Genomic DNA, 48,715 nt, shown 5'->3' on the forward strand with positions numbered 1-48,715 from the left:
GGCTGTGTCCTCGCCGGCACGGCGCTGGTCGGCGGCGAGACCGCCGAGCACCCGGGTCTGCTGGGTCCGGACGACTTCGACGTCGCCGGTGCGGGCACCGGTGTGGTGGAGGCGGACCGGCTGCTGGGGGCGGATCGCATCCGTACGGGTGACGTCGTCATCGCGATGGCGTCGTCGGGGCTTCACTCCAACGGGTACTCGCTGGTGCGGCACGTGCTGTTCGACCGGGCGAAGATGACGCTGGAGCAGGAGGTCGAGGAGCTCGGCCGCACGCTCGGCGAGGAGCTGCTGGAGCCCACCAAGATCTACTCGCTGGACTGCCTGGCGCTCACCCGGACCACCGACGTGCACGCGTTCAGCCACATCACCGGCGGCGGGCTGGCGAACAATCTGGCCCGGGTCGTCCCGGACGATCTGCACGCGACGATCGACCGCTCCACCTGGGCGCCGGGTGCCGTGTTCGATCTCGTCGGCACGGCCGGCCGGGTCGAGCGGCTGGAGCTGGAGAAGACGCTGAACATGGGCGTCGGCATGATGGCCGTCGTCCCCGCCGAGTCCGTCGACGTCGCGCTGACGACGCTGGCCGACCGTGGTGTGGACGCCTGGGTCGCGGGCGAGATCATCGAGCGAGGCGACCGCGGCACGGGTGCCGAGCTGACCGGCGACTACGCAAGCTGAACAGCACAGAACCCGGTCCGGGGCAGGCCCCGGACCGGGTCGGTGAGTACAGCGTCAAGCGCCGCGGCGCTGCGACGAAGGACCGGACTCGTCGTCCTCGTCCTCATCGTCGTTGTACATGTCCGCGTACCGTGCGTACGGGTCGTCTTCCTCGTCGTCGTCCTCGAACGGCTCGCCGTTCGGCGGCTGGCTCGAAATCGGACTCGAAGTCGATGCGCCCAGCTCGTTGGCCAGACGCGACAGGTCAGTCCCGCCGCTGTTGTACTTCAGCTGGCGGGCGACCTTTGTCTGCTTGGCCTTGGCCCGGCCGCGCCCCATGGCTCGACCCCCTCGGTGACGGGGCTCGACGGCCCCAGAGTCTTGACACGCGTTCATGAGTCGGAACGGGCTCTCCGTGAAGAGCTCGGTCCGTAGGGCTTCAACGGTACCTGCTTCCGCGGCCATACGGTACGCCGCCCGCATGAGGTGCCGCTTCACACGACCCGCGAGGCGCCCTGTCCTCGCTGGTCAACTGCGATTTTAACCTCTTCCTGGTGCCCGACCCGCCGACCGGGGTGAGTCTTGTCTCGCCGGACAGGCGGGCCGGGCGGGTTCCCGGGTCAGCGGCGGCGGGCGTCGGCCATGCGCTGCTCGGCGATCCGGTCGGCCGCCGCGGCCGGCGGAATGCCGTCTTCCTTCGCACGTGCGAAGATCGCCAGCGTGGTGTCGAAGATCTTCGACGCCTTCGCCCTGCACCGGTCGAAGTCGAAGCCGTGCAGCTCGTCGGCAACCTGGATGACGCCGCCGGCGTTCACCACGTAGTCGGGGGCGTAGAGGATCCCGCGGTCGGCGAGGTCCTTCTCGACGCCAGGGTGCGCGAGCTGGTTGTTGGCCGCGCCGCAGACGATCTTCGCGGTCAGCACCGGGACGCTCGCGTCGTTCAGGGCGCCGCCGAGCGCGCAGGGCGCGTAGACGTCGAGACCCTCGGTGCGGATCAGGGCGTCGGTGTCGGCGACCGCCGTGACGCCCGGGTGCTTGTCGAGGATGCGGCGCACGGACTCCTCCCGCACATCGGTGATCACGACCTCGGCCCCGTCGGAGAGCAGGTGCTCGACCAGGTGGTGGCCGACCTTGCCGACGCCGGCGACACCGACCTTGCGGCCGCGCAGCGTCGGGTCGCCCCACAGGTGCTGGGCCGAGGCGCGCATGCCCTGGAAGACGCCGTAGGCGGTGAGCACGGACGAGTCGCCCGCGCCGCCGTTCTCGAGGGAGCGGCCGGTGACCCAGCGGCTCTCGCGCGCGACGACGTCCATGTCGGCCACGTAGGTGCCGACGTCGCAGGCGGTCACGTAACGGCCGCCGAGCGAGTCCACGAACCGGCCGTAGGCCAGCAGCAGCTCCTCGGACTTGATCAGCTCGGGGTCACCGATGATCACGGCCTTGCCGCCGCCGTGGTCGAGGCCGGCCATGGCGTTCTTGTACGACATGCCCCGGGAGAGGTTCAGCGCGTCCGCGACGGCGTCCTCGTCGGAGGCGTACGGGTAGAAGCGGGTGCCGCCGAGAGCCGGGCCCAGGGCGGTGGAGTGGATGGCGATCACGGCCTTCAGGCCGGAGGCGCGGTCCTGGCACAGCACGACCTGCTCGTGTCCTCCCTGCTCCGATCGGAACAGAGTGTGCAGTACATCGACCGGCGCGCCGGTTACATCGGTCACGGTGGTGACTCCCAAGTAGAAGCGGCGGATGCGGGCCTTCCTGCGGGTGGGGAAGGTCCGGTTGGGCAAGAGAGTAAGTCCTACGCCAGCGTAGATCCGACCCAGTGCCGAGGATCACCCTCCGGCGGAGTACCGCCGTGGAAGGATCTGCGGCATGCCAGCGCTGTCCTCGGTCCTTGTCCCGTACGCGGCCTATCTGCGGGTCTACGAGCCGCTGGCGGCCTTCCCCGAGCCCGAGCGCGGCCACTGGGCGCGTTACGCCCGCAGGGAGGACACCCCGACCGCGCAGGACGAACTGCGCCGGTCCCTGGCGGATTTGCTGCCGACCCCGCCCGTCGCGGTCCCTGTCCACGAGAGCGCGGACGCCTTCGTGACCGATGTCGACGGCGTGGTGTGCGTCTGCCCGTGGCGCACCCGGCTGCGCGGCTGGCTGGCGCTGGAGGAGCTGTCGGCCCAGCTGCCCGCGGCGCTGCTGGACGCGGTGCTGCCGCCGGTCGTCCGGGGACAGGCCGCTGCCGACTTCGAGCAGTGGCGCGAGCGGAACCCGGACGCCCGCCCGTGGATCAGGACGGCCGTGTGGGGCGTGCCCGTGGGGTGGTTCGTGCTCTTCGCCGACGAGGAGCGCGAGTACACGGCGACGCCCCCCTCGCTGCGCTACCGGACGCCGATGGTCCAGGCCCGCCGGCGGCTGGCCCGGGGGCTGCGGACGCTGCGGGAGGCGATCGACGAGGGGCCGCTGACCGAGAGCCTGGTGGACGTGGGGCGGTGGCTGGAGGAGTTCCACCCGCGCTCGCTGGTCGAGCTGGATTACGGCGGCCTCGTGCACGCGCTGCCCGGTGAGCAGCTGGCGGAGGACCGGTCGGCGGCGGACGCGGCGGAGGGGATCGCTGCGCTGCGGGCCGGGGACGGCGAGGGCGCGGCGGAGGCGTACGGGCGTCTGACGGAGCGTTGGAGGGCTGTGAGGGATCGTCAATTCGCGAACTGACGAAGGGGTGCGGAGAGGTCCGCCGCCGAGAGGGGACGTAGGTCCCGATCCGGGCGATTGCCCCAAGCGTGACGGATTACACTAACCGCTCCCTTGCGTCTATCGCCTTCCCTCGTGTCAAAATAGGACAAGGAGTCCGGGGAGGGTTCCTTCCGTCCAAGTGAGGGCGGATTACTCAGCATTGCACGCTATGGGGGGTCTGAGGACTCCTGATCGCTCTGTGACTGATCGTCACTGTGACGTGACTGTCCGTTATGGCATGGTCCATCGGCCTTCCGCCGCTGATGGACACCTGAGAGGGCAATTCCATCGGTTTGGCCGACGTGGCTGGACAGATGGTGTAGTTGTAGTGCCGAGGACAAGCCGTTCGTCCTATAACCGACTCGGCCCGCGTCCGCCATTTCGGGCAACGCGGGTCAAGGTGCAGAATTTAGAGGAAAGAACCGAGATGGTTCGGTTCTCCCGAGGAGGCCGCTCATGACCGCTCGCACCCCTGATGCCGAGCCGCTGCTGACCCCGGCTGAGGTTGCCACGATGTTCCGCGTGGACCCGAAGACGGTCACCCGCTGGGCTAAGGCGGGCAAGCTCACGTCCATCCGCACGCTCGGTGGACATCGCCGTTATCGCGAGGCAGAGGTCCGCGCACTGCTTGCGGGTATTCCGCAGCAGCGCAGCGAGGCCTGAACACCCCGTTTGACCGGGCATTTCCGGGGCCCCCACCCTGGATGAGCCCACCACTGGCTCCACAGACGTGCGTCTGCCCCAACAGGCCTTCGTCTTCGATCGCGCTGGACTCCGCCGGGTCCAGCGCGATCTTTTTGTGCGCTCGCGCCGGCTGTTGCCGGGGTGGCGCATGACATCGGTGTCGATCTCTGGGGCCCGTGGGGACATAGTGCAATGGCACATATTAAATGGGCCCCTTGTATGGAGGGGTTAAGTTCAAGGGTTCAGGAAATCCGTTCGGTGACACCCGTCACACTGCGCCACTCTTGCCAAAACGCGGCCGATCACCGAAAGAGGCTCACTGGGCTGGGCGTTGTCACTCCTCGGTGGGTTCCGGGGAGGCGTCGGGTGCGGCCGGCTCGGGCTCGGGGCGCTCCATGGCGAGGCGCAGGAGCCGATGGCAGACGGGGCAGCTCCTCGTGAGGTGGCGGTAGCCCGTGGCGGCCGCCAGGTGGGCGCGCAGCAGCGCGCGGGTCTCGTGCCGCCTCGCCGCCGATGCCGCCATGTACGCCACCCCCTGGACCCTGGGTACCGGTGGCGGAAGACGCCGTCAAGACGGCCCGTGCGCGCACACACGACGAAGGCCCGCATCGATGTGATGCGGGCCTTCGGTCAATACGCGCGGTCCTGACGGGATTTGAACCCGCGGCCTCCACCTTGACAGGGTGGCGAGCACTCCAAACTGCTCCACAGGACCAGGTCTCGCGGCCGAACACTCCTTGGCCGCGAGAGAGACTGTACAGCAGGTCGGCTGGTCAGGTCGAACTCACTCAGGGCGACCGGACCGTCACGGCGCGGCGGCGTCGATCGCCTTCACGATCCGCTTGTCCGAGACCGGGTACGCCGTGCCCAGCGCGTGCGCGAAATAGCTCACCCGCAGCTCCTCGATCATCCAGCGGATGTCCCGGACCTCCTGGGGCACCGGCCGGCCCTGGGGCAGCTGCTCCAGCAGCCAGGCGTACTCGTCCTGCATCTCGTGGACCTTCTCCATACGCGTGGTGTCGCGCTGGACGGCCGTCGGCATCTGCTGCAGGCGGCGGTCCGCGGCGACCAGGTAGCGCATCAGGTCGGGCAGCCGGCGCAGACCCGTACGCGTCACGAAGCCGGCCGGCACGAGGGCCGCCAGCTGCTCACGGACGTCCTGCACGTTGTTGATCAGGGTCAGGCTGTTCGTGGCCTTCAGGCGGCGCTCACAGGCCTGCCAGGCCGCCAGGATCTGCTGCACCTGGTCGATCGTGCGGACGGTCAGGTCAACGAGGTCGGCCCGGACCCTGTCGAACAGCTTCCGGAACGATTCCTCGTCCCAGGCAGGTCCGCCGTGGTCGGCGATGAGCCGGTCCGCCGCCGCCATGGCGCAGTCCTCGAACAGCGCCTGGACCGATCCGTGCGGATTACGGGACAGCGCCAGCTTCTGCTGGTTCGTCAGCCGGTCGGAGGCGAACTTCGCCGGACTCACCGGGATGTTGAGCATGATCAGCCGACGCGTGCCCCGCCACATCGCCTGCGCCTGCTCGGCCTCGGTGTCGAAGAGCCGTACGGAGACCGTGTTTGCCGCGGGCCCCTCTGCCTCGACGAGCGCCGGGTACGCCTTGACCGGCTGGCCGGCCCGGCGCGTTTCGAACACCTTGGGCAGCGTGCCGATCGTCCAGTCCGTCAGGCCCGTGCGCTCCAGGGACGCGCCCGAGGGGCCGGACGAGGCGGCGGCCTTGGACAGGGCCTGGCGGGCCTTGGGCCGCAGCTGGAGCTTCAGCGCCTCCAGATCCTTGTCCTCGGCCAGCTTCCGGCGCCGCTCGTCGACGATACGGAAGGTGATCTTGAGGTGGTCGGGGACCCGGGAGAGGTCGAAGTCGTCGGCCGAGACCGGGACGCCGACCATCCGCTGGAGCTCGCGGGCCAGGGTGACGGGCAGCGGTTCCTGCTGGGGTTCCCCATGCCGAAGGCCAGGGGACACGGCCCTCTCCAGGAACGCCTTCGCGTAGTTCGGCGCCGGCACGTAGTGGCGGCGGACCGGCTTCGGGAGGGAGCGGATCAGCTCGGTGACGACCTCCTCGCGCAGGCCGGGGATCTGCCAGTCGAAGCCCTCGTCGGTGACCTGGTTCAGCACCTGGAGCGGGATGTGCACGGTGACGCCGTCGGCGTCCGCGCCCGGCTCGAACTGGTACGTCACCCGGAACTTCAGCCGGCCCTGCCGCCACGCGTCCGGGTAGTCGTCCTTGGTGACCGCGCCGGCCTTCTCGTTGATGAGCATCTCGCGCTCGAAGTCGAGCAGGTCGGGCTGCTCACGGCGCTTGTGCTTCCACCAGGAGTCGAAGTGCGCACCGGACACGACGTGTTCGGGCACCCGCTGGTCGTAGAAGTCGAAGAGGGTCTCGTCGTCCACGAGGATGTCGCGTCGGCGGGCCCGGTGCTCCAGCTCCTCGACCTCGGTCAGGAGTTTGCGGTTGTCCGCGAAGAACTTGTGGTGCGTGCGCCAGTCGCCCTCGACGAGAGCGTTGCGGATGAACAGGTCGCGCGAGGTCTCCGGATCGATGCGCCCGTAGTTCACCTTGCGCTGGGCGACGATCGGCACGCCGTAGAGCGTCACCTTCTCGTACGCCATGACGGCCGCGGCGTCCTTCTCCCAGTGCGGCTCGCTGTACGTACGCTTCAGCAAATGCCCGGCGAGCGGCTCGATCCACTCCGGCTCGATCTTCGCGTTGACACGGGCCCACAGGCGCGAGGTCTCCACCAGCTCGGCGGACATGACGAACCGCGGCGGCTTCTTGAAGAGGGCCGAGCCGGGGAAGATCGCGAACTTGGCGTTCCGCGCGCCCAGGTACTCGTTCTTCGCGCCCTCCTTCACGTCCTTCATGCCGACGTGCGACAGCAGGCCGGAGAGCAGGGACACGTGGACGGACTGCTCCGGGGCGGCTGTGCCCGCCGAAGGCTCCTCGAGGTGCATGCCCATCTGCTTGGCGACCGTGCGCAGCTGCGAGTAGATGTCCTGCCATTCGCGGATGCGCAGGAAGTTCAGGTACTCCTGCTTGCACATGCGGCGGAAGCTGGAGGAGCCGCGCTCCTTCTGCTGCTCGCGGATGTAGCGCCACAGGTTGAGGAAGGCGAGGAAATCGCTCGTCTCGTCCTTGAAGCGCGCGTGCTGCTGGTCGGCCTGTGCCTGCTTCTCGGCCGGGCGCTCGCGCGGGTCCTGGATGGACAGTGCGGCCGCGATCACCATGACCTCGCGCACGCAGCCGTTCTTTTCGGCCTCGATGACCATCCGGGCGAGCCGCGGGTCGACCGGGAGCTGGGAGAGCTTGCGGCCGAGCTGCGTGAGCTTCTTGCGGGGGTCCTTCTCGGCCGGGTCGAACGCGCCCAGCTCCTGGAGCAGCTGCACGCCGTCGCGGATGTTGCGGTGGTCCGGCGGATCGATGAACGGGAACTTCTCGATGTCGCCCAGCCCGGCCGCCGTCATCTGGAGGATGACGGACGCGAGGTTGGTGCGCAGGATCTCCGCGTCCGTGAACTCGGGGCGGGAGAGGAAGTCGTCCTCGCTGTAGAGGCGGATGCAGATGCCGTCGGAGGTACGGCCGCAGCGGCCCTTGCGCTGGTTGGCGCTGGCCTGGCTGACCGGCTCGATCGGCAGCCGCTGCACCTTGGTGCGGTGGCTGTAGCGCGAGATACGGGCGGTGCCCGGGTCGATCACGTACTTGATGCCGGGGACGGTCAGCGAGGTCTCGGCGACGTTCGTGGCCAGGACGATCCGGCGGCCGGTGTGCGGCTGGAAGACGCGGTGCTGCTCGGCGTGCGACAGGCGCGCGTAGAGGGGGAGCACCTCGGTGAATCTGTACTGCTTCTTGTTGAGCGCGTCCGCGGTGTCGCGGATCTCGCGCTCGCCGGAGAGGAAGACGAGGATGTCGCCCTTGCCCTCGCCCATCAGCTCCTCGACGGCGTCCGTGATCGCGGTGATCTGGTCGCGGTCGGCGTCCTCGGCGTCCTCTTCGAGGAGGGGGCGGTAGCGGACCTCGACGGGGTAGGTCCGGCCGCTGACCTCGACGATCGGCGCGTCGCCGAAGTGGCGGGAGAAGCGCTCCGGGTCGATCGTCGCGGACGTGATCACGACCTTGAGGTCCGGGCGCCTGGGCAGCAGCTGCGCGAGATAGCCGAGCAGGAAGTCGATGTTCAGCGACCGCTCGTGCGCCTCGTCGATGATGATCGTGTCGTAGGCGCGCAGCTCGCGGTCCGTCTGGATCTCGGCGAGCAGGATGCCGTCCGTCATCAGCTTCACGAACGTCGAGTCCTGGTTCACCTGGTCGGTGAAGCGGACCTTCCAGCCCACCGCCTCGCCGAGCGGGGTCCGCAGCTCCTCCGCGACACGCTCGGCGACCGTACGGGCCGCGATACGGCGGGGCTGCGTATGGCCGATCATGCCCCGTACGCCGCGGCCGAGCTCCAGGCAGATCTTGGGGATCTGGGTCGTCTTGCCGGAGCCGGTCTCGCCCGCGACGATCACGACCTGGTGGTCGCGTATCGCCTCCAGGATCACGTCCTTCTTCTGGCTGACCGGGAGCTGCTCGGGATAGGTGACCTCGGGCACGCGTTCGGCGCGCCGCGCGGTGCGGGCCGCGGACTTCTCGGCCTCGGTGGCGATCTCGTCCAGCACGGCCTGCCGCGCCTCGGGCTTACGGATGCGGCGGGCGCCCTCGAGACGGCGGCCGAGCCGGTGGGCGTCGCGCAGGGACGCCCCGGCCAGCAGGGTCTGGAGGTCGGCGAAGGAAGTAGACATACGGAGTCCAGGATCGCACTCTCCGGAAAGCACTGGCGAACTCATTTCGTCAGCAAGCTGGTGCAGTATGGAGCGAATCGTTCATGCCTGCCGAGCGCCGAAGGGAAAGCGCGCCCATGCTGTTCGGCCGCGTACGCCGCGACCGCCGGCACCGCACCGCGGTGACCGCGAGCCTGCTGCTCGGGCTGCTCGGGACGCTGCTGGGGTGTGTGACGGCCCTGTCGGCCGGTGCCGCGGCCGCAACGCCGCTGTCCGCAGGCGCGGGCGGGGCGGGCGTGCACCGGGCTGAGGCCGTCCCCATGGTGACCGACCGCGCCGCGGTTGCGGTCGGCGCGGGTTTCGCGCGCGGTGGTGCGCCCGACGCGGGGCCGGGATCCGATACGGGCGAGGCGGCGGCCGCCGGGCCCGTGGAGCGGCCCGGGTGCGGGGATCGCACCGGGGCCGGGGACAGCGGGGCGCACCCCGGTGTGCCGCCGCGCGGCGGCTCCGCGTTCGAGCTGCTGCCGGCCCTGCCCCAGGCCCACGGCAGCGGCGGCGTCGCGCTCGTCTGCGACCAGACCGTGCTGGACCTCTCGCCCCTGCGCGGCCCGCCGCCGTACGCGCCGCCCTCCGCGGTCGATCTCTCCGTCCTGCGCGTATAGGCCCGCCGGTCCCCTCACCGGCATCCCTTTCCTTCAGGCCTTTCGTTCAGGAGCTTCGTCATGTCTTCCGCCACGTCCACCTCCTCCCGCACGCCGCTCGCCATCGGCGCGGGCGTGCTCGTCGCCGCGCTGCTGCTCGGCTTCGCCTCGTACACGGCCACCAGGCCGGATTCCGCGCCGTCCGGCCGGGCCTCGTCCGTCGCGGACGTCTCCGCCGAGCCGCAGGCCGGTACGTATCCCGAGCTGGAGAAGCTCGCCCGGCGCGATGCGAAGGACCCGCTCGCGGCGGGCCGCGCGGACGCGCCCGTCGTGATGGTCGAGTACGCCGATTTCCAGTGCGGCTACTGCGGGAAGTTCGCCCGTGACACCGAGCCGCAGCTGGTGAAGAAGTACGTCGACGCCGGTGTCCTGCGGATCGAGTGGCGCAACTTCCCGATCTTCGGAGAGGCGTCCGAGGCCGCCGCGCGAGCCGCGTGGGCGGCGGGGCAGCAGGGCCGCTTCTGGCAGTTCCACGCCGCGGCGTACGCGGAAGGCGCCAAGGAGAAGGGCTTCGGCCAGGACCGGCTCAGGGCGCTGGCCCGCGAGGCGGGCGTGCGCGACCTCGACCGCTTCGCGCGGGACGCGGACAGCGACGCCGCGCGCAAGGCGGTCGCGAAGGACCAGCAGGAGGGCTACGGCCTGGGTGCCACGTCCACGCCGTCCTTCCTGGTCAACGGCCGGCCCATCGCGGGAGCCCAGCCGATGGAGACGTTCACCGAGGCGATCGAGGCGGCGGCGCGGACCGCGAAGCAGGGCTCGTGATGAGTGGCATCGGCTATCTCGCCGCGTTCCTCGGCGGTCTGCTGGCCCTGATCAGCCCGTGCAGCGCGCTGCTGCTGCCGGCGTTCTTCGCGTACTCGATCGACTCGACGGGCCGGCTGCTGGCACGCACCGGGATCTTCTTCGCGGGCCTGGCGACGACCCTGGTCCCGCTCGGCGCGGCCGGGTCCTTCGCGGGCCGGCTCTTCTACGGCCACCGCGACCTGCTGGTCTCGGCCGGCGGCTGGCTGATCGTCGCGCTCGGTGTCGCGCAGATCCTCGGGATGGGCTTCGCCTCGCGCCGCATCGCCGGGATGTCCGGCCGTATCCGTCCGACGACGGCCCTGTCCGTCTTCGCCCTGGGCCTGGTCTACGGGCTGGCGGGCTTCTGCGCGGGCCCGATCCTCGGGAGCGTGCTGACGGTGGCGGCCTTGAGCGGCAGCCCGGTCTACGGCGGCCTGCTGCTCGCGGTCTACGCCCTCGGCATGGCGGTCCCGCTGTTCGTGCTGGCCCTGCTCTGGGACCGCTTCGACCTGGGCGGGCGCCGCTGGCTTCGCGGCCGCGAACTGCGCGTGGGCCGGTTCCGGCTGCACACCACGTCGCTGGCGTCGGGTCTGTTCTTCGTGCTGCTGGGCACGGTGTTCCTGGCCTTCGACGGCACGACGGCCCTGCCGGGCCTGCTGTCGGTCGACGACTCGTTCGCCGTGGAGGAGTGGGCGGCGGGCATCGGCAGCGCGGTCCCGGACTGGGTGCTGCTGGTGCTGGTGGTCGCGGTGGCGGCGCTGGTCCTGGGCGTGCGCGGCCGGCGCCGCGGGGAGCGGGAGAAGGCGTAGCGGGGCCGCCGCCCGGAGGAGACCCGACCGGCACGAGGCGGGCTCCTCCGGGCGGGGCTCCGGTCCCGCGGAGGCGACCTCCGGGCAACGACGAAGGCCCCGATCCGGGGATCGAGGCCTTCAGGTGGTGGCTGGGGCCGGGGTCGAACCGGCGACCTATCGCTTTTCAGGCGATCGCTCGTACCAACTGAGCTACCCAGCCACGAAGCTCTTTCGAGCTCCAGCGGTCCTGACGGGATTTGAACCCGCGGCCTCCACCTTGACAGGGTGGCGAGCACTCCAAACTGCTCCACAGGACCAAGCATTGTGCGAGAACAAGTCTCGCACACGGTGATGCGTGCCCCCAACGGGATTCGAACCCGTGCTACCGCCTTGAAAGGGCGGCGTCCTGGGCCACTAGACGATGAGGGCTAAGGGCCCGCCTGGGCGCTTCGCAGCGCGTCGGGGACGTGAGAAGCATATGGGATGCGGGGACCTATCGCCAAAACGGTTTACGGAGAGGGCGACGGCGAACTGCCGGACGGGCTCGGAGAGGGCTCCGGCGGCCGTGGCTCGGCGACGTGGCGGCTGACCTCAGCCGTGGTCAGCCCGAGGCCGCCGAGCGTGATCTCGTCCCACGCCTGCAGCTGCCTGCTCGTCCGGTCGAGGTAGAGCACCGAGGCGCGCACCTTCTCCGGCTCCTTGTCCTCCACCGCGCGCAGCCCGCCGCCGCCGGTCGAGCCCTCGATCCTGAGACGGGTGCCGTGCGGAAGGATCTCGGTGTGGCGCTTGTGGATGTGCCCCGCCAGGACCAGCGGCACCGTGCCGTCGGTCTCACGGGCCGCGACCGGGTTGTGGGCGACCGCGATGTCGACCGGGGTGCCGGCGCGCTCCTGGTCGCGCAGGGCGGACGCGAGGCGGATGCCGGTCATGCGTTCCGCCGGGTCGCCCTGGGCGACGACCGACCGGTCCGGTGTGTACTGCGGGTCGCCGGTGCCCGCGATGCGCAGTCCCGCGACGCTCACGGCCCGCCCTTCGTCGAGGACGTGGACGTTCTTCATCCGGGACAGGTACTCCTGCGTCGTCCGCGAGTCGTGGTTGCCGCGGACCCACACGTAGGGCGCGCCGAGATCGCGGATGGGGTCGAGGAAGCCGTTCTCGGCCGCGGACCCGTGGTCCATCGTGTCGCCGGAGTCGATGATCACGTCGATGCCGTACTGCTCCACGAGGGAGCGGATGATGTGCCAGGCCGCCGGGTTGAGGTGGATGTCGGAGACGTGGAGCACCCGCATCGTGCCCGGGTCCGGCGCATAGGTCGGGAGCGTGGACGTCGCGTCGTACAGCTTGGTGACGTTGGTGACGAGGCGCGCCAACTCCTTCTGGTACACGTCGAATTCGGTCACGATGGAGCGCGCGTTGCCGACGACGGAGGGCGCGGACGACAGCAGTCCGGAGAACTTCGGCTCCAGGACGGACTTCGGGTTCCAGGTCGCCGCCGCCGAGACGCCGGACGCCGCGAGGAGCGCGAGCGCGAGGCCGCCGGCGGCGAGGGCGCGGCGGGGGCGGCGGTAGACGGCGAGGCCGAGCGCGGTCGCGCCGGAGACGACGGCGACGACGGATCGCACGGCGAGGTCCGTGGTGCCGGCCCGGACGTCGGCGGCGATCTCGCCCTGGAGGCCGGAGAGCCGCTCGGGGTGTTCGACCAGGGCCTGGGAGCGGACCGGGTCGAGGCGGTCCACGTCGACGTCGAGGCGGACGGGAGCGACGTGGGAGTCGAGTTCGAGGGCGCCGAGCGGGGAGACGTTGATCTTCGTGCCGCCGCTCACCGAGGGGCGCAGCGTCATGGTGGTGTCCATCGGGCCGACCGGCGTACGGACGTTGCCGACGATCAGCAGGCCGAGCCACGCGCCGACGAGGACGACGGCCGTCAGCCCGAGCGCGCGGATCCAGGGCCGCGGGGCGGGCGTGAGTGCGGTGGTCTGCAAAGACGTACGGCCGCCGGGGCGCGGCGCGGTACGGAACGGACGGATCGGTCGGGGCGACTGGTGCGGTTCCGGGGCTTCGCGGGCCATTGGTCCCGTATGCCCAGAGCGACCCGTGCCCATGCCAGGGCGGCGCGGCCCGGGTGCCGTGCGTGACAATGGGCGGGTGCTGGAGATGACGCGCGAGGAGTTCGAGGAACTGGTCGCCGAGGCCCTGGACAGGATCCCGCCCGAACTGACGCGGCTGATGGACAACGTCGCCGTGTTCGTCGAGGACGAACCCACCGCGGACGACCCCGAGCTGCTCGGGCTCTACGAGGGGACTCCGCTGACGGACCGGGGGGAGTGGTACGCGGGGGTGCTGCCGGACCGGATCACCATCTACCGGGGGCCGACCCTGCGGATGTGCGAGACCCGGGAGGACGTCGTCGCGGAGACCGAGATCACCGTGGTGCACGAGATCGCCCACCACTTCGGGATCGACGACGAGCGGCTGCACGTTCTGGGGTACGGGTGACGTCCGGCGCCCGGGGCGCGGACGAGGCCATCGATCCGGACGTCGATCTGCATGTCCCGGCGCAGCGCATGGAGCTGGCCGGGGCCCACAAGTGGGCGGTGCTCGGCGCGATATCGGCCGGCGGCGCGGTGGGCGCCGCGGCGCGGTACGGGGCGGTTCTGCTGTGGCCGGCTCCCGAGGGGGCGTTCCCATGGGCCGTCTTCTGGGTGAACGTGCTGGGCTGTGCCCTGATCGGTGTGCTGATGGTCCTGGTGAGCGAGGGGGGCCGGTCCGCGCATCCGCTGGTGCGGCCCTTCCTGGGGGTGGGGGTGCTGGGCGGCTTCACGACCTTCTCGACGTACGCCCTCGACTTCACCGAGCTGCTGGAGCGCGAGGAGGCGGGCACCGCGCTGGCGTACGCGGGCGGCACGGTCGCCGGTGCGCTGGCCGCCGTGTGGGCCGCGGCCTCGGTGACGCGGTGGGTGGTCCGGCGGTGAACTGGCTGTTCGTGGTGGTGGGTGCGGCGGTCGGCGCCCCGCTGCGCTATCTGACGGACCGCGCGGTGCAGGCGCGGCACGACTCGGTGTTCCCGTGGGGGACGTTCACGGTGAACGCGGCCGGGAGCTTCGTCCTCGGCGCCCTGGCCGGGGCGTCGGTCTCGTCGGGAACGTACGCGCTGCTCGGCACGGGTTTGTGCGGCGCGCTCACGACGTACTCCACGTTCTCCTACGAGACGCTGCGTCTGGCCGAGCGCGGCTGGAAGTTCCTGGCCGTCGCGAACGTGGCCGCTTCGCTGCTGGTCGGCCTCGGATCGGTGTTCCTCGGCGTGGAGTTGGCGCGCGGCCTGGTGGGCTGAGGGGGCCGGGAGGGCGTGTCCCTTGCAGGGTGCGGGGAGTTGGGCAGGGCGACCCGCCCACCCCTGTCCCGGAGGTGCCCCCGTGCGCCAGTTGTCAGCCCCCGGCCGGACGGCCGTCTGGATCGCCGCCTCCTTGGCGGCCCTGGCCTCGGCAGGCTGTATGAGCGTGAGTGACGACGAGGGCGGGAAGCCCGCGCCCAGCACCTCGGCGGAGCGGCGCGGCGCGGCGGCGGAGCCGGACGGCGGCCACGGCGTCCCGGGCGGCCCGCAGCGCGGCGCCGGGTACGGCGAGGAGGACCCGGCCGGGAAGGACACCGAGGACGCCGAGAACGCCGGGGACGCGAAGGACGCCGAGGAGTCGCCGAGCCCGAGCGGCGCGGTGAGCACCGGGGAGCCGACGCCGGGCGGGAAGCCGTCGAAGCCCGCGACGAAGCCCACGCCGCCCCAGGGCGGCGGGTCGCCGGCCCCGACCCAGCAGCCCACGACCCAGCCCCCGTCCGAGCAGCCCACGCCCCCGGCGAGCCCGACGCCGCAGCCGAGCGGGACGACGGACCCTCCGCCGGCCTCGTCGGCGCCCGAGGTGCACGCCGGGGCGATGCGGGCGGTCGAGGAACCGGGCCCGGGGCACTCGGGCGGTGACGAGCCCACCGCGTCCCCGCAGGACAGCCCGGCGTAGCGGGCGCGGGCGCCGCGGGACGGGCGCCCGCCGCGGGGGTGCAGGTGTAAGCCGGGTCACTTCGCAGCGGTTTGCCTTTCTCGGGGGTGGGTGCGTATGGTGGTAGATCGTTTGATCCCATTGCCCGGCGCCGAAAAAGAAGCGCGCCGCGTGGCGCGTACCTCCCTAGCCGTGGCTGACCGCATCGAGGCGGTCGAATTGCGAATTCACGGAGTTTGGGCGCGTGCCGAGACTCCGGAAGGTTTCGCATTTCGCATGTCCACTTTCAGTACTGATCACGCCGTCATGCCCGAGAACGACACGCTCGTCGAGACGGTCGCGGAGGTCGTCGGGACGGCCGCCGAAGAGGCGCAGGAGCCCCAGGTCACGTTCGCGGACCTCGGTCTGCCCGAGGGCGTCGTGCGCAAGCTCGCCCAGAACGGCGTGACCACCCCCTTCCCGATCCAGGCCGCGACCATCCCGGACGCCCTGGCCGGCAAGGACATCCTCGGCCGCGGCCGCACCGGCTCCGGCAAGACGCTCTCCTTCGGTCTGCCGACCCTGGCCACGCTGGCCGGCGGCCACACCGAGAAGAAGAAGCCCCGCGCGGTCATCCTCACCCCGACCCGCGAGCTCGCGATGCAGGTCGCGGACGCCCTCCAGCCGTACGGCGACGTGCTCGGCCTCAAGATGAAGGTCGTCTGCGGCGGTACGTCCATGGGCAACCAGATCTACGCCCTCGAGCGCGGCGTCGACATCCTCGTCGCCACCCCGGGCCGCCTGCGCGACATCATCAACCGCGGCGCCTGCTCCCTCGAGAACGTCCAGGTCGCGGTCCTCGACGAGGCCGACCAGATGTCCGACCTGGGCTTCCTGCCCGAGGTCACCGAGCTGCTCGACCAGGTCCCGGCCGGCGGCCAGCGCATGCTCTTCTCCGCGACCATGGAGAACGAGATCAGCACCCTGGTCAAGCGCTACCTGACCGACCCGGTCAGCCACGAGGTCGACAGCGCGCAGGGCAACGTCACGACCATGACGCACCACGTGCTCGTCGTGAAGCCCAAGGACAAGGCGCCGGTCACGGCCGCCATCGCCGCCCGCAAGGGCCGCACGATCATCTTCGTGCGCACCCAGCTCGGTGCCGACCGCATCGCGGAGCAGCTGCGCGACTCGGGTGTGAAGGCCGACGCGCTGCACGGCGGCATGACGCAGGGCGCCCGTACGCGCACGCTGGCCGACTTCAAGGACGGTTACGTCAACGCGCTCGTCGCGACCGACGTCGCCGCCCGCGGCATCCACGTCGACGGCATCGACCTGGTCCTGAACGTGGACCCGGCCGGTGACCACAAGGACTACCTGCACCGCTCCGGCCGTACGGCCCGCGCCGGCAAGTCCGGTGTCGTCGTCTCGCTGTCGCTGCCGCACCAGCGCCGCCAGATCTTCCGGCTGATGGAGGACGCGGGCGTCGACGCCTCGCGTCACATCGTCGGCGGAGCGGGCGCGTTCGACCCGGAGGTCGCCGAGATCACCGGTGCGCGTTCGCTCACCGAGGTCCAGGCCGACTCCGCGAACAACGCCGCCAAGCAGGCCGAGCGCGAGGTCGTCGAGCTGACCCGTCAGCTGGAGCGCGTGCAGCGCCGCGCGGCCGAGCTCCGCGAGGAGGCCGACCGCCTGGTGGCGCGCGCGGCCCGCGAGCGCGGCGAGGACCCGGAGGCCGCGGTCGCCGAGGTGACCGAGGCCGCCGAGGCGGAGGTCGCGGCGGCGCCGGAGGCGCAGCCGGAGCGTGAGGCGCGCGAGGAGCGCCCCGCGTACGACCGCCGTGACGACCGTGGCAGCTTCGAGCGGCGTGACCGTCGTGACGACCGTGGCGGCTTCCGCTCCGGCGGCGACCGTCGTGACAACGACCGTGGTGGCTTCCGCCGTGACGAGCGCCGTGACAACGACCGTGGCGGTTTCCGCCGTGACGAGCGCCGCGACGACCGTGGCGGCTTCCGCTCCGGCGGCGACCGTGACCGCGGCTTCGAGCGTCGCGACAACGACCGTGGTGGCTTCCGTCGCGACGAGCGCCGTGACAACGACCGTGGCGGCTTCCGCCGTGACGACCGTCGTGACAACGACCGTGGCGGCTTCCGCCGTGACGAGCGTCGTGACGACCGTGGCGGCTTCCGCTCCGGCGGCGACCGTCCGTCCGCCCACCGGGGCAGCGACCGCCCGTTCAACCGCGACCGTCGCGACGACCGTCCCTCGGGCGGCTTCCGCTCCGGCGGCGAGCGTCACGACCGCCCGTACGGCCGCCGTGACGACCACCGCGGCGCCGGCTCGAACACCGGCTCCTTCGGTGGCCGCCGTGACGACAAGCCGCGCTGGAAGCGCAACGGCTGACGCTGTGTGACCTGCTGAAACCTGCGTAAACAGGGCCCGTACGACACTTCGGTGGCGTACGGGCCCTGTTTCTTTGAACGGGTTCGAAAATTCCTTCCGTTGCCCGTGGGGCTGCTGTTAAAGTCGGCCGACTTGCATGGGGTGCGGTGCGGCCCGGGGGGGCCTTCACACACTGCTGTTCAGCACGGGCACCGCGATGTCCCCATGCCTCTGTTATGCATCCCGGGGAGGGACCCGAGTGCCTCGAAGCGCTCTCGTACGCCATTCCATCGCCGCCGTGGCCGCAGCGACCCTTTTCGCCGGCGTCGGCCCCTTCGCGCTCACGGCCACCGCGGCCGAGGGCGACGGAGTCGTCTTCCCGGCGGCCGTCGCGTCGCAGCCGCGGACCGTCGTCCCGCTCGTCGCGGGCCCTACCGGCTACCTGCGCTACGAGCAGGGCGTCGGACATTTCTGGAGCACCTACGCCGGTGTCTCCACGCCGCTCTCCGTCGAAGAGGAGGGGCCTGAGGCCGACGGCACGTACGGTGCCGGTTTCGACGGCTTCGCCACGTACTTGGCCGACTGGACGCCTCGGTCGGACTCGGTCCGGCTGGTGAACATGGCCACGGACCGTGTCAGCTACCTCGACATCCCGAGCGGTCACCAGTACGTCGGCGCCTTCGGCTCCACCGTCGTCACCTTCACCCAGGCCACCACGACGGCCCCGCGCGCGTGGCATCTGCTCCGGCTGGTGAACGGCTCCGTGCAGGACACGCCGGTGACCGGCTGGCCGGAGGGCGCACAGCCGCCCGCCAAGGCGGTGGCCGGGGGCGCGGACGGCATCCTCGCCACGTACCAGGTGAGCGGCGTCTCCCGCTCCGCTTGGATCGATCTGGCCTCGGCGCAGGTCCGCACCCTTCCCGCCGACGCGACCGCTCAGCCGGTGTCCACCGTTCAGGGTCCGACCGAGATCGTGGAGTGGGCGAAGGACGGCAAGGCGCGCTTCTACGCCAAGGGGGGCGCCGACGCGTCGGGGCCGCTCACCCTGACCGCCACGGCCGATCTCCCCTACAACGAGGGCGATGTGCTGCTCGGCGTCGTCGGCGACCGGCTGATCGTCGGCCGCGCCTACGGCCAGGCGTCCTCCGCCCCGTACCGGGTGGTCTCCGTGCCGCGCGCGGGCGGGGACGAGACCGTGCTCTTCGCCCACGGGCGGGGGCAGGTGATGGCGGCTCCGGACGGAGGGCTGCTGCTCGTCGCCGGTACGGCCGCCGACGCGCTGGGCGTCCAGCGGCTCCGGGCGGAGGGGGACGGGACGACCGCGACCAAGCTCGTGGACGTCACCCCGCTCACCTCGAAGCCGAGGTCGCTCAGTTTCAGCCATGGACAGCTCCACTCCCTGGAGCGGATGCCGGACGAGACCAACTCCTACCGTTCGCGGACGGTTTCGGTCACGGGTGAGCTGACGGCCGGAGCGACGCAGGAGCGCGGTGACTTCGGTTTCCCGCTCGAAGAGTGCACCGACACGAACGGCTGTCCGGATCCCCTGGCCACCGGCGACGGACGCATGGTCGTCCGGCCGCCCTATCAGTCGGACCTCTCGGCCCTGGTGGTGGAGCCGGGCGCGACCTCGGGGCGCGTCCTCAGCAACGAACTCAAGAACGTCCAAGTCGGGGACGTCTCCGGGCGCTACGCGCTCGGCGGCGGACAGACCGAGACCGGCGAGTGGGTGACGAACACCGCCTTCGATCTCGACACGGGCAAGCGACTCGCCACGTTCGAGGTGCCGTTCGACTCCGACCTGTACGGCGACACTCTCTGGACGCAGGGCACGGTGAACGGAACGGTCGTCGGCTACGACGTCCGTACCGGTGCCGTGAAGCGCACGGTGGATCTGGGAACCGGCTGCCGGGCGGAGTTCCTCAAGGTCACGGCCCACTGGCTGAGCTGGAGCTGCGCCGGCACCCCCGACAGGGGCGGCATCTACGACCTCGACAAGAACACCAACCTGGACTACACCGAGCCGTTCTCGCAGCTCGGTGACGGTTACGTCGTCCGGACCCATGGCCGGGAGGTGCGGGTCACCGACGTCCGCGGCCCCGAGCCGGTCCTCAAGGCGACCTACCTGACCAGCGACTACAACTACGAGTCCGGCCTGTACGCCGTCGACACCGCCGCCGGCCGCGTCGCCTACCGGGAGAACGCCGCCGGTGACATCCGGGTGGCCGATCTCGGGATCCCGGCCTCGCCGCTGGCCCGTATCGACGCCGACGTGGCGACGGGTGCGGACCTGAAGACGGGTGCGTGGAAGCCGCGTTGGTGGCTGTCGAAGCCGGCCGGGTCGTGGCAGCTGACGGTGACGAGCAGGACGACCGGCGGGGTGGTCCGGACCCTCGCCGGGGGCGAGGCGCGCGGCGTGGTGAGTCCGGTGTGGGACGGCAAGGACGCGGCGGGCAGGTTCGTCGGGAACGGCGCGTACACATGGGCGCTGAGCGTGAAGCCGGCCGACGGCCAGGGCGCGGACCTGACGGCGGCGGGCGCGGTGTCCGTGACCGGCGCCGCGGCGGTCCGGCGGGATCTGGTCGGCGACGACGGTTCCGGCGATCTGCTGGTGATGGATTCGGCGGGTCTGGTGTCGCTGTACAAGGGCACGGGCTCGGGTGGTCTGTCGGCGCGGATCGCGGGGTCGGGAGGCGTGTTCTCGACGTCGTCGGTGCTGGTGCCGTTCGGCGATGTGAACGGGGACCGTTGCAACGATGTGCTGGTGCGGGTCGGTGATCAGCTGCGTGCGTACCGGCCGGGCTGCGGCAGGATCGTGTCGGCGTCGTCTCCGTACACGCTGATCGGCTCCGGGTGGGGGCAGTACGACGTGCTGACGTCGCCGGGTGACGTGAACGGTGACGGGTACCAGGACCTGATCGCGCGTCAGGCGTCGACCGGTGACATGTACTTCTACGCGGGGACGGCGGACCACCGGCTGGGGAGCCGGGTGAGGATCGGCACGAACTGGAAGACGTACACGAAGATCGTGGGTGCCGGTGATCTGAACGGCGACGGCCTCGGCGATCTGCTGGGGATCGACTCGGCGGGTGCGCTGTGGCGGTACTACGGCACGGCGTCGGGTGCCGTGACACCGCGGGTGAAGCTGGCGACGGGCTGGGGCGGGTACACCTCGGCGGTCGGGGTAGGCGACATCAGCGGCGACGGGAAGCCGGAGCTCCTGGGTCGTACGGGTGACGGCCGGCTGTACCGGCACAGCGCGACGGGCACCGGGACACTGGCGGCCCGGGTGCTGATCGGCACGGGGGGCTGGCAGGCGTTCAAGGGCCTGTACTGACGTGCTTCCGCCGCGGCCCGGCTCGACCGGGCCGCGGCGGGACCGGGCCGGTGTCGGATACCCGATCGGTTCCGGGGATCTCTTTGGTTATGCTCAGGGGTGTTGAGCCGAGGGCCGTTAGCTCAATTGGCAGAGCAGCGGACTTTTAATCCGTTGGTTGTGGGTTCGAGTCCCACACGGCCTACCGACAGCGCCCCCGTTGACCTGCTGGTTTTCCCCGGCAGGATCGGCGGGGGCGTTTTCCGTTGCTACCGGTCGCCAAAGCCCTCGAGCCGGTGCCGGCATCCGCGGCGGACGCGGTGGGCGCGCCGGCAGAGGCGCTCGGTTGGTGATCTTCCTGGGCCTGCTCGTGAGGGGCGCCGGGGGCGATCACGCTCGCGTGCGGCGCTGCTGGACCGCTCGGCGGCAGGTCCCGTGACGCTGAGCGACGGGTGGATGCCCGTCGCGGCGGCACGGCTGGGCAGCAGGGCCGGGATCTCGCGGACTCGGTGCTCAGCCGGCTGAGCCGTTCTCCGAACGCAGGGCTTCCAGCCGATCGACCCCGTCGACGAGGCGGCCGTGCTGTTCGCACCCTGCGCTGCGCGCGCGGCGGGACCGCCTGACTGCTCAGTCTCCGACGGCACCGGCTCCGAGCGGCTTCGATGCCGTCCCATCTCCCGCACCCACAAGGCAGTTTGTATCGTTTGACATTCATATAACGATATGCCTAGTTTGGGATCAGATCGACCGATTCCGAGGGACGGATGCCCCGCTGCAGGGTTGCCCGATGCCGCGCGTTCGGCGCGTGAGTCGGTGGTGGCGCTTCCAGCCACCCGGCCCCGATGTACCGGGCACTTTTTCGCGACGCATCATGCTGTGCACTTCTGTGCTGTTTCGCGTCTGCGGGCCATCGGCCCCGTCTAGGCCCCGGGAAGGAAGCGACCATGCGGGCAAAGACGACCAGGATTTTCCAGCTATTCGCCGCTCTGTTCGCAGCCGTGGCTCTCGCCCTCGGCGGAGCCGGTGTTGCGAGTGCCACCAGTTCGTCCCACTCGACGTCGTACGAGGAGTGCGACTACCGCTACTGGGACCGTCACGACGACAAGTGCGATGACGACGACGGCCGCGGCGGCAACGGACACCACAACGACAAGGACGACGACAACGGCCACAAGAACCACGGCAAGGGCCACGACAACGGCGACGACAAGGACCGTGACAAAGGCCACGACAACGGCCACGACAACGGCCACGACAACGGCCACGACGACCGCGACGACAACGGCGGGCACAAGGACGACAACGGCGGTGACCGCCACTGATGCCTAGGAGTTGACGGCACATCATGGTGACGTCCGGCCGGGCCGGGTTCAGTGAACCCGCCCGCTGGGCGGACGTCATCACATCGACGTCATCGCGTCGGAGCGGCCCGTCCCTGACCGACCCCGCGACGCGGTGCGTCGTGCCGTGTCGCACATGGATCGCCCGGCCGTAGTCGCGTCACGGCGCCGGGCCGGTGGCCGTCGAGGCTGTCGGTGAGCGAGCCGACCAGGGTCACGGTGCCGGCGCTGAGAGGACGTGGGCTCGGCGCGGAGAAACCTCTCCGACCTGCTGGGAAGCGCCTCGACCGGTTGCCACCGGTCGGGGCGCTCCGTCGTTCGCGGGCGCGTCTCACACGTCGCGGCGGTGGACCACGGCCACGGCGACGGCCGCCGCGACGAGCGGCCAGGCCCCGAACACAACCCACGTCTCGGTGACTGTGACCGGGTACCGGGCGACCGTGTAGTCCCGTGCGGAGTTCTGGACCAGGGCCTGCCACGCGGGGAGCGGCATCGCGTTGTGGATCTCCTTGACCCAGCGGTAGGTCTCTCTCCGGAAGAGCGTCGGCAGCAGGAGCAGGACGCCCACGACCGCGACGACGGCGCCGAGAACGAAACATGACCGCCGCGACGACCGTCGCCTCGGCCGCCGTGACCGCCCGGCGTGCGGGGACGGCGGCCAAGGCGAAGGTGGTGCGGATCAGCCCGCTGGTGTACTCGCCGAAGACCGCGATGGCGCCGACACTGCCGACGACGACCATGAGGAGCCGCCTGGGGCAGGTCGGTGAGTCCGGGCGGCGGGGCTGGCGGCAGTTCGGGCTGCGCGGGAGTCGGCGGGGGCACGTACACGTTCGGCTCGGACACGCTCTGTGCGGTCACTGTGCTTCTCCTGCGCTGTATTCGACGCTGTCGGCGGTGAGACCCATGAACGCCTCTTCCAGGGAGGCAGCACGGGGAGAGATCGTGCAGCAGCACGCGGTGGCGTGAGGCGAGCTCATCGATGCGTTCCTCGGCCAGGCCGGTCGCCGTGCACGCGCCGTCGTCCTTGCGGTGGACGGCCGCGCCCTCCGCGGTGAGGACGGGGGCCAGTCCGGCGACGCCGGGTGTGCGGACGGTCACGCTCAGCCGCCTGCCGCGGGTGGCGAATTCCACCAGGTTTCCCCAGCGAGAATCCCCCGATGCGACGGCGGGCCGCGGTTGCCGGCCCCACCTCCTCCAGGACCTCGTCCACCCGGAGCCGCGGCAGCCCGTTGCTGTGCGCCGGCGCGGACAGATGCGCACGCGCAATACGCCCGCGCGCCGCGCCCGCCGTGCACGTCGTGGGCGTCGAGCAGTGCCCCGACGGCCGCAGACCGCGTGGAGGTGCCCGAAACGGCTGTCCGTCGACGCGGACCGTGCCGCTGGTCGGCGTGCTCAGGCCGGGCATCATCCGCAACGTGGTGGACTTGCCCGCTCCGTTCGGACCGAGGAACCCGGTGACATGGCCCGGGTTGACGGTGAAGGCCAGGCCGGCGGCGGCGGTGGCGGCGCCGTAACGCTTCGTCAGTTCGTTGACTTCGATCACGCATGTCACGGTGCCGTGGCCGGAGCCCGGCGGCATCGGGCCGCGGGCCACACTCGCGGACTCGGCCGGTAGCCCACGGGCTTACGCTTCCGGGTCGATGGCCCGGCACGCGCCGCTCCCTATGATCGCGACATGCCCGCCCCGCCACGCACCAACAGCCCGCCGCGCGTGCCGCCGGCCGCGGCGGAGGCCCTGGGCTCGGCGGCCCGGCCGCCGACCACCGGCATGCGGGTCCTTCTGCCGGCCGTTTCAGCGGTTCTGCCCTTTGCCCTGCTGCGGCGCCGGCCCCTGCCCGCCCTGGCGCTGATGCGCGCCGGCTCGTACGCCGCGACAGTGACGGCGGTCACGAATCCGGCCTCGCCCGGCTCGCCCCTGTGGCCGGGGCCCGCGTGACAGATCGGGTGTCTGCAGGTGCTGTTGACCGGTCTCGCCGTCGGCTGCATCGCCGCGACCCGGACGCGCCGGGCCGCGCTCGCGGCCGCCGCCACGGCCCTCTCCGTGCAGATCGCCGCCGGGGCCTTCTACCGGACCGGGGCACAGGACCTCGCCTCGGCCGTCGTGTTCCTCGTCCTGGTCGCCCCCGCCTGGATGACCCGCTACCTGATCCAGGAGCGCCGCGAGCACGCCGAAACGGTGCGGGCCCAGATCGCGGTCCAGGCGGTCACCGCCGAACGGCTCCGCGACGCCCGCGAGTTGCACGGCATGGTCGCGCACAACATCGGCATCATCGCCATCCAGGCCGGTACGGGCCGCCGGATCATCGACACCCAGCCGGAGGAGGCGCGCAAGGCAATGGCCGTCGTCGAGGCCACCAGCAGGGACACTCCGGCAGGGCTGCGGCGCATGCTGGGCGTTCTCCGCAGGGGCGAACCGGCCGGCGCGCCGCCGGCCCCCGCGCCGGGACTGGCGGACGTCGACGGGCCGGCCGCGACCACGCATCAGCCCGGCCACCGCCAAGGCCCATGTGGGGCGGCTGCTCACCGAAATGGCGGCCCGTGACCTGGTCCAGCCGGTCATCATCGCCTAGGAGTTCGGCCTCGTGTCGCCGTCCCGCTGAGCGAGCGCCTCGCCGTCCCCCGCGTGCGCGGTGAGCGGATCGGCCCGGTCGGCGGTGGCCGACACACCGTCAACGCCCCACGGCCCCACGTCCCGCACCTGGCCACGCCGCGCGACGCGGCATGGGTCCCGTCGGACCGCAGCCTTCCACCGAGCTGCCTCGTCTGTTGAACTCCGAGTCACCTCACGGCAATCGACTGCGCTTTGCCTTGCCTTACGTTCCGACGACGGAAGGACGCCCATGCAGCGCAAGTCCCTTTCCCTCTTGGCGGCGGCTGCGACGGTGCTGGGCGCGGCAGCGGCCGCGCCTCTCGCGGAGGCGGCGCCGCCGCAGCGTTCGGCGGCCCGGACATCCGCCGTCCCCTCCGCGCAGCAACCCCTCATTCCCAGCGCCCCGCCGGTGACGAGCACCGTGGCGCCCGGAGTGACGCTGACCTCGATGGCGTTCGGCAAGCAGGACGCCAACGACCGGTGGACCGTTCACGTCTATCTGCCGGCCACCCCCGACGGCCCGCTCGCGTCAGCCGCTACGGCGCTCGGTCCCCGGACCACCGCCTACCGCGTGGCCGCGGCTCTGCGCGAGAAGGGGTTCAAGCCCCGCGTCGAGGAGGTCACCTCACCGGCGTACGCGGACCGCCTCCCCGGCACGCTCGGCTGGACCGTCCGCATCGGCCGTTACGCGGACGCCGCCGACGCGACCGCGGTGCTGGCCCGGGTCAAGGCGGCCGGATTCGCCGGCGGCACGCGCTACACGGCACAGGACGGCACCGACGCCCGCGCCCCGCAGAAGGTCCACGTGCTCCGGCTGGACTTCCGTACCTTCGACGGCACGGTGGGCACGGACTTCGGGCCCGCGCTCAACGGGACCGAGAAGCTGACCGACCTCATCGCCTCGACGGGCGCGATCGCCGGCGTCAACGGCCAGTGGTTCTACAACAGCGCCCCCGGTGGCCTGTACGTGAAGGACGGCAGGCTGCTCGGCTCCGCGACCCAGGGACGGGCCGGCGTGAAGCTGAGCCAGGGCGGGCGGTCCGTCGATGTGGACACGTTCACGGCGCACGTGACGCTCCGGGCCGGCGGGGAGACCGTCGAGGTCGACGGGGTCAACCGCGCGCCCGGTGACGTCTGGAACTGCGGCGGCGTCGGCGGCGACCTGCCGACCGAGAAGCCGCAGCACGACCTGAAGTGCACGGACAGCAGCGAGTTGGTGCGGTTCACCCCGGAGTGGGGCAGGCCCCCGGCGGGCGCGGGCGCGGAGGCCGTGCTCGACGCGAACGGCCGCGTCACCGCGGTGAACGCCTCGCGCGGCGCCCGCGTGCCCGCCGGAGGGTCGACCGTCCAGGCCATCGGCGAGAGCGCCGACTGGCTGCTGGAGCACGCCGCGGTCGGCGCGACACTGACCTTCACCGAGCGGGTGCAGGACAGCAGGGGCCGCACGGTGGAGCTCACCCCCGACACGACGATCCTCCAGGTCGGCCCGACCCTGGTCAGGGACGGGCAGGTGTCGGTCAACGCCCAGCAGGACGGCATCATCCGCGAGGGCACGGACCAGACCTTCACGTACAACTGGACCCTGCGCAGCAACCCGCGCTCGATGATCGGCGTGGACGACCGGGGACGGCTGCTGCTCGTCGTCGTCGACGGTCGGCAGGCGGGTTACAGCGAGGGGCTGGGGATCGCGGACGCCGCACGGCTGATGCGGCAGCTCGGTGCGCGTGAGGCGATGAACCTCGACGGCGGGGGTTCCAGCGTCATGGCCACGGCGCGGTCGGGGATCGTCAACCGGCCTTCGGACGCGGCGGGTCAGCGTTCGCTCGGCAACGTGCTGCTCGTGCACCCGCGACCGACCTCCTGATCACGGCAGCGCCCGCCGGCCCGTCGGGCGGGCAGGGCCTCGGCGCCTCGACCGGGCTGAACCGGTCGGGGCGCTCTGTCGTCCCGGGACGCGGCCGCCGACGGGAGGGGCGCTGACGGGACGGGCCCTGACCTGACCGAACGGCGCCGATGCGGCCGGATCGGAGGCCGGCCCGGAAAGTGGTGTGGATCTTGCTCCGGATGGCGTAAGGTTGTGTTCACCGACGCGGGGTGGAGCAGCTCGGTAGCTCGCTGGGCTCATAACCCAGAGGTCGCAGGTTCAAATCCTGTCCCCGCTACTGAAGACGGCGGCCCGGCAATCGATCATCTCGATTGTCGGGCCGCCGTCGTTTCCGGCGCTGCTGACCTGGGGATTCGTCCGGCCGGACGTGGCAAGTCGCCGCCCGTGGCACGGGCGCGCAGCATGGGAGGTGCGCGGCACCGGTCCGTGGGCCGTGGGCGGAGCGGCAGGGAGACACCAGTGGGGCGAGAACTGGGCAGGAGCTACGTCGCGCCGTGGTTCGTCCGTCTTCTGCCCGCCGCGATGATCGCCGGCGGGGTGATCTTCGATCTGCTGACGCCGGCCCGCTTCACCGCGGTGCCGCTCTTCGCCGCGGCCCCGCTCATCGCGGCGCCGATCGTCAGCTGGGTCATGACGCTCCTGATCGGTATCACCGCCGTGGTGGCCACGAGCGGTCTGCACGTCTACAACAACACCATCGCCCAGATCACCGCCGTCACCGAGACGAGCACGGTGCTCACCGTGGCGGGCTTCGCGCTGCTGATCAACGGGGTCGTGACGCGCGGCAGTGCGCGGCTCGCCTCGGCGCGGGTGATCGCCGAGGCCGCGCAGCGCGCCGTGCTGCCCACCCCTGCGGACCGGATCGCCGGTCTGCACGTCGCCGCGCGGTACGAGGCGGCGCAGGCGGACGCGTTCATCGGCGGCGACCTCTTCGCCGTGCAGGACACCCCGCACGGGGTGCGGCTGATCGTCGGGGACGTGCGCGGCAAGGGCATGGAGGCGGTGGAGGCCGTCGCCGTGCTGATCGGTGCGTTCCGGGAGGCGGCCGAGCAGGAGAGCTCGCTCGAGGGCGTGGCGCTGCGGCTTGAGCGGGCGTTGAAGCGCGAGGGCATGCGGCGTGAGGGGCTGGACGCCATCGAGGGGTTCACCACCGCCGTGCTCGGCGAGATCCCGCCCTGCGACGGGACGGGGCACGGGACCGTACGGCTGGTGAACCGCGGCCACCCGAACCCGCTGGAGCTGCACGCCGACGGCGGTCTGGACGTGCTGGAGCCGTCCGAGGCCGCGCTGCCGCTGGGGATGGGCGACCTGGGGGTGTGGCCGGACCGCGCGGAGGAGTATCCGCTGCCCGCCGGATCGACGCTGCTGTTCTACACGGACGGCCTGTCCGAGGCGCGCGACACCCGGGGCGTCTTCTACGACCCGGGCGAACGGCTCCGGGGCAGCATCTTCCCCGGTCCCGAGGCCCTGCTCGACGCGCTGGTCGACGATGTGCGCCGGTACACCGGCGGGGCGTCCACGGACGACATGGCGCTGCTCGCGGTCGGCCGGCCGGGGGAAGGGCAGCCGGAACGGCGCCGGACGGTGCCGGTCGTGTCCGCCGCCGACGCGGCCCGGGCGCACGGCCGGCGCGGGGTCGCGGGCGCCGGGGCCCGGGCGCGGGGCGCGCGGCGCTGGGACGGCGGCAGGCGCCCGGACGGCGAGCGGCGGACTCGGGGGCACGGCCGGCCGGGATGAGCGGCGACGGCGACATGCGTACGGTGTGTAGTCGCAAGGTGCCCCTGTGCATAACATTTGACACAACGTCAGAAACCATGGGTGACCTGAGGGGTGATCAAGTCGCCCGATTCCGCCTGCTTCTGTCCCGGTAAGTCCTGGCCGCAGTCGTTAACGATCAGTCGGAACAGCTTGGAATCCGGCCCCGGCTTCTATTAACGTTCGATAACGCAGCGCGGTCGTCCCAGCCGTCGCAAGAGACGGCACCGTGCGCACGCGCCGAATTCCGCAAGGGAACCGGGGAACCACCTCTTGGGGTGAATCGGGCATCTCCTGCCGCTCAGTTCGCGGCCGAAGACGCCCGTAGGAGACCTTCCTGCTCCGAACCCGTCAGCTAACCCGGTAGGCGAGAAGGAAGGAAAGGAGTACGCCTTCGTGGCGTCCAACATGCCTGCCCCCGAGGCCCCGTTCGCGCCCGCCCCCTTCGGCGGCGACGCCGCGGAGCAGACGTGGGAGGAGTGGAATCCCACCGAGGAATCCATCCGCCCGGTGCGCGGCCGGCACCGCGTCGTCAAGCAGCGCGGCGGTCTCGCCCGCAGCTCCACCGTCCTCGGCGTCGGCGTCATCGCCGCGGTCGGCGCCGGTGGCATAGCGACCGCCCAGGACAAGCCGGCGGTCTCCATCTCCCTCCCGGACTCGATCGCGGACAACCTCCCCGACGCCAAGTCGCTTCCGGGTGTGGGCTCCCTCCTCTCCGACGACGACGGCTCCGACGGCTCCGACGCGCTTGCGGCACCGCTGACCGCGATGACCGCCGTCGCCGACGACGGCGCGGGCACCGGCGGGCAGACCCTCGGCGCGGGCGAGGCCCTGCGCGCCCGCATCCTCCAGCAGGTCGAGCAGCAGCGGGCCGAGGCGGACGCCGAGGCGAAGGCCGCTGCCGAGAAGCTGGCCGCCGAGCAGGCCGCCGCCGCGGCAGAGAAGCAGCAGAGCGCGGCCGAGGCCAAGGCGGCCGAGGAGAAGCGCAAGGCCGAGGAGGCTGCGCGGGCCAAGGAGGAGGCGGAGCGCCTCGCCAAGCTCGCCGCGAGCTACGCCCTGCCCACCTCCTCGTACACGATCACCTCCACCTTCGGCGAGTCCGGTTCCATGTGGTCCTCGGGCCGGCACACCGGCCTGGACTTCGCCGCCCCGACGGGCACGCCGGTCAAGGCGGTGCACGGCGGCACGATCAAGTCGGCCGGATGGTCCGGTTCGTACGGCTACCGCATCGTGCTGGAGCTGGAGGACGGCACCGAGGTCTGGTACGCGCACCTGTCGTCGATGACCGCGAGCGCGGGCCAGAAGGTCGGCACCGGCGAGACCATCGGCCGTGTCGGCGCGACCGGCAACGTCACCGGGCCGCACCTGCACATGGAGGTCCACACCCCGGGCGGCTCCGGTCTCGACCCGATGGCCTGGCTGCGGGGCAAGGGCCTCACGATCTGAGCGACGGCGGCAGCCGAAGGCGCGCGGTACGGAGCATCCGTGCCGCGCGTCCCCATGTCTTCGCCGGAGTCTGTGCCCGTATCCGTGCCGGTGTCTGTGTCTGTCCGTGCCGGCCGACGGGGGGCGCGATGGCGGAATAGCCTCCGCCGGATGGGCCGTTGATTCCCGCATGACGTCACTTCGCACCCTTGGCTCGTCCGACCTCGCCGTCTTCCCGCTCGCCCTCGGCGGCAACGTCTTCGGCTGGACCGCCGACAAGGACACCTCGTTCGCCGTGCTCGACGCGTACGCCGCCGCGGGCGGCAACTTCGTCGACACCGCCGACAGCTACTCCTCGTGGGCGCCCGGCAACGAGGGCGGCGAGTCGGAGACCGTGATCGGTGACTGGCTGGCCTCGCGCGGCAACCGCTCCGAGATCGTCGTCGCCACGAAGGTGGGTGCCCACCCGCAGTACAAGGGCCTGTCCGCGACCACGATCAAGGCGGCGGCCGAGGAGTCCCTGCGCCGGCTCCGCACGGATCACATCGACCTCTACTACACGCACTTCGACGACCCGTCCGTCCCCGTCGAGGAGATCGTCACCGCCCTCGACCAGCTGGTGAAGGAGGGCAAGGTCCGCGCGATCGCCGCCTCCAACCTGAGCGCCGAGCGCCTGCAGCAGTCCTTGGACTTCTCCGACCGTGAGGGACTCGCCCGGTACGTGGCCCTGCAGCCGCACTACAACCTCGTCTCCCGGGACACGTACGAGGGCGAACTGCAGGAGGTGGCCGCGCGGGCAGGTCTGGCCGCCGTCCCCTACTACGCGCTCGCGTCCGGCTTCCTCACCGGCAAGTACCGTCCCGGCGCGACCGTCGACAGCGCGCGGGCCCGTGGTGCGGGCGCGCATCTGGAGACGGAGCGCGGCCGGAAGGTGCTCGCGGCACTCGACAGGATCGCCGGGGCGCGCGGTGCCGAGGTTGCGACCGTCGCGCTCGCGTGGCTCGCCGCGCAGCCGACCGTCGTCGCGCCGATCGCCTCCGCCCGCACGGTCGGGCAACTGCCGGCACTGGTCGCGGTGGCCGACCTGGACCTGACGCAGGAGGAACTGGCCGAACTGACGGCGGCGTCGGCGTAGGCCGCAGGCGCGTCGGCACGCGGGGCGCGCCTCGCTGGCGGTGGCGCGTCGGCACAGGGTGCGGGTGCCTCGGCGGCGCGGCGCGTGGCTCAGCGGCGGTAGGGGTTGTAGCCGCCGTAGTCGCGGTGCGGTGGCGGCGCGGCGACCCGGCCCGTCGCCTGCGCCGCGTACACCAGCGCGGGCGCGGCCACGTCCCTGCGCCGCCACAGGTCGTGCAGCAGCTCCCGCTCGCGCTCCGCGAAGTCCGGGCCCACCGCGCCGCGCCGGGCCCGGTGCCGTAGAGAGGCGAGCGACGTCGCGAACGCCTCGTACTCGGAGACAGCGTGGCCCGCCCCCGGTCCGTACGTCCGCCGCGCGTAGTCGCGCGCCATCGTGCGGGCGCGCATCGACGACAGCGCCTGCGGCTCCGCCGCCGCGAGCCAGCCCGCCGCCGCGTACGCCGGCAACTCGGCGGATATCGTGCGCAGCTCGCGCTGCCGCGTCCATATGGTCAGCCAGGTCAGCAGCCCGAAGGCGGGCACCATGAACGCCGCGTACACCCCGTAGAAGCCCCACGGGCCGAACAGCGTCGTCGAGCCGTTCCACAGGGCGTGCATGCCCATCGCCAGGGCCAGGCCCAGCAGCGGCAGCGCGACGCGGCGTATTCGGTGGTGGCGTGCGGCGAGCGCGGCGACACCGAAACCGATGCCGGTGAGCACCGTGAACAGCGGGTGCGCGAACGGCGACATCACGATCCGCACGAAGAACGTCGCCGCGGTGACCGATCCCAGGCCCGAGGTGCCGAACGCCTGGTCCTCGCCGAAGGCATTGCCCAGATACAGGATGTTCTCGGTGAAGGCGAAGCCCGTTGCCGTGAAGCCCGCGACCACGACCCCGTCGACGAGGCCCGTGAAGTCCCGTCTGCGGAAGAGGAAGAGGAGCAGGACCGCCGCCGCCTTGGCGCTCTCCTCGACGACCGGCGCTATGACGGTCGCGCCCAGGGTGTCGGCGGACGCGGGATCGGCGGTGGCGGTGGCGATCCAGCGGGTCGCGAAGGAGTTCGCGATGATCGCGATCAGGGCGGCGGCGCACGCGCCCCAGGCGAACGCGAACAGCAGATTCCGCCACGGGCCCGGCTCGACCCGGTCCAGCCAGCGGAACGCCGCCAGCAGCAACGGCACCGGCAGGGTCGCGAGGCCGAGACCGACCACGAAGCCCCGGGTGCCGGTCTGTTCCCGTACGAGCGCGAGGATCACCAGCCCGCACAGCGCGAGCAGCGTGATGAGCACGCCGGCCCGGACCGCACGGCTGCGCCACAGGCGGGCGGCCCGCAGCCGGCGCCGCCGCGCGGTGTGCTGCGGTGCGCCGCCGATCGGCCCGCCGCCCTGCTCCCGGCGGCATGCGGGCACCGCCGGCTGGGTCGGGCGGCTCGCCATGGTGTGCTGCGCGGACGACTGGGACACCTGCCGACCCTAGCGAGGGGCACTGACAACTGGCGACGGTGCGCGGTACGTCCCGGCCATGACATGGGGCCGGGGCCCGCGCGTCACGCCTGTGGCCGCACCCGGCGGAACAGCAGGTCGTGGACCCGGTGGCCCTTGTCCAGGCCCTGGCCCTCGAAGCGGGTCAGCGGACGGAAGGCGGGGCGCGGCGCGTAGCCGCCGTCCGGCACGGTGTTCTCGAAGTCCGGGTGCGCTGTGAGGACGTCGAGCATCTGCTCGGCGTACGGCTCCCAGTCGGTCGCGCAGTGCAGGACGGCGCCGGGCTTGAGGCGCTGGGCGGCCAGCGTCAGGAACTCCGGCTGGATCAGCCGGCGCTTGTGATGGCGCTTCTTGGGCCAGGGGTCCGGGAAGTAGACGCGCATGCCGTCGAGCGACCAAGGCGGCAGCATCTCGCGCAGCAGGATGATCGCGTCGCCGTTGGCGACCCGCACGTTGGTCAGGCCGTTCCGTTCGGCGAGAGCGAGCAGGTTGCCCTGGCCGGGGGTGTGCACGTCGACGGCGAGGATGCCGGTCTCCGGGTCGTCGGCGGCCATCTGCGCGGTGGCCTCGCCCATCCCGAACCCGATCTCCAGGACGACCGGCAGCCCGCCGAACATCTCGTCCAGGTCGAGCACCCGGTGTCCGTCGATGTCGAGCCCCCACACCGGCCACAGCCGCTGCAGCGCGTCGCCCTGCCCGGCGGTCACCCGGCTGCGGCGCGGCTGGAAGCTGCGGATACGGCGCTCGTGGTGCGACCCGGCCGGATCGGCGGCGGGGCCGCCGGGGAAGCGCGGCTCGCCCTTGGCGCGGATCACCGGCCGCGGGGCATCGGGGGTGGTGTTTCGAGACTCAGACACAATGCCTCGATTCTACGAGGCCGGGCGCGGAGCTCCCCGGGGGCGGGCGCGGACCCCTGCGGCGGGGGCGACGCGGGCCGGGCGACGCCGGCGCGGGGCTCCCGCGGGCGGGACCGCGGGGCTCCGGCAGGCGGATGCGACGCGGGCCGGGCGCGTGGTCCACGGGGGCGGGGCATCGTCGCGTCAGTGCTCGGGGGCCCGGCCCGGCTCCGCGGCCGCCTGGTGGACCCGGTCCCCCTGCAGCGCCGCCAGCGCCCGGCGGGCCACCTCGCGGCCGATCGGCAGGGACGCCGTCGCCGCCGGCGACGGTGCGTTCAGCACGTGGACCGTCCTCGGCGCCTCGCGGATCAGGAAGTCGTCGGCCAGCGTCCCGTCCCGCAGCACCGCCTGGGCCCGTACCCCGGCCGGGGCGGGGCGCAGGTCGTCCTCGGTCACCGCCGGGAGCAGCCGGCGCACCGCCTGGGTGAAGGCGTGCTTGGACAGGGAGCGGTGCAGCTCGCCCGCGCCGTACCGCCAGTGCCGGCGGGCGATCTGCCAGGACCCCGGCCAGCGCAGGGTCTCGGCGAGCTCCCGGGGCCGCACGGCCGACCAGGTGTAGCCCTCGCGGGCCAGTGCGGGGACCGCATTGGGACCGACGTGGACGCCGCCCTCGATGCCGCGGGTCAGGTGCACCCCGAGGAACGGGAACGCCGGGTCCGGCACCGGATAGACCAGGCCGCGCACGAGACCGGGACGGGTCAGCTCGTAGTACTCCCCGCGGAAGGGGACGATCCGCATTCCCGGGTCGTCGCCCGCGAGCCGCGCCACCCGGTCGCAGTGCAGCCCCGCGCAGTTCACCAGGGCACGCGCGCGCACCACCGTCCCCGACGCCGTGCGCACCGCGACGCCCCACGGCCGGCGGTCGACGGCGGTGACCTCCTCGCCGTACCGCACGTCCGCGTCGGAGGCGCGCGCGAGCTGTGCCGCCACCGCGCCGTAGTCGCACACACCAGTCGTGCCGACGTGGATCGCGGCGAGACCGCGCACCTCGGGCTCGTACTCGGCGATCTGCGCCGGGCCGAGCTCGCGCACGGGGATGCCGTTCTCCCGGCCGCGCTGGACGAGGGCGTGCAGCCGCGGCAGCTCGTCGCGGTCGGTGGCGACGATCAGCTTCCCCGTGACCTGGTGGTCGATGCCGTACTCCGCGCAGAACTTGACCATCTCGGCCGCGCCGCGCACAGCGAAACGTGCCTTCAGGGAGCCGGGCCGGTAGTAGATGCCGCTGTGGATCACTCCGCTGTTGCGTCCGGTCTGGTGGCGGGCCGGGCCCCGCTCCTTCTCCAGGACCGTCACCCGGGTCCCGGGCGCCGAACGCGTGAGGGCATACGCCGCCGACAGACCGACGATCCCGCCGCCCACCACCAGCACGTCGCAGTCGAAGCTCCGCCCGGACGCCGTCACCGCGTCACCTCCCACCCCGATAGTGCACTGGCCCGCCGACCATCCGCTTAAACCAGCGTGCACGAGGGGGCGCGCGTCACCTGCTCACATCCCGCCCCGGCCGGAGGCGTACGAGCCTGATCCGGTGCCGGCCGCCGGAAGCCGGTGGGCCCCTACGCCGGTGCCGCCAGCAGCGGGCGGGCCCTCTCCCGCAGCTCCATCACCCTGGGCTCGTCGCCGTACGGCTCCAGGCGGTGCAGCAGGTCCCGGACGTATTCGGTGGTGCGCGCCGAGGAGATCCGGCCCGCGACCTCCACCGCGCGGGTGCCCGCCGCGCAGGCCGCGTCCAGGTTCCCCGACTCCAGCTCGGCCACCGCCGAGACGACCAGGCGTAAGCCGTGCGACCGCACGAACTCCTCCGTCGGCCGCGACAGCGCCTGCTCGGTGAAGCGGCGCACCTGCCGGGGAGCCTTCAGGTCCCGGTAGCACTCGGCGGCGTCGGCGGCGAAGCGGTCGTAGGAGTAGAAGCCGAGCCACGACGGGTCCGCGTCGCCCTCGCGGGAACGCTCCAGCCAGCCCTCGGCGGCCTTCAGCGCCTGACCGGCCGCGAGGGCGTCGTTCGCCTTGGCGTGCGCGCGTGCCTCCACCAGCCGGAAGAAGCTCATCGTCCGGGCGGTGGCGAGGCCGCGGTTGCGCTCCAGCGCGGCCTGCGCGAGGTCGACGCCCTCGTCGGCGAAGCCCCGGTAGGTCGCCTGCAGCGACATCGATGCGAGCACGTAGCCGCCCAGCGGCACGTCGGCCGCGGCGCGGGCGAGCCGGAGCGCCTGGATGTAGTAGCGCTGCGCCGCCTCCTGCTGGCCGGTGTCGAAGGCCATCCACCCGGCGAGCCGGGTCAGTTCGGCGGTGGCGCCGAACAGGGCGCGGCCCACCTCGTCCGAGTACGACCCGAGGAGCAGCGGGGCCGCGTCCACCCGCAGGCACTCCGGGACCATCGACGAACGCCAGTCCCCGCCGCCGTACTTGGAGTCCCAGCGGCGCGCGTCCTCCGCCGCCTCGCGCAGCTTGGCCACATCGCTGTGGCCGACGCGCACAGCGGCGTCCGTGCCGTCCGGCGCCTCGGCGGCGACCGGTGCGGAACCGGCGGCGGGGGCGGCCTGCCCGGCACCCGCGGGGGAGCCGACGAGCCGCTCGACCGACGGGTCCGCGGGGGTTATGAGCCAGCGCGAGGCGGGCGTCGCGTACGCGCTCACCGCGAACGAGCCGGCCAGCGACTGCCAGATCCCCCCGCCGCCGGCGCGCCGGCCCGCGAGGTCCAGGCGGTACAGCTCGGTGGCCGATTTCACCGCCTCGCCCACGTCCCGCGGAAAGGCCAGACCGACCTCGGGCGCCGGGTCGGCGTCCGCGAGACCGATCTCGTGCAGTGGCACCGGACGGCCCAGTTTGGCCCCGATGGCGGCGGCGATGAGATGAGGCGCGGCGCCCTGCGGCACCATGCCCTTGGAGACCCACCGCGCCACCGACGTCTTGTCGTAGCGGAGGGTCAGGCCGCGCTGTGCCCCCAGGTCGTTGACCCGCCGGGCGAGGCCGGCGTTGCTGATTCCCGCGAGGGCGAGAACGGTGCCGAGTTTTTCGTTCGGCCCGCGTTGCTCCCTGGACATGCGCCACCCCTCGACACACAGACAGCTGCCGTGACGCCTTCGGCGCACGGCATTCGTGCTGTGTCCTCCCGGTTCGCACACCCCCGCCTCCGGACGGTCCCGGCTGCAAAAGCAGGTGGCCGAGCCCTTCGGAATATGCGCTCCTGCCGAGGACAGCAGTAAACCCAGCGTAGTTCGCCACATCCCTACCGTTAAGAGGCGGTGTTCCGTATGGCGGGATTGTTGTGCGGACGGGAGTGCGCGCCCCGGTCGCCGTGCTCCCGCCGTGTGGCCGTGCGCCTGTCCGTGCGCTCTGGCCGGGGACGTACGGGAGCGCTTCCATGGGTAGCGCGTGGGTCGGCCCACTGCGGACTGGAAACCAGTGGGCTGGGGGACACTGCCGCCTCAATCCCCGCGGGCGGCGGGCCGGTCCGGGAGGCGAACTGCGCCTCCCGGGCTGGATGTTGGGGCCGCGGCCGACCGCCCAGAATGGCCGAATGCCGTCTGTGCCCAAGGGCTTCCGAAGCCCCCGAACAGCCCTCCCACCACGCGCGGCGGAGCACTGGCGGGCCTCCGGACGGCAGATAAATCGCCCATGCCAGAGGCGTGTTCACTTTTTGCGCGCGCTACCGGAGCCCCCTCCCTTGCGCCTCCTTCGTGGCAGCATGTTCCCGAACGGCTTCGGGAAACGTGGAGGCGGGGATGCGGTGGCTGGTGGGGTGGAGCAGTATCGCCGCGCACTTCGGCACGGCCGGGGCCGTGGGAGGGCTCGACGACCTCGACGGCGACCTTGACGGCGACGGCCGCACCGTCCACCCCGTCGGAGCCCAACTGCTGTGGGGAGACCCCGATCCGCTGTGGGCGGTCGGTGACTGGCGGCCCGACGAGGTACGGGTCGTCACGGCCGAACCGGCCGCGCGCGCCGTCCCCGGCGGCGCGAACCCGCCCGCGATCACCCGGCTCGCCGTCCTCGGCTGCTGCGCCGCCAGCGACGAACAGCTGCGCATCGGGCTGCTCGCGGCGCGCGGCGGCGCACTGCGGCATCTGACCGCATGGGCCGGCAGCTACACCGTCGTGGTCCAGGCCGGGCGCCGCATCACCGTCGTCGGCGATCTCGCGGGCGCCCGGCCCGTCTTCTACACCCCCTGGGCCGGCGGCACCGCGTACGCCACCGCCGCCCTCCCGCTCGCCGACCTCATCGAGGCCCAGCTCGACATCGGGCATCTGGCCGCCCTGCTCGCCTGCCCGGAGACTCCGGAGGCGCTGCGCGACTCGACCCCGTACGCCGGGGTCAAGCGCATCCCTCCGGGTCACGCGCTGATCCTGCGGGAGGGGTCGCGGGAGATCACCGGGTACGAGCCGGTGGCGTCCCTTGCCGTCGCGGGGCCGCAGGTCGACCCGGCGCAGGCCGTAGACGGCGTGCGGGACGCACTGGTCGAGGCGGTACGGGCGAGGCTCACCGCCCCGCGGCACGCACCCGAGACCCTGCCACCCGACCCGGGCCCCGTGCCGGGCATGGGCCCGGCCGAACGCCGCGCCGCGCGGGGGGCGCCCGCCCCCGGCATCGGCGCCGACCTGTCCGGAGGCAGCGCCTCCAGCACGCTGGCGCTGCTGGCCGCCGGGCTGCCCGGTGTGCCCGGCACCGTGCTCGGCCACGGGACGGGCGCGGGCGAGCGGCTGCTCGCCGTCACCTTCAACGACCTCGTCACCAGCGGACGCGAGGCCCGCGAACCGGAACTGGAACGGGCGCGGACCATCGCCGCCAACCCCCGGCTGCACCACGTCGTCGTCGCGGCCGGGGAGGAATCCCTCCCCTACGCAGGGCTCGACTCGGGGCCGCTCACGGACGAGCCCGCGCCGTCCCTGGTCACCGCCGAACGGCACCGCAGCCGGCTGGCGGCCGGCAGCGCCGACCACTTCACCGGGGCGGGGGCACGGCAGGTGCTGGACGCGCATCCGGCACGGCTCGCGGATCTGCTGATGGACCGGCGCCGGCGCCATCTGCTGCGGCCGGTCACCGCGCTGGCCCGGGCCGACGGGGCGTCGCCGCAGTCGCTGTTCGTGCCGCTCACCGTGTACCGGGCGGCGCGGCGCCTGGCCCGCACGCCCTACCGCGCCGGTATCGAGGCCGCCGCCGACCGGCTGCTCTCCGCGAACCGCACGGGCGCGGTAGGTCTCAACGGCGCGGTGGGAGCCTCGCTCGCCGCGCTGAACTGGGCCCGGCCGGGTCCCGCGGCGCGCTGGCTGACCGGCGAGGCGCTCGCTGAAGTATCGGTTCGCCTGATGGAGGCGGCGACACGGCCCACGTCCGTGCAGCGGCCGGGCGAGGCACGCGCCCGGGCGGCGCTCACCCGCCACGCGGCGGACCAGCGCATCCTGGAACAGGCCGCCGAGATCCGCAGCCAGCGGCTGCACGCCCCTTTCCTGGACAACCAGGTCGTACGCGCCAGCCGCGCCCTCCCCGAATCACTGCGGGTCCAACCGGGAGCCCGCGCCTCCGTGCTGCGTGCGGTCCTCGCGGGGGCGGGCATCCACGACCTGCCGCCGGGCTGGGGCGCCACGACGCACGCCTCCCACACCGCGACGGCGGCGGCGCGCACCGGCCTGCGGGCCGCGCTCCCGCACCTGATGGCCCTGTTCGACGCCCCGCTGCTCGCGGACGCGGGCCTGGTGGAGGCCCGCGTCGTCCGCAAGGCGCTGCGGGCCGCATCGGAGGGCGAACCCGTCCCGCTGGACGGCCTGGCCGACCTGGTCGCCACGGAACTGTGGCTGCGCCGGCTCCTGTCCCGCCGCGGCACCTGCTGGACGGGCACGGCGGCACCACGCCGCCGCGCGGTGGCGGGCGGCGTCCCCAAACGCCGGACGCTCCAGGCGTAGAGCAGCCGTCAGCGGAACCTGACGGGCCCGGCCGGGCCCGGGGCAGGGGACATGGGCCCTGGGCCGTGTCCGGCATCAGCCGTGGCGGCGCTCTTGCTGTTCCCTACCGGTCCGGTGAGCGAGGCGGCGTGTTGGGCTTGTTCCCTGCTGGTCCGGTGAGCGAGGCCGCGTGTTGGGTCTGTTCCCTGCCGGTCCGGCGAACCAGGCCGCTCCCGGGCGACGGGCGGCGGGCGCCGGCGCCGCGCGCCCGGGCGGGCGAGGCGCCCGCCTCCGCCACCGGGGCCGCGGGACACCGCCTAGCGGCAGCTGATGCGGGACTCCGCCCAGTCCGCCAGCGCCGCCGTGCTCGACGGGTCCTCCGGCTCCACGACCAGGCGCAGCGTCTCGTGGCCTGCGAGCGGCACGTGGACCGGCTCGGCCGCGTCGCCGTACCGGAGCGCGGCCGAGCGCCAGAGCCGGACGCCGTCCCCGTACACCGAGAAGCGCACCGGGCGCAGCCCCGGCGACAGGTCGTCGACGCCGACGAACGCGTCATAGGCGGTGCACTCGCGGTTGAGGTCGATGGTGACGGACGACCTGCCGTGCACCGTCACGCCGTGCCCGTACTGCTTGCCGCCGATCGACATGCCCCAGCGCTGCCACATCCAGCTGCTCTCGTCGTGCCGCACCTCGGGCCCGGTGTGGTCGCCGAGGACGCCGTACTCCAGGCGGTTCACCTGGTAGACCTCGGGCGGCGGGGGCGGAGGCGGCGTCGGCTTGGGTGTCGGGGTGGGCGTGGGTGTCGGGGTGGGCGTGGGGGTCGGCTTCGGCTCGGGCGGTGCCGGCTTCGGCGTGGGAGTAGGGCTGGGAGTCGGCTCCGGGCTCGGCTCGACCGGCGGGGCAACGGGTGCGGGCGGCGCGGGCGGCTCGGGCTCCGGCGGGGGCGCGGGCGGCACGGGTGCGACGGGCTGGGCGGCCGGGGGCTTGGCCACGGGCTCCGGTGCGGGCGCGGGGTCGCCCGAGAGCGCCCACACCAGCCCGGCGGTCGCGGCGACGGCCACGGCCGCGGCGATCCCGGCCTTCGCGGGCGCGCCGAGTCCCTCCGCGGCCGCCCCGCCGGCGGCTCCGCCCGAGGCGCCTGAGCCGGCGGCCGCGGCGGCGCCGGCCCCCGCCGCGCCCACGGCCCCGCCGGCGACGAGCCCGGCCGCCTTGAGGGAGTACCCGGCGGCGAACCAGCCGATGACCGCGACCGGCAGCAGCGCCGGGATGCCCGCGTTGACATGGGCGAGCTCCCCGGCGGCCAGGCGGCACTTGGCGCACTCGTCCAGGTGCTTGCGCAGGCCCCGCTCCGCCCGCATCCGCAGTCCGCCGCGGGCGTACGCGCCCAGCCGGTCGGCGTACCGGGCGCAGTCGCCGCCCGCGGTGAGCGCCGTGCTCACATGGGCCTGGAGATACGCCTGCTTGAGGCCCTCCCTGGCCCGACTGGCCAGCACCGCCGTCGCGTTGGCGGTCAGTCCGAAGAGCGGCGCGACGTCGCTCGGCGACTCCTCCTCCACCGTCGTGTGCCACAGCACCGCCTGCCAGCGCTCCGGCAGTGACCGGAAGGCCTGCAGCGCGAGCGACTGCTCGGCCTCGTGCATCGCCCGCACGTCCGCCCCGAGGTCGAGCGTGTCGTCGGTCGCCGTGTCCGTGCTGCGCGCCGCCTCCGCGGCGAACACCGCGAAGTCGTCGACCAGTTGCTCCCGTTTCGCCGTCTTTGTCCAGGCGGCGGCGACCCGGCGGACCGTGGTGAGCAGATACGCCCGCACCGCCTGCTCCGGCCCCGCCCCGCCGCGCACCGCCTGCAGGGTCCGCGCGAACACCTCCGCCGTCAGGTCGTCCGCGGTGTGCGCGTCGCGGCAGCATGTGCGCGCGTACCGCCGGACGGACTCGGAGTGGCGGCGGAACAGCTCCTCGTAGGCGCCGTCGTCACCGTCCCGCATGTGCTGGATCAACTCGGCGTCCGACGGGGGACGCTCGCGAGGCGGCGGCAGCACCGAACCGAGACTGCCGTCGCGCTGCTGCGGAACGGAGTACCCCTCGGCGCCCGTGCCCGCCCGATCCGGCCCGCGCGCGGCGCCCGTGTCCGCGCCGTCCGTGCCGCCGCCGTGTGGAGACGGACCGCCGGAGGAGCCGCCGCGTCCGCCCTGGCCGGGCACCTGCCGCGGAGGTCCGGCGGTCCCCGAACCGCCCGCACCGCCGAGTGACTCGTCCTGATGGTCACCGCTCATCGCGGAAGCCCCCGTAAGCACTTCGGACCCGGATTACCGGGCAAGCGTGCCACAGGGCGGCTGTACGACGGACCCCCATGCGCCGCAACCACTCGTCCGGGGCGACTTCCCCCGCACCCCGCACCTCCGGTCATCCGAAAGAGGCAGGATCAACCGGGCGTGCGGACAAGGACCGTTGACACCACCGTGCCGCCGTGGACGTGAAACGGACCGAAGCGCCCCGTGCGGAAACTCACGCCGACCGCGGCCGCAAGCCCTCCAGCAGGATGTCCAGCAGCCGGGCCGACGCGGCCTCCTGCTGCGCGGCATCGGGCAGCGACGGCGCGGCCGTCGCTATCACCAGCAGCACATCGGCCACCGTCACGTCTCCGCGCAGCTCGCCCGCGGCCCGCGCCCGCTCGACGAGCCGGCCCACGACCTCCAGCAGGTCCGCCGCACCCGCGTCGTCCTGCTCCTCGGTCGGCACCGCGCGCGGCCCGACCACACGCAGCCCGTTCGCCGCACCCGCCCGCTGATGGGGCACCCGCAGGTCCCCCGACAGGTCGTCGGCGCGCTCGCCCGCCGGCTCGTCGCCGTCCACCCGGACCCGCAGCACCTGCGGCGGAAGCAGCCGCCCCGCACCGGACGCCACCGACGTGCGCAGGAACCGGGAGAGCGCCGACCACGGCTCCTCCTCCTGCCCCAGAGCCGTACGCGCCTGCTCGGTCAGCCGGGCGATCTCCTCCGCGGCTATACGCCGCACCAGCACGTCCTTGCTCGGGAATCGGCGGTAGACCGTGCCCACCCCGACCCGGGCACGACGGGCCACGTCCTCCATCGGCGCCCCGTACCCCAGCTCGCCGAACACCTCGCGGGCAGCGCGCAGGACGTGTTCGAGATTGCGCTGCGCGTCCACGCGCAGCGGCGCCGAACGGCCCGTCCCGACCGGACCCGACGGCCCGTGTCCATTGCCGTCCGCGGCCGAAGCCGGCGCGACAGCGGTCTGCCAATGCGAATCCTGAATGTGCATAAGCGTTCCCCCGGTCATGTCGTCTCCCCCCGGAGACATCCCCGCCCTGGTCTGCCGGATGTGCCATGACCTGGCACCCGACCGACTACGAACATAGTTGAGCCGGAGTCAATTCAGAAGGGGCTACTTCGCACGGAGCGCCCCCCGATCGGAGCAAGGACCGGAAGGATCCCTATTCCACCCCCTGACCCCTCCCATCCCGCCGGGCCTGACCTGCGCAGCTTCCGTTATGCCCACAGCTGTGCCGCGACCGGGCCACCGACGGGTTCCGGTCACACAATTCGCCGGGCCTGTGGACAAACGACTGACGCCGTTGCGTCATGGGATGGTGAAGGCTGCAAACACCCGGGGCACGACCTCCGGCACCTCGCCGCGCACCCGCGTTCTCGTCGTCGGCGGCGGCTACGTCGGGATGTACACCGCGCTGCGCCTCCAGCGGAAGCTGAAGCCCGAGCTCGACCGCGGCGACGTCGAGATCGTGGTGGTCGCTCCCGACCCCTATATGACGTATCAGCCGTTCCTGCCGGAGGCCGCGGCCGGTTCCATCTCCCCGCGCCATGTGGTCGTCCCCCTGCGCCGCGTCCTCGGCAGATGCACGATCGTCATCGGCGAGGCAAAGGCCGTCGACCACGCCAAGCGCACGGCGACGGTCACCACCCTCGCCACCGAGGAGGAGGGCACCGGAGCCGTCGAGATCACCTACGACGAGCTCGTCATCGCCCCCGGCTCCGTCTCCCGCACCCTTCCCGTTCCCGGTCTCGCCGACTACGGCATCGGTTTCAAGACCGTCGAGGAAGCCATCGGCCTGCGCAACCACGTCATCGAGCAGATGGACATCGCGTCCTCCACCCGCGACCCGGCGATCCGCGACGCCGCCCTCACCTTCGTCTTCGTCGGCGGCGGCTACGCCGGCGTCGAGGCCCTCGCCGAACTCGAGGACATGGCCCGCTACACCTCGCGCTACTACCACAACGTCAAGCCCGAGGACATGAAGTGGATCCTCGTCGAGGCCGCCGGGCGCATCCTGCCCGAGGTCGGCGAGGAGATGGGCCGCTACGCCGTCCGCGAGCTGCGCGCCCGAAACATCGACGTGCGGCTCGAAACCCGGCTCGAATCGTGCGAGGACCGGGTCGCCGTGCTCAGCGACGGCTCCCGCTTCCCGACCCGGACCGTCGTCTGGACGGCCGGCGTCAAACCGGCGCCCCTGCTCGCCGCCACCGACCTCCCGCTCAACGACCGCGGCCGCCTCGCCTGCACCGCCCACCTCACCGTCGACGGCGTCGCCCACGCCTGGGCGGCGGGCGACGCCGCTGCCGTCCCGGACGTCACCGCCGAGACGCCCGGCGCCCTTTGCGCGCCGAACGCCCAGCACGCCGTGCGCCAGACCAAGGTCCTCGCCGAGAACATCGCGGCCGCCCTGCGCGGACAGCCCCTGCACCAGTACGCCCACAAGTACGCCGGATCGGTCGCCTCCCTCGGCCTCCACAAGGGCGTCGCCCACGTCTACGGGCGCAAGCTCAAGGGCTATCCGGCCTGGCTGATGCACCGCACCTACCACCTCAGCCGCGTCCCGACCTTCAACCGCAAGGCCCGCGTCCTCGCCGAATGGACCCTCGCCGGCCTCTTCAAGCGCGAGATCGTCTCCCTCGGCTCCCTGGAACATCCGCGGGCCGAGTTCGAACTCGCCGCGGGTACCAGACGCAACGGCAACGGAAAGGACAGCGGTGCGCCGCCCAGTGCCGCGGACGAGTCGGCGGACAGCTCCCCGGACGGCCCCGCGGAAACCTGACGCCGCCGACAGGAGCTGGGCGAAGAGGACTGTCAGTCCGGTCGGCCACACTGGACGTGTGACCATAGGTGGGCTCACACCTGCACAGAGTGACCCTTGGCGACGACCCCCATTGAGGCTAGAAAGTCAGTGAACTTCACGCGTTGGAGCCCCAGGCTCCCCGGTACGCAGCGTCGCGCCGCAGCACGGAGGACCGACCAGGGGCTCTCGCCGGTGCAGCGGGGCGAGGGCTCGGTGCCCGCGGCCCGCGGTGAGTCAGGACAGCCGGCGGAGACCCCGTCCGACGTCCCGGCGCTGGAGGACTTCTCCGTACCGGAGATCCTCGGCCGTCTCCCCGCCCTGGTCGCCCTCGTCTACGGCCCCGACCACCGCATCGCGTACGTCAACGAGGCGTACGCCGCCGCCTTCGGCCCCCGCACGCCCGGCGCCACGGCCGCCGACAGCTGCCCCGAGCTCACCGAGCTCGGCCTGCTCCCGCTCATGGACCAGGTGCTGCGCAGCGGCAAGCCGCGCACGGTCAAGTCCCGGAAGATCCAGGGCGGAGGGTCGTACACGGTCACCTGCCTGCCCGCCGAGCGGGCCGACGGCGGCAAGGAGACCGAGGGCGTCCTCGTCTTCGCGGCCGACGTCACCGACCACGCCGAGGCCGCCGAGCGGCTGCGTGCCAGCGAGCGGAGGCACCGCGAGACCGCCGTGACCCTCCAGCGCTCGCTCCTGCCACAGGAGTTGGAGCAGCCCGACGACCTGCGGTTCGCCGCCACCTACCAGCCGGGCGGCACGGACGCGGCCGTCGGCGGCGACTGGTACGACGTGATCACCCTCGGCGCCGGCCGCACGGCCCTGGTCATCGGCGACGTGATGGGCCGCGGTGTCCGCGCGGCGGCCGTCATGGGCCAGTTGCGCACCGCCGTGCGGGCCTATGCCCGCCTCGACCTGCCGCCCCACGAGGTGCTCCAGCTGCTCGACGGACTCGCCGCCGAGATCGACCCCAGCCAGATCGCCACCTGTGTGTACGCCGTCCACGACCCGAACGAGGGCCGCCTGGTGTACGCGTCGGCCGGGCACCTGCCGATCCTGGTCCGCGACGAGGACGGCACGGTCCGCCGTGCCGACGAGCCCACCGGCCCGCCGCTCGGCACCGGTGGCTACCTGCACACCTCAGGCTCCATCGACCTCCCGCCCGGAGCCACGGCCGTCCTCTACACGGACGGCCTGGTGGAGCGCCGGCGTGAGGACATCGACGAGGGGGTGGCCGCGCTGGAGCGCGCGCTGTCCGGGGCGACCGGCACCCCGCAGGTGGTCTGCGACCGGCTGATCCGCTCCCTGGGGGTGACCGCCGAGCACGACGACGACGTCGCCGTCCTCGTCCTGCAGCACCCGACCCGCAAGGGCGCGGACGCCGAACTGTTCCACAACGCCGCGCTGGATCTCCTCGGCGGCATCGAGGCCGCGCCCCGGGCCCGTGCCTTCGCCTCCGGGGTGCTGGCCTCCTGGCGGTTCTCGCCCGAGCTGCACGATCTGGGGGTCCTGGCGGTCAGCGAGCTGGTGGCCAATTCCCTGAAGCACGGCTCCCCGCCGATGCGTCTGCGGCTGCGCCGTACGAACCGGCGGCTGATCGTCGAGGTGACGGACGGGGACGAACACCTGCCGCGACGGCGCCGCGCGGAGTCCGAGGACGAGGCGGGCCGCGGGATCTCGATCATCGCGACGATCGCCTCGTCCTGGGGAAGCCGTCGTACACCGGGCGGCGGCAAGGCCGTCTGGTGCGAGTTCGCCCTGCCCTGACGGGTCAGTGGGCGGGGGCGACGGCCTCCTCCGGCTTGTGCACGGTCACCACGCGGGACTTCGCCGCGAACGCCGGCCGGTCCTGAACCGGGGTGAGCCGCCTGCCCAGCCGCAGCGCGAGCACGGTGATGCCGAGCGAGAACAGCACGAACGTCACGATGTACGGCCCGTGCAGCGCGGCACCCATCGGACCGCCGACGGCCGGACCGACCGCCAGCGCGAGCTGCTTGACCAGGGCGAACGCGGAGTTGTACTGCCCGACCATCGACTCCGGCGCCAGGTCGGCGACCAGCGGGGCGACGGTCGGCGACAGCATGGCCTCGCCGAGTCCGAACAGCGCGTACGTCGAGATGAACGCGGCGGTCGCCATGGCCTGGCTGCCCCCACCGAGCCCCGCGTACCCCGCGATCGCCCACGCGACGGCCCAGATCAGCCCGACCGAGGCGATGACCCGGCTGCGGCTGCGGCGCTCGACGAACCGCAGCACCAGGAACTGGGCGGCCACGATCACCGCCGTGTTGGCGGCGAGCGCCGTGCCGAGGGTGGCGGGCTCGATCCCGGCCGCCTCGGTGCCGTACGCGGCGAGTCCCGACTCGAACTGCCCGTAGCAGGCGAAGAAGAGGACGAAGCCCAGCACCAGGAGCTGCACCATCGCCCGGTGCCCGAGGAGCGCCCGCAGCCCGCCTCTGGCCCTGCCCTCCGTGTCGGCGGGCCGAGCGCTGCGCAGCGACGCGGACTCGGGCAGCCGTACGGTGAGCGCGATTCCGGCGAGGACGAGGAACATCGCCGCCTCGATGCCGAACAGGACGGTGAAGCTGGCGGGCCGGCTCTCGTCGACGATGTGTCCGCCGATCAGGCCGCCGATGCCGAGACCCAGGTTCTGCAGGAAGAACTGCATGGCGAAGGCGCGGGTACGCGTCGTGGTCTCCGAGCACCAGACGATCATCGTGGCCAGCGCCGGCTGCATGACGGCGGTCCCGGCACCGAGCACCGCCGCGGACAGGACGACGGCCGGAACGCTCGCCGCCAGCCCCATGCCCGCCGCACCGACGGACGCCAGCACCGCGGCACCCACCAGGACAGGCAGCGGCCCGCGCCGGTCGATGACCCGTCCGGTGAACGGCAGGGCGACGAGCGCGGCCGTCGCGAACGCGGCGAGCACCACGCCCGCCGTACTCGCGCCCAGGTCGCGCACCTGCGCCACGTAGACGTAGAGGTACGGAACGGTGAAACCGAGTCCGAACGCGCTCAGCGCGTTCCCCGCCTGGATCCGGCGCATCGCTGCACCCTTCGCCTTGGTCACACTCACCCACTTCGAGGTCTGGAGGTCCTACAGGACCTGGAGGACTGAAGTCTGAAGACTTCAACACTAAAGTTAGGCCCTGAACAATACACATAGAAGGACTTCAAGGCCAACGAGTGCCGTGCGATACTTCCGCGCATGCCTACTGAGACCCCCGCGGAGCCCGTCTCCGGTCCGCAGGAGCCGACGCTCGACGAGCAGATCGCCGCCTACCAGCGCGAATACGGCGATCTCGACCCCCAGGTCGAGAAGGTGGTCTCCGCCCTGGGGCGGCTCAACCGCCGGATGAACGTCGCGTACGGCCGCCAGGTCGCGGACCTCGGCATCAGCAACGCCGAGTGGGAGGTCCTCAAGACCCTGGTCCTCTCGGGCGCCCCCTACCGCCTCGGTCCGGGAGAGCTCGCCAAGCGCCTCGGCCTCACGCCGGCCGCGATGACCCACCGCATCGACCGCATGGCGGGCGAGGGCCTCGTGACCCGCGACCGGGACGAGAACAACCGCGTGCGCGTGATCGTCGAGCTGACGGACGAAGGCCGCACGAAGTGGCTCGAGGCGATGCGCATGGCGACCACCTTCGAGGAGGACCTGCTCCAGGACCTCGAGGCGGAGGAACGCGCACTCCTCGGCGAACTGCTGATCCGTGTCCTGCGCCGGGTCGAGTACGACCAGCCGGACGCCGGCGGCCGGCTCACCGACCTGGACTAGGGATGTACCGGCGGTGTCCGGGGGAGAGTTGACACGGCCCCCGTCGATCCGTAAGGTTCTTCGAGTTGTCGCGGGGCCGTAACGGTTCTTCGGCAGCCATCCTCGCCGCTCATGCGGCAACCACTCTCAGCACGATCTCCCAGTCGGGACGAATTTCGGCATGCCGAAATTCATTTCGATGACTCGATTATGAGTCGCCCGGGAAATCCGCTAGAGTTTGGACGTCGGAACGGCCCAACAGCCGTGAAGACAACTCCCGCTGACTGGGAATCAGGCCCGAAAGGATCTGATAGAGTCGGAGCCGCCGGAAAGGGAAGCGCGAAAGCGAAGAACTGGAAAGCACCGAGGAAATCGGGTCGGAAAGATCTGATAGAGTCGGAAACGCAAGACCGAAGGGAAGCGCCCGGAGGAAAGCCTGCAAGGGTGAGTACAAAGGAAGCGTCCGTTCCTTGAGAACTCAACAGCGTGCCAAAAATCAACGCCAGATATGTTGATACCCCGTCTCCCTCGGGAGATGAGGTTCCTTTGAAAGTCCTGCCGGCCCACGTGGTCGACAGGCAATACACAGCGAGGACGCTGTGAACGGTCGGGACTATTCCTCCCGACTGTTCCGCTCTTCGGATGTGCACCCGATGACGGGTAAACATTCATGGAGAGTTTGATCCTGGCTCAGGACGAACGCTGGCGGCGTGCTTAACACATGCAAGTCGAACGATGAACCTCCTTCGGGAGGGGATTA

Annotated in this window: 38 protein-coding genes, 6 tRNA genes, 1 rRNA gene and 1 riboswitch (1 of these 46 cut by a window edge); of the genes, 26 read left to right on the plus strand and 19 right to left on the minus strand. The window is 72.2% G+C overall.

The genetic code is table 11. The annotated features are described in order from the left end of the window. Positions 1-678, plus strand: the 3' portion of a protein-coding gene (gene purM / locus ACF08N_RS13025; RefSeq protein WP_392324640.1) for a phosphoribosylformylglycinamidine cyclo-ligase. Its footprint begins 423 nt before the window's first position; only the last 678 of its 1,101 coding nucleotides appear in the window; the start codon falls outside the window, past its left edge; the stop codon is at positions 676-678. Positions 679-732: 54 nt separating this feature from the next. Here the strand turns inward: purM and ACF08N_RS13030 are convergent, their stop codons facing one another. After that, positions 733-996 (minus strand): DUF3073 domain-containing protein, encoded by a 264-nt coding sequence (locus ACF08N_RS13030; RefSeq protein WP_177153145.1) that lies wholly within the window; start codon positions 994-996, stop codon positions 733-735. A gap of 281 nt (positions 997-1,277) precedes the next feature. After that, on the minus strand, positions 1,278-2,369 hold the full coding sequence (locus ACF08N_RS13035; protein ID WP_392324695.1) for a Leu/Phe/Val dehydrogenase: 1,092 nt from the start codon (positions 2,367-2,369) through the stop codon (positions 1,278-1,280). 154 nt (positions 2,370-2,523) lie between these two features. Between ACF08N_RS13035 and ACF08N_RS13040 the strand changes: the two genes are divergently transcribed. Next, positions 2,524-3,354: a hypothetical protein gene (locus ACF08N_RS13040; protein WP_392324641.1), complete on the plus strand. Its 831-nt coding sequence runs from the start codon at positions 2,524-2,526 to the stop codon at positions 3,352-3,354. A gap of 477 nt (positions 3,355-3,831) precedes the next feature. Beyond that, positions 3,832-4,038 (plus strand): developmental transcriptional regulator BldC, encoded by a 207-nt coding sequence (gene bldC, locus ACF08N_RS13045; RefSeq protein ID WP_003949541.1) that lies wholly within the window; start codon positions 3,832-3,834, stop codon positions 4,036-4,038. A 355-nt stretch (positions 4,039-4,393) separates the two neighbouring features. Here bldC and ACF08N_RS13050 read toward each other — a convergent pair whose 3' ends face one another. The 3 genes from ACF08N_RS13050 to hrpA form a co-directional block, all read right to left on the minus strand. Further along, entirely contained in the window at positions 4,394-4,582 is a 189-nt protein-coding gene (locus ACF08N_RS13050; RefSeq protein ID WP_392324642.1) for a DUF6274 family protein, read from the minus strand. A 117-nt stretch (positions 4,583-4,699) separates the two neighbouring features. After that, positions 4,700-4,774, minus strand: a tRNA-Asp gene (locus ACF08N_RS13055). 90 nt (positions 4,775-4,864) lie between these two features. Next, on the minus strand, positions 4,865-8,839 hold the full coding sequence (gene hrpA, locus ACF08N_RS13060; protein WP_392324643.1) for an ATP-dependent RNA helicase HrpA: 3,975 nt from the start codon (positions 8,837-8,839) through the stop codon (positions 4,865-4,867). 116 nt (positions 8,840-8,955) lie between these two features. Between hrpA and ACF08N_RS13065 the strand changes: the two genes are divergently transcribed. From ACF08N_RS13065 to ACF08N_RS13075, 3 genes are read left to right on the plus strand one after another with little or no spacing between them, the layout of a single operon-like run. After that, the gene (locus tag ACF08N_RS13065; protein WP_392324644.1) at positions 8,956-9,480 is read left to right on the plus strand and encodes a hypothetical protein; all 525 of its coding nucleotides are present in this window, start codon (positions 8,956-8,958) and stop codon (positions 9,478-9,480) included. A gap of 60 nt (positions 9,481-9,540) precedes the next feature. Beyond that, the gene (locus ACF08N_RS13070; RefSeq protein ID WP_392324645.1) at positions 9,541-10,281 is read left to right on the plus strand and encodes a DsbA family protein; all 741 of its coding nucleotides are present in this window, start codon (positions 9,541-9,543) and stop codon (positions 10,279-10,281) included. Beyond that, complete coding sequence (locus ACF08N_RS13075) at positions 10,281-11,111, plus strand: cytochrome c biogenesis CcdA family protein (RefSeq protein WP_392324646.1); 831 nt, start codon at positions 10,281-10,283, stop codon at positions 11,109-11,111. The genes ACF08N_RS13070 and ACF08N_RS13075 overlap by 1 nt, the downstream gene beginning before the upstream one ends. Positions 11,112-11,236: 125 nt before the next feature. Here ACF08N_RS13075 and ACF08N_RS13080 read toward each other — a convergent pair. The 4 genes from ACF08N_RS13080 to ACF08N_RS13095 form a co-directional block, all read right to left on the minus strand. Continuing rightward, positions 11,237-11,313 (minus strand) — tRNA-Phe (locus tag ACF08N_RS13080). Between the two features lie 22 nt (positions 11,314-11,335). Beyond that, a tRNA-Asp gene (locus ACF08N_RS13085) sits at positions 11,336-11,410 on the minus strand. A gap of 39 nt (positions 11,411-11,449) precedes the next feature. Further along, positions 11,450-11,522: transfer RNA gene (locus tag ACF08N_RS13090), tRNA-Glu, on the minus strand. Positions 11,523-11,602: 80 nt separating this feature from the next. Then, positions 11,603-13,162 carry a metallophosphoesterase gene (locus ACF08N_RS13095; protein WP_392324647.1) on the minus strand — a complete coding sequence of 520 codons (1,560 nt, stop codon included), beginning with the start codon at positions 13,160-13,162 and terminating at the stop codon, positions 11,603-11,605. A 76-nt stretch (positions 13,163-13,238) separates the two neighbouring features. Here ACF08N_RS13095 and ACF08N_RS13100 point away from each other — a divergent pair, with 76 nt between their 5' ends. The 8 genes from ACF08N_RS13100 to ACF08N_RS13135 all read left to right on the plus strand — a co-directional run bounded on the left by ACF08N_RS13100 (position 13,239) and on the right by ACF08N_RS13135 (position 22,078). Beyond that, positions 13,239-13,589, plus strand: coding sequence for a metallopeptidase family protein (locus ACF08N_RS13100; RefSeq protein WP_392324648.1), 351 nt, complete (start codon positions 13,239-13,241; stop codon positions 13,587-13,589). 68 nt (positions 13,590-13,657) lie between these two features. Continuing rightward, positions 13,658-14,065 carry a CrcB family protein gene (locus ACF08N_RS13105; protein ID WP_392324696.1) on the plus strand — a complete coding sequence of 136 codons (408 nt, stop codon included), beginning with the start codon at positions 13,658-13,660 and terminating at the stop codon, positions 14,063-14,065. Further along, complete coding sequence (locus tag ACF08N_RS13110; RefSeq protein WP_392324649.1) at positions 14,062-14,424, plus strand: fluoride efflux transporter FluC; 363 nt, start codon at positions 14,062-14,064, stop codon at positions 14,422-14,424. The genes ACF08N_RS13105 and ACF08N_RS13110 overlap by 4 nt, the downstream gene beginning before the upstream one ends. 160 nt (positions 14,425-14,584) lie before the next feature. Then, the gene (locus ACF08N_RS13115; RefSeq protein WP_392324650.1) at positions 14,585-15,100 is read left to right on the plus strand and encodes a hypothetical protein; all 516 of its coding nucleotides are present in this window, start codon (positions 14,585-14,587) and stop codon (positions 15,098-15,100) included. Positions 15,101-15,355: 255 nt separating this feature from the next. Continuing rightward, on the plus strand, positions 15,356-17,461 hold the full coding sequence (locus tag ACF08N_RS13120) for a DEAD/DEAH box helicase (RefSeq protein ID WP_392324651.1): 2,106 nt from the start codon (positions 15,356-15,358) through the stop codon (positions 17,459-17,461). A 277-nt stretch (positions 17,462-17,738) separates the two neighbouring features. After that, on the plus strand, positions 17,739-20,777 hold the full coding sequence (locus ACF08N_RS13125) for an FG-GAP-like repeat-containing protein (protein ID WP_392324652.1): 3,039 nt from the start codon (positions 17,739-17,741) through the stop codon (positions 20,775-20,777). Positions 20,778-20,888: 111 nt separating this feature from the next. Beyond that, positions 20,889-20,961: transfer RNA gene (locus ACF08N_RS13130), tRNA-Lys, on the plus strand. 739 nt (positions 20,962-21,700) lie between these two features. Then, positions 21,701-22,078, plus strand: coding sequence for a hypothetical protein (locus ACF08N_RS13135; RefSeq protein WP_392324653.1), 378 nt, complete (start codon positions 21,701-21,703; stop codon positions 22,076-22,078). Between the two features lie 349 nt (positions 22,079-22,427). Here the strand turns inward: ACF08N_RS13135 and ACF08N_RS13140 are convergent, their stop codons facing one another. The 3 genes from ACF08N_RS13140 to ACF08N_RS13150 all read right to left on the minus strand — a co-directional run bounded on the left by ACF08N_RS13140 (position 22,428) and on the right by ACF08N_RS13150 (position 23,675). Then, positions 22,428-22,664 (minus strand): hypothetical protein, encoded by a 237-nt coding sequence (locus ACF08N_RS13140; RefSeq protein ID WP_392324654.1) that lies wholly within the window; start codon positions 22,662-22,664, stop codon positions 22,428-22,430. A gap of 286 nt (positions 22,665-22,950) precedes the next feature. Beyond that, positions 22,951-23,073, minus strand: coding sequence for a hypothetical protein (locus ACF08N_RS13145; RefSeq protein ID WP_392324655.1), 123 nt, complete (start codon positions 23,071-23,073; stop codon positions 22,951-22,953). Continuing rightward, complete coding sequence (locus ACF08N_RS13150) at positions 23,070-23,675, minus strand: ATP-binding cassette domain-containing protein (RefSeq protein WP_392324697.1); 606 nt, start codon at positions 23,673-23,675, stop codon at positions 23,070-23,072. The genes ACF08N_RS13145 and ACF08N_RS13150 overlap by 4 nt, the downstream gene beginning before the upstream one ends. Before the next feature lie 96 nt (positions 23,676-23,771). Here ACF08N_RS13150 and ACF08N_RS13155 point away from each other — a divergent pair, with 96 nt between their 5' ends. The 7 genes from ACF08N_RS13155 to ACF08N_RS13185 all read left to right on the plus strand — a co-directional run bounded on the left by ACF08N_RS13155 (position 23,772) and on the right by ACF08N_RS13185 (position 30,886). Further along, positions 23,772-24,032 carry a hypothetical protein gene (locus tag ACF08N_RS13155; RefSeq protein WP_392324656.1) on the plus strand — a complete coding sequence of 87 codons (261 nt, stop codon included), beginning with the start codon at positions 23,772-23,774 and terminating at the stop codon, positions 24,030-24,032. Between the two features lie 18 nt (positions 24,033-24,050). Then, entirely contained in the window at positions 24,051-24,638 is a 588-nt protein-coding gene (locus ACF08N_RS13160) for a histidine kinase (protein WP_392324657.1), read from the plus strand. A gap of 298 nt (positions 24,639-24,936) precedes the next feature. After that, a complete protein-coding gene (locus ACF08N_RS13165; RefSeq protein WP_392324658.1) occupies positions 24,937-26,550 on the plus strand; it encodes a phosphodiester glycosidase family protein in 1,614 nt (537 codons plus the stop codon). A 224-nt stretch (positions 26,551-26,774) separates the two neighbouring features. Continuing rightward, positions 26,775-26,848 (plus strand) — tRNA-Met (locus ACF08N_RS13170). 182 nt (positions 26,849-27,030) lie between these two features. Beyond that, entirely contained in the window at positions 27,031-28,308 is a 1,278-nt protein-coding gene (locus tag ACF08N_RS13175; RefSeq protein ID WP_392324659.1) for a PP2C family protein-serine/threonine phosphatase, read from the plus strand. A 246-nt stretch (positions 28,309-28,554) separates the two neighbouring features. After that, positions 28,555-28,711: riboswitch (cyclic di-AMP (ydaO/yuaA leader) on the plus strand. 11 nt (positions 28,712-28,722) lie between these two features. Further along, a complete protein-coding gene (locus tag ACF08N_RS13180; RefSeq protein WP_392324660.1) occupies positions 28,723-29,772 on the plus strand; it encodes a M23 family metallopeptidase in 1,050 nt (349 codons plus the stop codon). Positions 29,773-29,941: 169 nt separating this feature from the next. After that, positions 29,942-30,886 carry an aldo/keto reductase gene (locus ACF08N_RS13185; protein ID WP_392324661.1) on the plus strand — a complete coding sequence of 315 codons (945 nt, stop codon included), beginning with the start codon at positions 29,942-29,944 and terminating at the stop codon, positions 30,884-30,886. A gap of 89 nt (positions 30,887-30,975) precedes the next feature. On the opposite strand, the gene ACF08N_RS13190 is transcribed toward ACF08N_RS13185, so the two are convergent. The 4 genes from ACF08N_RS13190 to ACF08N_RS13205 all read right to left on the minus strand — a co-directional run bounded on the left by ACF08N_RS13190 (position 30,976) and on the right by ACF08N_RS13205 (position 36,280). Continuing rightward, on the minus strand, positions 30,976-32,301 hold the full coding sequence (locus ACF08N_RS13190) for a PrsW family intramembrane metalloprotease (RefSeq protein ID WP_392324698.1): 1,326 nt from the start codon (positions 32,299-32,301) through the stop codon (positions 30,976-30,978). Positions 32,302-32,411: 110 nt separating this feature from the next. Beyond that, entirely contained in the window at positions 32,412-33,203 is a 792-nt protein-coding gene (gene trmB / locus ACF08N_RS13195) for a tRNA (guanosine(46)-N7)-methyltransferase TrmB (protein WP_392324662.1), read from the minus strand. A gap of 183 nt (positions 33,204-33,386) precedes the next feature. Beyond that, positions 33,387-34,643, minus strand: a complete 1,257-nt coding sequence (gene lhgO / locus ACF08N_RS13200) for an L-2-hydroxyglutarate oxidase (protein ID WP_392324663.1) — start codon at positions 34,641-34,643, stop codon at positions 33,387-33,389. 152 nt (positions 34,644-34,795) lie between these two features. Then, on the minus strand, positions 34,796-36,280 hold the full coding sequence (locus ACF08N_RS13205; RefSeq protein ID WP_392324664.1) for an MFS transporter: 1,485 nt from the start codon (positions 36,278-36,280) through the stop codon (positions 34,796-34,798). Positions 36,281-36,961: 681 nt separating this feature from the next. Here ACF08N_RS13205 and ACF08N_RS13210 point away from each other — a divergent pair. Then, positions 36,962-39,136: an asparagine synthase-related protein gene (locus ACF08N_RS13210; RefSeq protein ID WP_392324665.1), complete on the plus strand. Its 2,175-nt coding sequence runs from the start codon at positions 36,962-36,964 to the stop codon at positions 39,134-39,136. Positions 39,137-39,432: 296 nt separating this feature from the next. Here the strand turns inward: ACF08N_RS13210 and ACF08N_RS13215 are convergent, their stop codons facing one another. Together ACF08N_RS13215 and ACF08N_RS13220 are read right to left on the minus strand one after the other, a co-directional pair. Continuing rightward, a complete protein-coding gene (locus ACF08N_RS13215; RefSeq protein ID WP_392324666.1) occupies positions 39,433-41,385 on the minus strand; it encodes a sigma-70 family RNA polymerase sigma factor in 1,953 nt (650 codons plus the stop codon). Between the two features lie 232 nt (positions 41,386-41,617). Then, positions 41,618-42,394 carry a TetR/AcrR family transcriptional regulator gene (locus tag ACF08N_RS13220; RefSeq protein ID WP_392324667.1) on the minus strand — a complete coding sequence of 259 codons (777 nt, stop codon included), beginning with the start codon at positions 42,392-42,394 and terminating at the stop codon, positions 41,618-41,620. Between the two features lie 325 nt (positions 42,395-42,719). Here ACF08N_RS13220 and ACF08N_RS13225 point away from each other — a divergent pair, with 325 nt between their 5' ends. Together ACF08N_RS13225 and ACF08N_RS13230 are read left to right on the plus strand one after the other, a co-directional pair. After that, the gene (locus tag ACF08N_RS13225; RefSeq protein ID WP_392324668.1) at positions 42,720-44,183 is read left to right on the plus strand and encodes an NAD(P)/FAD-dependent oxidoreductase; all 1,464 of its coding nucleotides are present in this window, start codon (positions 42,720-42,722) and stop codon (positions 44,181-44,183) included. A 129-nt stretch (positions 44,184-44,312) separates the two neighbouring features. Next, positions 44,313-45,968: a SpoIIE family protein phosphatase gene (locus ACF08N_RS13230; protein ID WP_392324669.1), complete on the plus strand. Its 1,656-nt coding sequence runs from the start codon at positions 44,313-44,315 to the stop codon at positions 45,966-45,968. Between the two features lie 4 nt (positions 45,969-45,972). On the opposite strand, the gene ACF08N_RS13235 is transcribed toward ACF08N_RS13230, so the two are convergent. Then, on the minus strand, positions 45,973-47,271 hold the full coding sequence (locus tag ACF08N_RS13235) for an MFS transporter (RefSeq protein WP_392324670.1): 1,299 nt from the start codon (positions 47,269-47,271) through the stop codon (positions 45,973-45,975). Between the two features lie 138 nt (positions 47,272-47,409). On the opposite strand from ACF08N_RS13235, the gene ACF08N_RS13240 reads away from it, so the two are divergent. Further along, positions 47,410-47,976: a MarR family winged helix-turn-helix transcriptional regulator gene (locus tag ACF08N_RS13240; RefSeq protein WP_392324671.1), complete on the plus strand. Its 567-nt coding sequence runs from the start codon at positions 47,410-47,412 to the stop codon at positions 47,974-47,976. Positions 47,977-48,622: 646 nt separating this feature from the next. Further along, positions 48,623-48,715: ribosomal RNA gene (locus ACF08N_RS13245) — 16S ribosomal RNA — on the plus strand; the annotation flags it as partial.

This window comes from Streptomyces sp. NPDC015127, assembly GCF_043080095.1.
Taxonomy (GTDB): Bacteria; Actinomycetota; Actinomycetes; order Streptomycetales; family Streptomycetaceae; genus Streptomyces.

What these genes read in the sequence shown, in the direction of transcription:
- ACF08N_RS13030 (WP_177153145.1), bottom strand. Translation starts at nt 996, where the DNA reads ATGGGGCGCGGCCGGGCCAAGGCCAAGCAGACAAAGGTCGCCCGCCAG.
- ACF08N_RS13040 (WP_392324641.1), top strand. Translation starts at nt 2,524, where the DNA reads ATGCCAGCGCTGTCCTCGGTCCTTGTCCCGTACGCGGCCTATCTGCGG.
- bldC (WP_003949541.1), top strand. Translation starts at nt 3,832, where the DNA reads ATGACCGCTCGCACCCCTGATGCCGAGCCGCTGCTGACCCCGGCTGAG.
- ACF08N_RS13050 (WP_392324642.1), bottom strand. Translation starts at nt 4,582, where the DNA reads ATGGCGGCATCGGCGGCGAGGCGGCACGAGACCCGCGCGCTGCTGCGC.
- hrpA (WP_392324643.1), bottom strand. Translation starts at nt 8,839, where the DNA reads ATGTCTACTTCCTTCGCCGACCTCCAGACCCTGCTGGCCGGGGCGTCC.
- ACF08N_RS13065 (WP_392324644.1), top strand. Translation starts at nt 8,956, where the DNA reads ATGCTGTTCGGCCGCGTACGCCGCGACCGCCGGCACCGCACCGCGGTG.
- ACF08N_RS13070 (WP_392324645.1), top strand. Translation starts at nt 9,541, where the DNA reads ATGTCTTCCGCCACGTCCACCTCCTCCCGCACGCCGCTCGCCATCGGC.
- ACF08N_RS13075 (WP_392324646.1), top strand. Translation starts at nt 10,281, where the DNA reads ATGAGTGGCATCGGCTATCTCGCCGCGTTCCTCGGCGGTCTGCTGGCC.
- ACF08N_RS13095 (WP_392324647.1), bottom strand. Translation starts at nt 13,162, where the DNA reads ATGGCCCGCGAAGCCCCGGAACCGCACCAGTCGCCCCGACCGATCCGT.
- ACF08N_RS13105 (WP_392324696.1), top strand. Translation starts at nt 13,658, where the DNA reads ATGGAGCTGGCCGGGGCCCACAAGTGGGCGGTGCTCGGCGCGATATCG.
- ACF08N_RS13115 (WP_392324650.1), top strand. Translation starts at nt 14,585, where the DNA reads ATGAGCGTGAGTGACGACGAGGGCGGGAAGCCCGCGCCCAGCACCTCG.
- ACF08N_RS13120 (WP_392324651.1), top strand. Translation starts at nt 15,356, where the DNA reads ATGTCCACTTTCAGTACTGATCACGCCGTCATGCCCGAGAACGACACG.
- ACF08N_RS13135 (WP_392324653.1), top strand. Translation starts at nt 21,701, where the DNA reads ATGCGGGCAAAGACGACCAGGATTTTCCAGCTATTCGCCGCTCTGTTC.
- ACF08N_RS13145 (WP_392324655.1), bottom strand. Translation starts at nt 23,073, where the DNA reads ATGAGCTCGCCTCACGCCACCGCGTGCTGCTGCACGATCTCTCCCCGT.
- ACF08N_RS13150 (WP_392324697.1), bottom strand. Translation starts at nt 23,675, where the DNA reads ATGCCGCCGGGCTCCGGCCACGGCACCGTGACATGCGTGATCGAAGTC.
- ACF08N_RS13155 (WP_392324656.1), top strand. Translation starts at nt 23,772, where the DNA reads ATGCCCGCCCCGCCACGCACCAACAGCCCGCCGCGCGTGCCGCCGGCC.
- ACF08N_RS13165 (WP_392324658.1), top strand. Translation starts at nt 24,937, where the DNA reads ATGCAGCGCAAGTCCCTTTCCCTCTTGGCGGCGGCTGCGACGGTGCTG.
- ACF08N_RS13185 (WP_392324661.1), top strand. Translation starts at nt 29,942, where the DNA reads ATGACGTCACTTCGCACCCTTGGCTCGTCCGACCTCGCCGTCTTCCCG.
- ACF08N_RS13190 (WP_392324698.1), bottom strand. Translation starts at nt 32,301, where the DNA reads ATGGCGAGCCGCCCGACCCAGCCGGCGGTGCCCGCATGCCGCCGGGAG.
- ACF08N_RS13205 (WP_392324664.1), bottom strand. Translation starts at nt 36,280, where the DNA reads ATGTCCAGGGAGCAACGCGGGCCGAACGAAAAACTCGGCACCGTTCTC.
- ACF08N_RS13210 (WP_392324665.1), top strand. Translation starts at nt 36,962, where the DNA reads ATGCGGTGGCTGGTGGGGTGGAGCAGTATCGCCGCGCACTTCGGCACG.
- ACF08N_RS13215 (WP_392324666.1), bottom strand. Translation starts at nt 41,385, where the DNA reads ATGAGCGGTGACCATCAGGACGAGTCACTCGGCGGTGCGGGCGGTTCG.
- ACF08N_RS13220 (WP_392324667.1), bottom strand. Translation starts at nt 42,394, where the DNA reads ATGCACATTCAGGATTCGCATTGGCAGACCGCTGTCGCGCCGGCTTCG.
- ACF08N_RS13225 (WP_392324668.1), top strand. Translation starts at nt 42,720, where the DNA reads ATGGTGAAGGCTGCAAACACCCGGGGCACGACCTCCGGCACCTCGCCG.
- ACF08N_RS13240 (WP_392324671.1), top strand. Translation starts at nt 47,410, where the DNA reads ATGCCTACTGAGACCCCCGCGGAGCCCGTCTCCGGTCCGCAGGAGCCG.